General features: G+C 47.6%; 41 protein-coding genes. 24 read left to right on the top strand and 17 right to left on the bottom strand.

Annotation, left to right across the window (positions count from 1 at the left end):
• Positions 1-4 precede the first annotated feature (4 nt).
• Positions 5-352 (top strand): cupin domain-containing protein, encoded by a 348-nt coding sequence (locus tag H8S52_RS08685; protein WP_016661896.1) that lies wholly within the window; start codon positions 5-7, stop codon positions 350-352.
• Positions 353-359: 7 nt separating this feature from the next.
• Here H8S52_RS08685 and H8S52_RS08680 read toward each other — a convergent pair whose 3' ends face one another.
• Positions 360-1,331, bottom strand: a complete 972-nt coding sequence (locus H8S52_RS08680; protein WP_370527569.1) for a pectinesterase family protein — start codon at positions 1,329-1,331, stop codon at positions 360-362.
• Complete coding sequence (locus H8S52_RS08675) at positions 1,328-2,551, bottom strand: glycoside hydrolase family 105 protein (protein WP_117985499.1); 1,224 nt, start codon at positions 2,549-2,551, stop codon at positions 1,328-1,330. The genes H8S52_RS08680 and H8S52_RS08675 overlap by 4 nt, the downstream gene beginning before the upstream one ends.
• Before the next feature lie 292 nt (positions 2,552-2,843).
• On the opposite strand from H8S52_RS08675, the gene H8S52_RS08670 reads away from it, so the two are divergent.
• The 3 genes from H8S52_RS08670 (at position 2,844) to H8S52_RS08660 (ending at position 6,825) form a co-directional block, all read left to right on the top strand.
• Positions 2,844-4,217 (top strand): PTS galactitol transporter subunit IIC, encoded by a 1,374-nt coding sequence (locus H8S52_RS08670; protein ID WP_005657443.1) that lies wholly within the window; start codon positions 2,844-2,846, stop codon positions 4,215-4,217.
• Positions 4,218-4,262: 45 nt separating this feature from the next.
• Positions 4,263-5,219: a 5-dehydro-4-deoxy-D-glucuronate isomerase gene (gene kduI, locus H8S52_RS08665; protein WP_005657444.1), complete on the top strand. Its 957-nt coding sequence runs from the start codon at positions 4,263-4,265 to the stop codon at positions 5,217-5,219.
• Between the two features lie 142 nt (positions 5,220-5,361).
• Positions 5,362-6,825, top strand: a complete 1,464-nt coding sequence (locus H8S52_RS08660; protein WP_117667587.1) for an MFS transporter — start codon at positions 5,362-5,364, stop codon at positions 6,823-6,825.
• Between the two features lie 312 nt (positions 6,826-7,137).
• On the opposite strand, the gene H8S52_RS08655 is transcribed toward H8S52_RS08660, so the two are convergent.
• The 5 genes from H8S52_RS08655 to H8S52_RS08635 form a co-directional block, all read right to left on the bottom strand.
• A complete protein-coding gene (locus H8S52_RS08655) occupies positions 7,138-10,560 on the bottom strand; it encodes a DEAD/DEAH box helicase (RefSeq protein ID WP_186909647.1) in 3,423 nt (1,140 codons plus the stop codon).
• The gene (gene tatC, locus H8S52_RS08650; protein WP_016661900.1) at positions 10,557-11,381 is read right to left on the bottom strand and encodes a twin-arginine translocase subunit TatC; all 825 of its coding nucleotides are present in this window, start codon (positions 11,379-11,381) and stop codon (positions 10,557-10,559) included. The genes H8S52_RS08655 and tatC overlap by 4 nt, the downstream gene beginning before the upstream one ends.
• A 77-nt stretch (positions 11,382-11,458) precedes the next feature.
• The gene (locus H8S52_RS08645) at positions 11,459-11,674 is read right to left on the bottom strand and encodes a twin-arginine translocase TatA/TatE family subunit (RefSeq protein ID WP_016661901.1); all 216 of its coding nucleotides are present in this window, start codon (positions 11,672-11,674) and stop codon (positions 11,459-11,461) included.
• Between the two features lie 121 nt (positions 11,675-11,795).
• Positions 11,796-14,327 carry a bifunctional UDP-N-acetylmuramoyl-tripeptide:D-alanyl-D-alanine ligase/alanine racemase gene (locus tag H8S52_RS08640; RefSeq protein ID WP_186909646.1) on the bottom strand — a complete coding sequence of 844 codons (2,532 nt, stop codon included), beginning with the start codon at positions 14,325-14,327 and terminating at the stop codon, positions 11,796-11,798.
• Positions 14,303-15,292, bottom strand: a complete 990-nt coding sequence (locus H8S52_RS08635; RefSeq protein WP_186909645.1) for a GSCFA domain-containing protein — start codon at positions 15,290-15,292, stop codon at positions 14,303-14,305. The genes H8S52_RS08640 and H8S52_RS08635 overlap by 25 nt, the downstream gene beginning before the upstream one ends.
• Positions 15,293-15,702: 410 nt before the next feature.
• Between H8S52_RS08635 and dxs the strand changes: the two genes are divergently transcribed.
• From dxs to H8S52_RS08565, 14 genes are all read left to right on the top strand, one after another.
• Positions 15,703-17,610 (top strand): 1-deoxy-D-xylulose-5-phosphate synthase, encoded by a 1,908-nt coding sequence (gene dxs / locus H8S52_RS08630; protein ID WP_186909644.1) that lies wholly within the window; start codon positions 15,703-15,705, stop codon positions 17,608-17,610.
• Between the two features lie 87 nt (positions 17,611-17,697).
• A complete protein-coding gene (gene trkA / locus H8S52_RS08625) occupies positions 17,698-19,038 on the top strand; it encodes a Trk system potassium transporter TrkA (RefSeq protein WP_117906566.1) in 1,341 nt (446 codons plus the stop codon).
• A gap of 88 nt (positions 19,039-19,126) precedes the next feature.
• Complete coding sequence (locus H8S52_RS08620) at positions 19,127-20,578, top strand: TrkH family potassium uptake protein (RefSeq protein ID WP_022103917.1); 1,452 nt, start codon at positions 19,127-19,129, stop codon at positions 20,576-20,578.
• A 126-nt stretch (positions 20,579-20,704) separates the two neighbouring features.
• Positions 20,705-21,052, top strand: a complete 348-nt coding sequence (locus H8S52_RS08615; protein WP_186909658.1) for a hypothetical protein — start codon at positions 20,705-20,707, stop codon at positions 21,050-21,052.
• A 98-nt stretch (positions 21,053-21,150) separates the two neighbouring features.
• On the top strand, positions 21,151-21,501 hold the full coding sequence (locus tag H8S52_RS08610) for an NADH-quinone oxidoreductase subunit A (RefSeq protein WP_005657477.1): 351 nt from the start codon (positions 21,151-21,153) through the stop codon (positions 21,499-21,501).
• Positions 21,492-22,079, top strand: coding sequence for an NADH-quinone oxidoreductase subunit B (locus H8S52_RS08605; RefSeq protein WP_005657479.1), 588 nt, complete (start codon positions 21,492-21,494; stop codon positions 22,077-22,079). The genes H8S52_RS08610 and H8S52_RS08605 overlap by 10 nt, the downstream gene beginning before the upstream one ends.
• A gap of 14 nt (positions 22,080-22,093) precedes the next feature.
• Positions 22,094-23,686, top strand: coding sequence for an NADH-quinone oxidoreductase subunit D (locus H8S52_RS08600; RefSeq protein WP_186909643.1), 1,593 nt, complete (start codon positions 22,094-22,096; stop codon positions 23,684-23,686).
• A 79-nt stretch (positions 23,687-23,765) separates the two neighbouring features.
• On the top strand, positions 23,766-24,842 hold the full coding sequence (nuoH, locus tag H8S52_RS08595; RefSeq protein WP_005657484.1) for an NADH-quinone oxidoreductase subunit NuoH: 1,077 nt from the start codon (positions 23,766-23,768) through the stop codon (positions 24,840-24,842).
• A gap of 59 nt (positions 24,843-24,901) precedes the next feature.
• Positions 24,902-25,411, top strand: coding sequence for a 4Fe-4S dicluster domain-containing protein (locus H8S52_RS08590; protein WP_117906568.1), 510 nt, complete (start codon positions 24,902-24,904; stop codon positions 25,409-25,411).
• Positions 25,412-25,440: 29 nt separating this feature from the next.
• Positions 25,441-25,953: an NADH-quinone oxidoreductase subunit J gene (locus H8S52_RS08585; RefSeq protein WP_005657487.1), complete on the top strand. Its 513-nt coding sequence runs from the start codon at positions 25,441-25,443 to the stop codon at positions 25,951-25,953.
• Positions 25,954-25,958: 5 nt separating this feature from the next.
• Positions 25,959-26,267 (top strand): NADH-quinone oxidoreductase subunit NuoK, encoded by a 309-nt coding sequence (gene nuoK / locus H8S52_RS08580; RefSeq protein ID WP_004289123.1) that lies wholly within the window; start codon positions 25,959-25,961, stop codon positions 26,265-26,267.
• A gap of 173 nt (positions 26,268-26,440) precedes the next feature.
• Positions 26,441-28,354 carry an NADH-quinone oxidoreductase subunit L gene (gene nuoL / locus H8S52_RS08575; protein WP_016661905.1) on the top strand — a complete coding sequence of 638 codons (1,914 nt, stop codon included), beginning with the start codon at positions 26,441-26,443 and terminating at the stop codon, positions 28,352-28,354.
• Between the two features lie 70 nt (positions 28,355-28,424).
• Complete coding sequence (locus H8S52_RS08570) at positions 28,425-29,912, top strand: NuoM family protein (protein WP_005657494.1); 1,488 nt, start codon at positions 28,425-28,427, stop codon at positions 29,910-29,912.
• A gap of 26 nt (positions 29,913-29,938) precedes the next feature.
• Positions 29,939-31,378 carry an NADH-quinone oxidoreductase subunit N gene (locus H8S52_RS08565; protein ID WP_117902826.1) on the top strand — a complete coding sequence of 480 codons (1,440 nt, stop codon included), beginning with the start codon at positions 29,939-29,941 and terminating at the stop codon, positions 31,376-31,378.
• A gap of 94 nt (positions 31,379-31,472) precedes the next feature.
• Here the strand turns inward: H8S52_RS08565 and H8S52_RS08560 are convergent, their stop codons facing one another.
• The gene (locus H8S52_RS08560) at positions 31,473-32,342 is read right to left on the bottom strand and encodes an AraC family transcriptional regulator (RefSeq protein ID WP_186909642.1); all 870 of its coding nucleotides are present in this window, start codon (positions 32,340-32,342) and stop codon (positions 31,473-31,475) included.
• A 157-nt stretch (positions 32,343-32,499) separates the two neighbouring features.
• Here H8S52_RS08560 and H8S52_RS19815 point away from each other — a divergent pair, with 157 nt between their 5' ends.
• The 3 genes from H8S52_RS19815 to H8S52_RS08550 all read left to right on the top strand — a co-directional run bounded on the left by H8S52_RS19815 (position 32,500) and on the right by H8S52_RS08550 (position 34,950).
• A complete protein-coding gene (locus H8S52_RS19815; protein ID WP_222620304.1) occupies positions 32,500-32,649 on the top strand; it encodes a hypothetical protein in 150 nt (49 codons plus the stop codon).
• Positions 32,650-32,824: 175 nt separating this feature from the next.
• The gene (uxuA, locus tag H8S52_RS08555) at positions 32,825-34,012 is read left to right on the top strand and encodes a mannonate dehydratase (RefSeq protein ID WP_186909641.1); all 1,188 of its coding nucleotides are present in this window, start codon (positions 32,825-32,827) and stop codon (positions 34,010-34,012) included.
• Positions 34,013-34,134: 122 nt separating this feature from the next.
• Entirely contained in the window at positions 34,135-34,950 is an 816-nt protein-coding gene (locus tag H8S52_RS08550) for an SDR family oxidoreductase (protein WP_004289114.1), read from the top strand.
• A gap of 119 nt (positions 34,951-35,069) precedes the next feature.
• Here the strand turns inward: H8S52_RS08550 and H8S52_RS08545 are convergent, their stop codons facing one another.
• Together H8S52_RS08545 and H8S52_RS08540 are read right to left on the bottom strand one after the other, a co-directional pair.
• A complete protein-coding gene (locus H8S52_RS08545; protein WP_186909640.1) occupies positions 35,070-37,022 on the bottom strand; it encodes a RagB/SusD family nutrient uptake outer membrane protein in 1,953 nt (650 codons plus the stop codon).
• 23 nt (positions 37,023-37,045) lie between these two features.
• Positions 37,046-40,201, bottom strand: a complete 3,156-nt coding sequence (locus tag H8S52_RS08540; RefSeq protein ID WP_186909639.1) for a TonB-dependent receptor — start codon at positions 40,199-40,201, stop codon at positions 37,046-37,048.
• A 237-nt stretch (positions 40,202-40,438) separates the two neighbouring features.
• Here H8S52_RS08540 and H8S52_RS08535 point away from each other — a divergent pair, with 237 nt between their 5' ends.
• Both H8S52_RS08535 and H8S52_RS08530 read left to right on the top strand, forming a co-directional pair.
• Positions 40,439-43,147 (top strand): TonB-dependent receptor, encoded by a 2,709-nt coding sequence (locus H8S52_RS08535; RefSeq protein ID WP_186909638.1) that lies wholly within the window; start codon positions 40,439-40,441, stop codon positions 43,145-43,147.
• Between the two features lie 55 nt (positions 43,148-43,202).
• Positions 43,203-44,369 carry a hypothetical protein gene (locus H8S52_RS08530; RefSeq protein ID WP_186909637.1) on the top strand — a complete coding sequence of 389 codons (1,167 nt, stop codon included), beginning with the start codon at positions 43,203-43,205 and terminating at the stop codon, positions 44,367-44,369.
• 141 nt (positions 44,370-44,510) lie between these two features.
• On the opposite strand, the gene H8S52_RS08525 is transcribed toward H8S52_RS08530, so the two are convergent.
• From H8S52_RS08525 to H8S52_RS08515, 3 genes are read right to left on the bottom strand one after another with little or no spacing between them, the layout of a single operon-like run.
• A complete protein-coding gene (locus H8S52_RS08525; RefSeq protein WP_022103905.1) occupies positions 44,511-45,764 on the bottom strand; it encodes a mechanosensitive ion channel family protein in 1,254 nt (417 codons plus the stop codon).
• 44 nt (positions 45,765-45,808) lie between these two features.
• Entirely contained in the window at positions 45,809-46,813 is a 1,005-nt protein-coding gene (locus H8S52_RS08520; RefSeq protein WP_117906575.1) for a DUF4435 domain-containing protein, read from the bottom strand.
• Positions 46,814-46,861: 48 nt separating this feature from the next.
• A complete protein-coding gene (locus H8S52_RS08515) occupies positions 46,862-47,692 on the bottom strand; it encodes an AAA family ATPase (protein ID WP_016661912.1) in 831 nt (276 codons plus the stop codon).
• Between the two features lie 97 nt (positions 47,693-47,789).
• On the opposite strand from H8S52_RS08515, the gene H8S52_RS08510 reads away from it, so the two are divergent.
• A complete protein-coding gene (locus tag H8S52_RS08510; RefSeq protein WP_117955797.1) occupies positions 47,790-48,701 on the top strand; it encodes a DMT family transporter in 912 nt (303 codons plus the stop codon).
• A 131-nt stretch (positions 48,702-48,832) separates the two neighbouring features.
• On the opposite strand, the gene meaB is transcribed toward H8S52_RS08510, so the two are convergent.
• From meaB to H8S52_RS08490, 4 genes are all read right to left on the bottom strand, one after another.
• Positions 48,833-49,930, bottom strand: coding sequence for a methylmalonyl Co-A mutase-associated GTPase MeaB (gene meaB / locus H8S52_RS08505; protein WP_151871443.1), 1,098 nt, complete (start codon positions 49,928-49,930; stop codon positions 48,833-48,835).
• A gap of 15 nt (positions 49,931-49,945) precedes the next feature.
• Positions 49,946-51,016 (bottom strand): DUF1573 domain-containing protein, encoded by a 1,071-nt coding sequence (locus tag H8S52_RS08500; protein WP_016661915.1) that lies wholly within the window; start codon positions 51,014-51,016, stop codon positions 49,946-49,948.
• A 114-nt stretch (positions 51,017-51,130) separates the two neighbouring features.
• Positions 51,131-56,947 carry an alpha-2-macroglobulin family protein gene (locus tag H8S52_RS08495; protein ID WP_186909636.1) on the bottom strand — a complete coding sequence of 1,939 codons (5,817 nt, stop codon included), beginning with the start codon at positions 56,945-56,947 and terminating at the stop codon, positions 51,131-51,133.
• Positions 56,948-57,224: 277 nt separating this feature from the next.
• A partial coding sequence (locus H8S52_RS08490) for a transposase (protein ID WP_186909635.1) occupies positions 57,225-57,671 on the bottom strand: 447 nt, incomplete at its 5' end.

Genomic DNA, 57,671 nt, shown 5'->3' with positions numbered 1-57,671 from the left:
CACAATGAAAAGAACAAGAAGCAATGCGTTTATTCTCGAAAACGAGAAAGCATGGGAACCCGCCGGAGAGGGCGTTGTTCGTCAGATTTTGGGATACGACGGTCAGGTAATGCTCGTCAAGGTTAAATTTGAACAAGGTGCAGTAGGTACACCGCACACCCATTATCATACTCAAACAACTTATGTGGCAAGCGGTAAATTTGAATTCACGGTTAACGGTGAAAAACAAATCGTATCGGCTGGCGACGGTGTTTATATCGAACCGGATGCCGAACATGGATGCACTTGTCTGGAAGCCGGTATATTAATCGACTGCTTCAGTCCTATGAGAGCGGATTTTCTGAAACCGTAAGATAAACTTACGGTTTCCATTCACTGCATATCTTGAAAAGATAATCCGGTTCCTCATATTTTGCAACATCCTTCCGGGTCAGTTGCTTTACCCATTTTACCCGATTTGTATTATCAGCCCCCTCTCCCGTATTACCATATTCAGCATAACGGGCTGTTTTTTCATTCTCCGGATTACGCCAATTATCCCATCCTGCCGAACAGATATGTTTACCCATCTCACAGTTAATGAACACTGTAGCTGCATAGGGACGCCACGGACGCCCCAAATAAACCTTATCAACGTCCGGTGCGGCAGTCAGCTTACAGTTCTTAAAAACATATCCCACTTCAATGTCTTTCGGAGTGGAAGCTGCCGTGATGTACGAATTGGCTTTACTATGAATCGTGCAATTATGGAACAATGCCGTAGAAGGACCGAAAATAAAATCGGTAGTACCTTCAATATAACAATTCAGGAAGCAGAGACGAGTACCTTTTGCACCGGTGTAAATAGTATCCTGATTGCCCAAAAAGCGACAATTGATAAAGACCAAGCGGTCACCTTCCGTATGAAGCGCAACTGCCTGCCCCAGCCGTGCAGCATTATTCTCTATCGTCAAGTTCTTAAAAGTGATGGAACTTCCTTCCACTTTCAAAGTATAGGTACGGAAAGTTCCCATCTTATTTATATTGGCATGATCATCGTAGGTGATAATCGTATTTTCTACATTTTCACCGATGAAATCGACGTTTTCTAACCAAGAAGGAAGAACAACCTTTTCCTTATATACACCCTTTTTAACCAAAACCGTCACCTTATAATCCATAAAGGCGCGGATACCCTCCATTGCTTCGGTCAGCGTACGGTAATCTCCCGTGCCGTCACGGGCTACAACAATCGTATCTTTCCACTGCTGCGCCGCGGATAACGAACCGACCCCGCAAAGCAGGGCTATTATAAAACTACACAGTGCTTTCATAGTTACTTTCGCTATCATTTCCGGTTAACAATCACTTTCACGTCCTGAAGACGTTCCCACTCCAATGATGCAAGAATAAACGGACCTACAGCTTTTGGGTCATTGTTGCGGATAGTTTCATTGATATAATAATCATAGTCTCCCGAACGATAGACCTTTCCGCCAAGTCCTGCTACGGCACAAGCCTTTGTGATGCTTACCACACCGTTCTTATCCACTTCTATAAAGTTGTCAAGGATGCCCTTATATCCTTTAACTGCCACTTCCAGATAGGATTTGTCAATATACCCTTTACGCACACCCTTGAACAGAGAATATACAAACATAGTAGAACAGGAAGACTCCAGATAATTACCCGGTGCTCCACTCTTGTCCAGTACCTGATACCACAAACCTGTCTTGGAATCTTGCAAACGCTTTATCTGAGAAGCTATTTTATTAAAGATAACCAACATGGAATCACGGCCCGCTTCATGTTTCGGAATGAAATCCAAAGCATCTACAAAGGCCATGGCATACCAGCCCATAGCGCGTCCCCAACTATGCTTTGATTGTCCGGTAACAGGATCGGCCCAACGTTCTTTACGGCTTACGTCACAAGCATGACGATACACATCATTTTTCGGGTCGTAAGTATGACGGGCCGCCATCAGGAATTGATTGATAACATCCGCATAATCGTCTACCTGATTGTTACGGAAAGCATATTCCGCATAGAAAGGCGCTCCCATATAAATACCATCCAGCCATACCTGATTTGGATAAATCTTCTTATGCCAAAAGCCACCGTCGGCATTCCGGGGATGCTCATCGAGCTGACTTCTCATCAATGCAAGCGCTTTCTTATATTTCTCATCTTTCGTCTGTTCATAAATGCGGAATATAAATTTACCGGAGTTTACACGGTCAAGACTATACTCCTCACGTTTGTACATTTTGATAGTACCATCTGCATTTACCATTGTATCGGCATAAGCCAAAGCATAATCATAGATTTTCCGATTGCCGTAGCGGTCATACACATCCAGCATGGATTGCAATTCCAGCCCGTGACAATAATCCCATTTCAATTTAGGCTGAAAGTCCAACTGCCAGGATTCCGGACAACGAATCATTTCGGACTCCACCATACGTACCGACCACGGCAAGTTTGAATCCACACGCTGTGCAAACATGCTTAAAGGAGAAAACAACAATAAACCGGATAGAATAAAATTACAAATAAAGTTCTTTTTCATGTAGTTGTTCTTTTTGGGTATTAGACCTTATAATTTTTCACGAAACAAAAGTAGATGTTTCTTTCCAAACACCTGTGCACTTTTTGGCGCAGAGGGTGCATTTTTTGATTTTCGTGTACGAAAACGAACAAATTTGTGCACGATAACGACAAATTTGTTCAAAATCATCCTTATTTACTATTTATTATGCCTTTACAGTTTGATTAATTGGGAAAAGGTCTTATTTTTGACCCCGATTTTCAATTCGTACTATTGTAAAACATAATCATTTATCAATTAAATCACATAAAGAATGGAACAAGTTTTCGGTTACATCATCGCTTTGGGAGCGTCTGTAATGATGCCTATTATTTTTACAATCATAGGCATGTGCATCGGTATGAAATTTGGCAAGGCCCTGAAATCAGGTCTCTTTGTAGGAGTCGGTTTTGTGGGTTTAGGCGTAGTTACCGCCCTGCTGACAACAAATTTTAATTCTCCTCTGAAAGCCATATCCGATTTGTATCACCTGCAACTGAACGTATTCGATATGGGATGGCCCGCCGCCGCTGCTGTAGCTTATAATACCGCTGTTGGTGCGCTTATCATTCCTATCTGCTTAGGCGTCAATTTCCTGATGCTTATCACCAAGACCACACGTACTGTAAACATAGACTTGTGGAACTATTGGCACTTCGCCTTCATCGGTGCTGTGGCTTATTTTGTTACCGGCCAGAACCTGGCATGGGGCTATTTCGCCGCTATCATCTGCTACATTATTACATTGGTCTGCGCAGACCTTACTGCAGAAAAATTCCAAAAGTTCTATGATTTGGACGGTATCTCCATACCTCAGCCTTTCTGCCAGAGTTTCACACCGTTTGCCATACTTATCAATAAGGCATTAGATAAAATTCCCGGTTTCTCCAAGCTGGAAATCGATGCAGAAGGCATGAAGAAAAAGTTCGGTGTAATAGGTGAACCGCTGGTATTGGGAGTTATCGTAGGTATGCTGATAGGCTGGGCAGCCCAACTCGACATCAAGAAAGTTCTCTTCCTGGGTATCACAATGGGAGCCGTAATGGAACTCATCCCCCGCATCACTTCTCTGTTTATCGAAGGATTGAAGCCTATTTCCGAAAAGACTTCGGAACTGGTAAAAGCTAAATTCAACGGTAAGAAAGTACATATCGGTATGAGCCCGGCATTGGTTATCGGACACCCCGCTACATTGGTGGCATCGGTTATCCTGATTCCCGTTATCCTGGCACTTGCCGTATTCCTGCCGGGTAATCAGTTCCTGCCATTGGCCTCACTTGCAGGTATGTTCTATCTGTTTCCGATGATATTGCCCTTTACTAAAGGAAATGTATTGAAGACACTCATTATCGGTCTTATCACTCTGATTTTAGGTTTGTATTTCGTAACCGATATGGCACCGGACTTCACGCTGGCAGCCAATCAGGTATATGCCGAGACACACGATCCTACGGCACACATTCCTGAAGGATTTGATGGCGGTTCCATCGACTTTGCCGCTTCTTTCTTCGGCTGGACTATATATAGAGGTGTAAAACTCTCGTATGTAGGTGCTGCACTGCTGGTACTGGTAGCGATAACCATGATGTTCATCAACCGTCGTATCATTGTCCGCAGTGAAAAAGAAGCTAAAGAGAGCGCTAAATAAAAAAGTAATCATTAAGCATATTAATATTTAAAGTTTATATCAGACATGAAAAAATTAGCAATTGCCCTGATGTTGGGTGCAGCCGCAGTTACGGCTTCCGCCCAAGTAAATTACACTGTGCAGACAGCCTGCCATCCATTGGACGTAAAGCATTATGACACACAACGTCTCCGTAGCTCTTTTATGATGAGCAAAGTAATGGCTCCGGACGAAATCAATGTTACTTACACCCTCTATGACCGTTTGATTTACGGAGGTGCAATGCCTGTAAACAAAGTATTGAAACTGGAGACTTTCCGTGAGCTGGGTCCTGAAATCACTTACTTCCTCGAACGTCGCGAGTTGGGTGTTATCAACACCGGTGGCGATGGAGTAGTTACCGTAGACGGCAAGGAATACCCCATGAAGTATAAAGAAGCTCTTTATGTAGGTTGTGGCAATAAAGAAGTAACTTTCAAGAGCAACGATGCTGCCAACCCTGCCAAATTCTATATCAACTCGGCTCCGGCTTACAAACCTTACGTTACTCAGTTGATTACAACCGATGCCAAACTTCAAAAGGCCAATCCTAAAAAATATGCTTTGGGCATTTCCGACCATTACGGAAAAATGGAAGACAGCAACGACCGTATCGTAAACCAGCTGATTGTAAAAGATGTTTTGGAAAGAGTGAAAAACGGCGGTACAAACCAATTGCAGATGGGACTTACCGAACTTGCTCCGGGTTCTGTATGGAACACCATGCCTGCCCATACTCACACACGTCGTATGGAAGCCTATTACTACTTCAACCTGGCTCCGGGAAATGCAATCTGCCACTTAATGGGTGAGCCTCAAGAAGAACGCCTGATTTGGTTACACAACGAGCAGGCCATCACTTCTCCCGAATGGAGCATCCACGCAGCTGCAGGCACCAGCAACTATACTTTCATCTGGGGTATGGGAGGTGAGAACCTGAAGTACAGCGACAAAGATGAAATCAAATACACAGATATGAAATAATATCCGTAGGCAAGAAAATAGGCATAGCTGTTCTCAACTATGCCTATTTTTGTCATTTTCTCCATGATTTCTACCAAATATTACACATACACATAACACAAGAACGCGTATTTTTGCGACATTATAAATTAAATCTATTATCATGAGTACAAATCAGAACACATTGGGCAAAATGTCTAACTATCGCTGGACAATTTGCGCCATGTTATTCTTCGCGACAACAGTTAATTATCTCGACCGACAAGTATTATCACTTACCTGGAAAGATTTTATCGCCCCGGAATTTCATTGGACAGATGCCGATTATGGAGATATCACAGCCGTATTTTCCATAGTATATGCCATTGCAAACTTATTTGCCGGACGCTTCATTGATTGGTTAGGAACTAAAAAAGGTTATCTCTGGGCTATCTTCGTATGGTCATTAGGAGCTTGCCTGCATGCTGTTTGCGGATGGGCAACCGAACATGTAGTGGGCATTCATGATGCCGCTGCCATGATTTCCGCAACAGGCGCCGTAGCATCGACCATTGCCATTACCAGTGTTTACTTTTTCATCGCTGCCCGTGTGATATTGAGTGTCGGTGAAGCCGGAAACTTCCCCGCAGCAATTAAAGTCACCGCCGAGTATTTTCCGAAAAAAGACCGTGCATTCTCGACTTCCATTTTCAATGCCGGCGCCACAGTAGGTGCTTTAATAGCTCCTGTCACCATCCCCTCTTTAGCACGGTACTTCCAAAGCATCGGTGTAGGCAACGGTTGGGAAATGGCGTTCATCGTCATCGGTGGATTAGGCTTCGTCTGGATGGGCATGTGGATGTTCATGTATAAGAAACCTCATGAAAACCCGCGCGTCAATGCAGCAGAAATTGCTTATATCGAACAAGATAAACTCAGAGAAGAAGACAAGGCTGTCTCTGAAAAACCTGAAAGAAAGATGTCGTTTATGGAATGTCTCCAATACCCTCAGGCATGGGCTTTTGCCATCGGCAAATTCATGACCGACGGTGTATGGTGGTTCTTCCTGTTTTGGACTCCGGCCTACATCTCCGATGTCTACGGATTCTCTTCGGACAGCGGAACGGCACAGTTGCTGATATTCGTACTTTATGCCATTACCATGCTGTCTATCTATGGTGGAAAACTGCCTACCATCATCATAAACAAAACCGGTATGAATCCGTATGCAGCCCGCATGCGAGCCATGTTCATCTTTGCTTTGTTCCCGTTACTCGCACTATTTGCACAACCGTTAGGAGAATACTCCTATTGGTATCCGATTATCATTATAGGTATTGCCGGAGCAGCTCACCAATCCTGGTCTGCCAACATCTACTCCGTAGTGGGCGATATGTTCCCAAAAAGTGCGGTAGCCACCATTACCGGATTGGGAGGTATGGCGGGCGGTATCGGTTCGTTCCTCATCAACAAAGGCTCGGGCACACTGTTTACTTACGCTGATGAAACCCAGATGATATTCATGGGATTCGAAGGCAAGGCAGCCGGATACTTCATCATATTCTGCATCTGTGCCGTTGCTTACCTTATCGGCTGGTGCATCATGAAGCTTCTGGTACCGAAATACAAACCTATCGTACTGAACTGATACAGACAGAATATATAGATATAAAAAAGCTCTTTCGCATGAAAGAGCTTTTTTTATATCCTCTTGGCAATATAAGATTTGTCGGCAAATTCTAAGAGAACAAGAATTAAGGGATAAAAAAAAGGGAAGTCTCACGACTTCCACAATTCTTCTAACCTTAAATCTAAATCTCTATGAAAAAAACGTGCTGCAAAGATAAGGCTTTATAACACACGATGTTATTAATAAAGCATATAAAGAGAAAGAAAATATTTAAGATTTATTAAATGAAGAAATAGCTGCAATCTACGGCAATAGGAAACGTTTCGTACCTTATGAATCACAACTTTTCAACAGTTGCGCATAGATTGGATTCTGCTCCAACAATTGGCGGACTCCGATTATAAACATCTGCTTGCGTGCTCTGGTCAAAGCCACATTCAGCTTACGGTCTATCCGTATTCCGTTCTCCTCTGTCAGATTGGCAAGAAATCTCAGCTGAGACAACCTGTTCACACAGAAAGAGTAAATGATGACATCACGTTCGCTTCCCTGAAAACGCTCCACCGTATCTACCAGGATTTCATTCAAGGCTGGAATTCCCAAAGCTTCTATTTCTTTCTTTATCAAAGCTATCTGACTACGATAAGGGGTTATTACTCCCAAAGTAGAAGCTGCGCTGAAGCATCCCTCGGCAAATGTATACTGTCGATAGACAGCAGCAGCCAATCCGGCTACGATTTTTGCTTCCGAACGGTTCATCTTTGCCGACTGCATAGGCGGTTCGGGAACGGACGGAAGAAAAGCTACCCGCCGGGTCAGCAAAGCGGCAAATTCATCAGCAGAAAGCTGAGGAGACAGTTTAAGAACCCCTGTCTGATGTTCCAATCCTACCGGCTGTAACAACCCGCCATAGAAAGCACGGTTCGGAAAAGCTGCAACTTCTACATTCATACGTCCCTGACGACAAAGCATATCAAGAGAATTGAAAGCTGAAAACCGGGAGTTGAAAGCAGAGGTTTGCCGACCGTCAACCACCTGTTGCCCAATGGCATTCCGATAAAGACGTTCAAAAAGAGAATCTTTCAAGTTATGCAAACCGATGCCCCGCAAACCTTCATCCTGAATTTCCGATTGCTCCGATGACTGGAGTACAACAGCCGGCAATTGTTTATGGTCACCTATCAGGACAAATTTCCCTATAGCATTCCCGCCGGTAACGCCGCGCATGCAAAGCAATCCCAACAGTTGCGGCTCCAATATCTGAGTAGCCTCATCTATCAAGGCCACATCAAAAGTCTTCAAACGGAACAATTCGGTCTTGGCAGACAGCGTAGCAACCGTTCCCACAAAAATTCGGCAACGCGCCATACGCTCCTGCACCTCCCGGCGTGTAGAGCAAGACTCCAACACGTTTTCTATCAAATGCGGACGATACACGCCGTCACAGGAAAGTTCACTGCCGATACGTATGAAGTCGACCTCCGGTGTAATGGCTGTCAACATCTTACATATCTCGTCCACTGCCCGGTTAGTATATGAAAGCAAAAGTATTTCTTTCCCTTCCCTATAAAAAGCCTCTACCATGCTGCGCAGAGCGCGAGAGGTCTTACCGGTTCCCGGCGGACCTACCAGCAAGAAATAGTCTTTAGCAGCTTGCGCCTTCAAAGTAATACGTACAAAATCATCGGCAGCAGCCGATATAGCTCCGTTAAGGGCAGTATCAAATTCCGGTTTACGTTGATTCAGCAACAAATCCCGACGGTCTTTCGTTGCAGACAAAAAGGCCGACAATCCCCAATACATGCAGCGAAAAGAGGTATCCATATAATCATGTTCTATTGCATAGCGGCTTTCCATTGGCAAGACCCTGGCGTTCTGTTGTGCCGCACGAAGTCTGATACGGATATTGCAATCGGAAATTTCCTCGATGTTCCCCTTAAACACCATTTTATTGGTAACGTTATCTTCACTGACATTCCGCTCATACAGAACAATGGCATCTCCTTGCCGGAAATTGGGCAAAGTATCAATATCCGTATGTGTACGCTCCAGCAATAAATAAGGTCTATGAATATCCGCCGCACAATTTTGCCGTATCGCCAAATCATATAAAATCTCTCCGTTCTCGCTTTTCTCCTCTAAAGTAGCAAGCCATAAAGCAGATGCGCCGGTGCGTCCTTCATACTCCACATCACCGGATTTTGAAGTATAGAGTTCTTTTGTTATAAAATTGTACAACGCATAGAAATACGACTGTTCCAATGGAGACAACGCATGAATCTTCTGTGTCACCGCATCGATGGAAGGATACAGATAACGTTTCCACAATGTATTATCCAGTTGCCGCTCATTCAGAGTTCCCGGAGCAATATCGCGCAGACGCTCCGCCGTATATTGCAGACTATTGCGCAACTGGATGCCGTATTCATTTGCTACAATACGGTTCCGGACATCCATTACCCGGCGCAACATTGCCCACGAAGGACGTGCCGGATAGAGCAACGGATAGCGTGTATAGAGCAAATACGGCTTCACCCGATGATGTTCTTTCCCCATGGCATACTCCAATACCGCCTGATACAGCAGCATCTGTACCCTATTGTTCTCTTTAGGTTCTACCTTACCCCGGATAGCATATTCATCCGCCTTGCCCGATTTCATTTCGATGAAAGACGACATATCACGCTGCATATAATCCAAACGTCCCTGCAAACCTAACGCCTCACATATATAAGACGGTTCCAGCACGGCATCCGTTTTGTCCAGTTCATACCCCGAAGCCCGGAAAGTATCTGTAACAGTTTGCCGGATATTATCAAAATGCCGTTTACAGTCGACAAAGAATTCACGTTCTTTCTCCCGGTCGCGCAAATCTGCGCAGGCAGCCAGTTCAATGGGATATGAGCGGAACGCTTTCTTCATACATTCCAGATAGTCAGGTTCACTTTCCGCATGAATCCATTCGTCCAAAAAGAGATTGGCTATATTACCCAATAAAAGAGGACGGGTATTATCAGGCATCTGCAACCTTGCCAGCATATAGTTTGCCGGGTGATGACCATATTCCCTGAAACATTCTGCCAATGAACTGATATCAAGCAGATAATCCGGTTCTAAAATAATGAAAGAGGGTATAAGCACACCTGCCTCATCTACTGCCACATCCAGCAGATTAATCTGGGCATGCCGCCACAATAAACCACAAGTCTCAGCAAATTCATCATTGATTTGAGACACATTATAACGTACCCGCAACGGTTCGTCCGCCACGCTATCCACAGGCAGTACATACAGATAATCCGTATCGGCATACTGAAAATTGACGCGCATACGCCGTACACGCTCCTTTGCCGGGGGAGCTGCAATGTACGTGGCATCAGCCTGCGGAAAGAGACGATACAGGTCTGCCGGAATATCTTCACCGGTTATGCGCTTTACAAAGAAAGATACTGTCTTGGCATCACGCAGCAATTTTTCGCGTGAAGGTTCTGCCTGGCGATTAAGGACGGCATTAGAGGCAAGCCGGAAAGTATGCAGGCGATTTTGCTCTGCAACGGTCAGCCCCAGCTTGGAAGATACAAAATTGATACGGGCGGCAAGGTCGGTCATTTGCAGACTGCTATCCGTCATTTGCGTACGGCATAAATGCTCGAGCAGTTCCTGCAATTGACGGTAAGCGGTTCCCAAAGAAGAGTCATCCGCACGACAGACTTCCCGCAGTAAATAAAAATATTCCTCTATTTCAGCATTCATCTCTCTCCGGTCTCTATAATCTCCTCGGTTTCATCCGCTTTCTTGTCCTTAATCATCAGGATACTCATTTCATAAAGAAGATAGAGCGGAACGGCAACGACAGTCAGTGTAAACGGGTCGCCAGTGGGAGTTATGACAGCGGCAACAATAACAATGATAACCACTGCATGACGACGATACTTCCGCAGGAATGTCTTATGCACCAACCCCAGCAACGAAAGCAGCCACGTTACCAACGGAAGTTCAAAAGCAAGTCCCATGCAGAGTACCAGCATCATAAAATTGTCGATGTACGAATTGAGAGAAATCTGGTTCTCTATCGTTGCGCTAAGCTGGTAAGTGGATAGAAAACGTAAGGTCAGCGGATATACCATAAAGTAACCCAGCAACACTCCTACAAAAAACATCACCGTACCCAGACCGAGCGCTTTCCGTACCCCTTTGCGCTCGTTGGGATAGAGTGCGGGACTGACAAACCGCCATATCTCGAAGAATACATATGGCGCAGCCGTCACCACCGACATCCAAAATGCTGTAGATATATGGATGAAAAACGGTGCGGCCAGATTAATATTTATCAATTTTATCTGAAATTCCTGCGTAAAGAATTCGTCATGCAAATCAAATACTTCACCGATATAACGCAGCAAATCATAAAAGATGAAATCATTATGGCAAGGAGCCAGCACTACATTATCAAACAGATAAGGCATCGCAATGAAATAACCCACAGCCAACACAAACCATACACCAAGAATGCGGAACAGCACCCGGCGCAGTTCGTCCAAATGATCCCAGAAGGTTAACTCTTTATCTGCCATAAACATAAACAGCGATAGAGTGACAAGGCGGTAAAACAACAAGGTAACGGGACGACAACAACCGCTTCATCACCTTATTACTTATTATCTACAGGTTTGTCCACCTCTTCCTTTGCTTTATTGATTTCGTCTTTAGCCTCGTTTACCCCTTCTTTGAAACTCTTTACGCCTTTTCCCAAACCGCGCATCAGTTCAGGAATTTTCTTACCGCCAAACAGCAGCAAGATAACCAATGCAATGATAATCCATTCGGAACCGCTGGGCAAGAAACCTAATAAAAGTAAGTTTGTCATAATCATATCGGATTAAATTTGATTGCAAAGATAAGAAGATTTATGAAGTACGAAGCACGAAATACAAAGTATAAAGTATAAAATATGAAGTATAATCCATACTTTATGCCTTGTCATCTTCTCAATCCTGATAATACACCCTCTTCACACGTGTCGAAACACTTGTAAGCACTTCGTAGGGAATTGTCCCGAGCACATCGGAGAGGACGGTTATAGGAAGATGATCTCCGAAAATCTCAACGCTGTCGCCTTCTTTGCAATCAATGTCAGTAACATCAATCATACAAACATCCATACAGATATTGCCCACATAAGGAGCACGCTGTCCGTTCACCAGGCAATAGGCGTGTCCATTGCCCAAGTGACGGTTCAACCCGTCGGCATAGCCGATAGGAATGGCAGCAATACGTGAAGGACGCGTCAAATGTCCCTTGCGGCTATATCCCACCGTATCTTCTTCGGGCACATCACGAATCTGCAGGATGGTAGTCTTTAACGTACTGACGTTATGCATTATAGAATTATCTATCGGACTGATGCCATACAATCCGATTCCCAACCGCACCATATCAAACTGTGCTCCCGGAAAGCGCTCTATACCGGCCGAATTACAAATATGACGAAGTATTTTATACGGAAACGCCTCCTGCAGCAGCATGGAAGCCTTTTCAAAAGTTTCTATCTGTTTACGCGTAAAAGCATCGAACTGCTGAGCGTCGCTTCCTACAAAATGGGAGAATACCGAACGGGGAATAACCGCATTCTGTCCTTTCAGACGTTCTATGAGCCGGGGCATATCTTCCGGAGCAAATCCCAACCGGTGCATGCCGGTATCCAGTTTCACATGAATGGGAAAATTGGTGATACCTTCTTTCTCAGCTTCTTTAATCAGCGCATCCAACAAATGGAAACTGTAAACTTCCGGTTCCAGTTTATAGTCGAACATCGTCTTGAATGCCGTCATCTCCGGATTCATAATGATAATGCTTGCCGTAATGCCCGCTTTACGTAAATCCGACCCTTCATCGGCAACAGCAACAGCCAGATAATCCACATGATGCTCCTGCAAAGTCCTGGCTATTTCATACGAACCTGCGCCATAGGCGGAAGCCTTCACCATACACACCATTTTGGTTTCAGGTTTTAGCTTGCCGCGATAATGATTCAGATTAGCGATCATTGCACCGAGATTTACCTCCAATATCGTTTCGTGCACTTTCTTCTCCAAGGCTTCCGTCAACGCATCGAAACCGAACTTACGCGCCCCTTTAATCAGAATTATTTCATTCTCCAGCCGGAGCTCTCCCCGGCCAATGGCTTCAATCAGCGTAGCCGTATCCGGATAAAAAGTCTTCTCGATACTAAACCGTGCGGCACATGAAGATATTTCATTTCCCACACCGATTATGCGCTCTATCCCCCGGCTGTTTACCAACTGTGCCACCTGACGGTAGAGAGTCGGCGTATTCTGTCCCGTCTCCAATATATCCGAAAGGATAAGCGTCCGCTTCAGACCCTTACTCTGCGAGCGACGGTACAGAAAATCAAGCGCTATATCCAACGAACCGAGATCAGAGTTATAACTGTCATTTATCAGCAGGCATCCGTTTTTGCCTTCCTTTACTTCCAAACGCATTGCTACCGGTTCCAGCTTTGCCATGCGTTCCGTTATCTGTTCGGCAGGAAGCATCAGATACAGGCAGGCCGCCAGGCAGTTCAGCGAATTTTCAATAGAAGCATCATCTATAAAAGGCAATGTAAACGTATTGTCCATATCCAAATAACGATAGGAAATAACAGTGGAATCTTCCTGTTTCTCCACTTTACTTATATATAACGGACGCTCCATATCTTTCCTGCTCCATGCTATTTCACGGGCGGCAAGCATGGATTTACCCACACAATTGTTGATAAACTCGTCGTCACCATTATAAATCACCACATCGCAATTCTTAAAGAGAGCCAGCTTCTCCATACATTTCTCCTGCAAAGAGAAGAAATTCTCCTGATGTGCGCCTCCTATATTTGTCAGGATACCGATTGTAGGTTTGATAATATTCTGTAAGGCACGCATTTCTCCCGGTTCCGAGATACCGGCCTCTAATATGGCAAGCTCCGTTTGTTCACTCATCTGCCACACGGACAAAGGTACGCCTATCTGGGAATTGTAGCTGCGGGGAGAGCGTGTTATCATCCGTTCGGGACTCAGCAACTGATGCAGCCACTCCTTCACAATGGTTTTTCCGTTGCTGCCTGTAATGCCGATAACAGGAATCTGAAACCGGTCCCGATGTTGCTCTGCCAGTTTCTGCAAGGCTTTCAACGGGTTGGGAACGACCAGTAAGTTGAAAGCCGGCTGCATCGCAGCAGTATCCACAGTTTCCTGCCGTGCGGCGTCTTCAACTTTCGGTTCTCCGATTCCAACCTCATTCAGCCTCTCTTCGCTGACCACAAAATTACGTATGCCGCGCGCATACAAATCACGGATATAACGGGTACCGTCATTCCGCTTTGTAGGCAAGGCAAAAAACAGTGTTTCTTCGGGAAAACTCAGGGAACGGCTGTCTGTAAGCAACCAGTCGATAGCGGCAGGCCTATCCCCTATCCGCCGCGCACCGATGATGCGAGCTATATCTTCAATCGTGTATGACATAATTCTCTTTCCTTTTGGAAGTCTAAGTACGGGTATTTTCCGTTAAGTCGGTCTATTTTTAACACAATTTGTCCTAAAAAACGCTTATACTCTTCAGAATCCGGGTGAAAAGGCTTATGAGCCAATGCTCTACGTATATTTTCACTTTCTTCTATGATCTGTAACGTCTCCGGCGAAAAACAGGCGGACGAGAAGCGTTCCCACACATACTGCACAGCCACTTCGGAGGGATGCACCATATCTTCAGCGTAGAAGCGGTAATCCCGCAATTCATCCAAAACCAATTCATAGGCGGGAAAATAGAATACATTCTCCGGAAAAGCAGCTTGCAGTCTGTCTACAGCCAGCAGCAAGACGGACTTACTGAGCTGATTGGCATGCATGCCTTCGCGTATATGGCGGATAGGGCTGACGGTAAATATCACCTTCAATCCGGAGTTGCGCACCAGCAGCCCCGATAGCAGCGAAACATAGTCCGACACAATTTCATCGACTGTCAGCCGCCTGCGGGTAAACTCCTTCTCGGGCAGCTTATGGCAGTTGCCCACGATACGCCCCGTATTTTTTTGTTCATACACCCAGGACGTGCCGAAAGTCAGTAGCAAACACGCCGAACGGAAAATCTGTTCGTGCGCACCGGCAATCCGTCCGTTGATTCTCTTCAACGTTTCGTCTGCCAACGGTGACGAGAAATCCCCGTGATGCATGGGACTATGCCAGCAATCGCGAAAGAAAAACAGGTCTTCCTTACCATACACTTTCCCAAATACGATTTCACGCAAAGCGGAGGATATGGACAGAGGGTTATAAAGTACGCCGTAAGGATTGACATCGCAGGAAAATTTCGCTTCGGTAAACCTTGCGCCCATATTGGCTGCAAAGCAGGAGCCCAGCAGCAGCAAGTGGTCCGTATGCCGCAAGCAAGGCAGATGGGCGGGAAGTTCGACAGGAGTAATGAAGTTCATACGTAACTTAATTCAATGGGGCTGCAAAGATACAAAGAAATACTGCAAAAACCGGAAAAGCACCTTCTAAAAACCGCAAAGGACATGCTCCGTTGCTTCTTCAGGCAACTATACATATCCGCGTATGCAAGAACACCGTGTCTGACACCCGGGTGTCAGACATACCAAGACCCGGATGTCAGACATGCCAAGACCCGGGTGTCGGACATACCAAGACCCGGGTGTCGGACATATCCCGTACGCCAATCCGGTAAACTCGCTTCGCAAAGGGAAAGCATTTCTGTTAAAAGAGGCGAAAACGTCCGGACAAATTCCCGCAAAAGACAAGCGGCAAAACAAAAAACAGACAAAATGATACAGCCATCCGTTTTCTTTTGCTATTTTTGCATTTTGTAATTTTCAGTACAGTAATGAAAACAGAACCTACAATATATAGCTTGCTGAATTCCATTTCCTATCCGGAGGATTTGCGCAAATTGAGCGTGGAACAACTTCCGGAGATATGTAAGGAATTAAGACAAGACATCATTCAGGAACTTTCTTGCAATCCGGGACACTTTGCCGCAAGCCTGGGCACTGTTGAACTGACCGTTGCGCTGCATTACGTCTACAACACTCCATACGACCGCATTGTATGGGATGTGGGGCATCAGGCTTACGGGCATAAGATGCTCACCGGACGTCGCGAGGCTTTCTGCACCAACCGCAAATTCAAAGGCATACGTCCTTTTCCCACTCCCGTAGAAAGCGATTATGACACCTTTGCCTGCGGACATGCCTCCAATTCCATTTCGGCGGCTTTGGGTATGGCTGTCGCAGCAGCCAAGAAAGGAGAAAAAGACCGCCACGTAGTAGCCGTCATTGGCGACGGCAGCATGAGCGGAGGACTGGCTTTCGAAGGCTTGAACAATGCTTCGTCCACCACCAACAACCTGTTGATTATCCTCAACGACAACGACATGGCGATAGACCGCAGTGTGGGTGGCATGAAGCAATATCTCTTTAACCTGACAACTTCCAACCGCTACAACCAGCTACGCTTCAAAGCATCCAAAATGCTGTTCAAAATGGGTGTACTGAACGAGGACCGGCGCAAAGCGCTCATCCGCTTCTCCAACAGTCTGAAATCAATGGCAGCCCAACAACAGAACATCTTCGAGGGGATGAACATCCGTTATTTCGGTCCCATAAACGGACACGATGTGAAGAATCTTGCCCGCATCCTACGGGACATCAAGGACTTGAAAGGCCCTAAAATACTTCATCTGCACACCGTAAAAGGCAAAGGCTTCGAACCTGCCGAAAAAGACCCAGGCATCTGGCATGCACCGGGCAGATTCGATCCCGAAACCGGAGAGCGCATCACCACCGACACCAGCAACCTGCCCCCTCTGTACCAGACCGTGTTCGGAGAGACGTTGGTAGAACTGGCAGAGAAAAATCCGAAGATAGTGGGAGTTACTCCTGCCATGCCCACAGGATGCTCCATGAACCTATTGATGAAGTCCATGCCCGACCGTGCATTCGATGTAGGCATTGCCGAAGGGCATGCAGCCACATTCTCCGGCGGCATGGCAAAGGAAGGCATGCAGCCCTTCTGCAACATCTACTCGTCTTTCATGCAGCGGGCATACGACAATGTGATACACGACATTGCCCTCCTGAGGCTGCCCGTTGTCCTTTGTCTGGACCGCGCCGGACTGGTAGGAGAGGATGGTCCGACGCATCATGGCGTATACGACCTTGCCTACTTCCGCCCTATCCCGAACCTGACCATATCCTCGCCCATGGACGAACATGAATTGCGCCGCCTCATGTACACGGCACAACTGCCGGACAAAGGTCCGTTCGTAATCCGTTATCCCCGCGGACGAGGCGTACTGGTGGACTGGAAGTGTCCGCTCGAAGAAGTCCCCGTGGGCAAAGGGCGCAAACTGAAGGACGGAAAGGATATTGCCGTCATCACCATCGGACCGATAGGAAACACTGCCGCACACGCCATCGAACGGGCAGAAGCGGAAAAAGGGCTCTCCATAGCCCATTACGACCTGCGTTTCCTCAAGCCGCTGGACGAGGCATTGCTGCATGAAGCAGGACGTAACTTCAAGCGCATCGTCACCATAGAGGACGGCACACGAAAAGGAGGCATGGGAAGCGCCGTGCTGGAATTCATGGCAGACAACGACTATACCCCGCACGTCGAGCGCATCGGTGTACCCGACGCATTCATAGAACATGGTACGGTACAGGAGCTGCACCGGCTGTGCGGAATGGACGAAGAAGGAATCTATAATATATTAATTAAGAATGAGGAATGATGAATGAAGAGCCGGGCTGCGTTATGCAAGCCGTCCGTAAGGCAGTTCTTCATTCCTGATTCTTTATTCTTCATTTCTTAAAGCATTGTGAAGATAATCATTGCAGGTGCCGGTGCAGTAGGCACACATTTGGCCAAACTATTGTCGCGCGAGAAGCAAGACATCATATTAATAGACGACAACGAGGAAAGGATGAGCACGCTCAGTTCCAACTTCGACCTGATGACCGTTAACGCCTCCCCCACTTCCATAAAAGGATTGAAAGAGGTGGGAGCGGGAGAGGCCGACCTGTTCATTGCCGTTACTCCCGACGAAAGCCGTAACATTACCGCCTGTATGCTTGCAACCAACCTGGGTGCGGTAAAAACCGTAGGTCGTATTGACAATTACGAATATCTGCTGCCCAAAAATAAGGAATTTTTCCAGAAGTTAGGAGTAGATTCGCTTATCTACCCGGAAATGCTTGCGGCAAAAGAGATTGTATCTTCCATCCGTATGAGCTGGGTACGCCAATGGTGGGAATTTTGCGGGGGCGCATTGATTCTGATAGGCGCCAAGATGCGCGAAAAAGCAGAAATCCTGAACATTCCCCTGCATCAGTTGGGCGGACCGGAATTGCCTTATCACGTGGTAGCCATCAAGCGCGGTAACGAAACACTGATTCCCCGCGGCGATGATGTTATAAAACTGCATGATATTGTTTATTTCACGACTACCCGCAAATTCGTACCGTATATCCGCAAGATAGCAGGCAAAGAAGATTATGCCGACGTACGCAATGTCATGATTATGGGTGGAAGCCGCATCGCCGTACGTACCGCACAATATGTTCCCGACTATATGCAGGTGAAAATCGTGGACAACGACCTGAACCGCTGTAACCGCCTGACCGAACTGCTGGATGACAAGACAATGATTATCAACGGCGACGGACGGGATATGGACCTGCTCATAGAAGAAGGATTGAAGAATACCGAAGCCTTTGTGGCACTGACCGGAAACTCGGAAACAAACATTCTTGCCTGCCTGGCGGCAAAACGCATGGGTGTAAGAAAAACCGTAGCCGAAGTAGAAAATATCGACTATATAGGCATGGCTGAAAGCCTCGACATCGGCACGGTCATCAACAAGAAGATGATTGCCGCCAGCCATATCTACCAGATGATGCTGGATGCCGATGTGAGCAACGTAAAATGCCTCACCTTTGCCAATGCCGATGTAGCGGAGTTTACCGTCAAGGCAGGCTCAAAGATAACCAAACATCCGGTAAAGGACCTCGGCCTGCCCAAAGGGACAACCATCGGCGGACTGATACGCAACGGCGAGGGTGTGGTAGTTATGGGTAACACGCAAATACAGCCCGGCGACCACGTGGTGGTATTCTGCCTGAACATGATGATTAAGAAAATCGAAAAATACTTTAATTAATCGGGAGTTCTAAATTCTGAATTATGAATTGGCTGCACCTGCGCCCCGTCCCATAATTCAAAATTAACGACTTAAAATCCAAACAAGCGTGATTAACTTTAAGACAATTATACGGATTATCGGTATTCTGCTACTGCTGGAGACAGTCATGTTGCTGGCATGTTCGGCAATATCGTACTACTATAATGACGAAGCCCTCCTCGATTTCTGGAAATCGGCAGGTATCACAGCAGGAGTGGGCCTGCTCATGGCTATCGCCGGAAAAGGCGGTGAGAAACAACTTACCCGCCGCGACGGTTACGTCCTGGTCAGCTTTGCCTGGGTGGCTTTTTCTCTTTTCGGTATGTTGCCTTTCTACATCAGCGGATATGTCCCTGACATCACGAATGCTTTCTTTGAAACCATGTCCGGTTTTACAAGTACGGGAGCCACCGTGCTGGATAATATAGAATCGCTTCCTCACGGATTGCTGTTCTGGCGCGGTATGACACAATGGATAGGCGGTTTGGGAATTATCATGTTTACGATTGCCGTATTACCCATCTTCGGGGTCAGCGGCCTGCAGGTGTTTGCCGCCGAAGCCAGCGGCCCCACGCACGACAAGGTGCATCCGCGCATCGGCATCACAGCCAAATGGATATGGAGCATCTATGCTGGACTCACTCTCATACTTGTAGTCTTGTTAATGCTGGGCGGCATGAACTGGTTCGACAGCGTATGCCATGCCTTTGCTACTACGGGCACGGGTGGTTTCTCCACCAAGCAGGCAAGTGTGGCCTATTACAATTCTCCTTATATAGAATATGTAATCTCCATTTTCATGTTTATTTCCGGCATCAACTTTACGCTATTGCTGTTCTTTGTCAATCGGAAATTCAAAAAGGTAATTGACAATGCCGAGCTGAAATGGTATTTCTGGTCGGTAGCAGGCTTTACCGGTGTGATAGCCGCAGTGCTCTATTACACAGGTTCAATGGATGCGGAAGAGGCTTTCCGCAAATCATTGTTCCAGGTCATATCGCTGCACACCTCCACCGGCTTTGCCACAGACGACTATATGTTATGGACACCTGTGCTTTGGGGGCTTCTTACCATTGTCATGGTGATGGGAGCTTGTGCCGGCAGCACTTCCGGCGGTCTGAAATGTATCCGTATGGTCATTCTGGCCAAAGTATCCCGCAATGAGTGCAAGCACCTCCTCCATCCCAACGCAGTGTTGCCGGTGCGTATAAACAAACAAGTAATCCCCCCTTCCATCGTATCCACCGTGTTGGCATTTTTCTTTCTATATTTTATCATTATCATCATCAGCATACTGATAATGATGGGGATGGGGATAGGTGCTGAAGAGTCCATCGGTTGTGTTGTATCCAGCATCGGCAATATGGGCCCCGGATTGGGTGACACCGGTCCGGCATATTCATGGAATGCCCTGCCCGATGCGGCCAAATGGTTACTGTCATTCCTCATGTTATTGGGGCGTCTGGAATTGTTCACCGTCTTACTTTTGTTCACCCCGGAATTCTGGAAACGGAATTGATTTAGGATAAAAAGTGTAAAAATAGCCTTATTTTGTTATGCGGAGATAGCAAAATGAGAGATACTTGTTATATCTTTGCGCCCTGAAAAGAGATAGGGAGGTATGAAACAGTGCATAAAATATTGTATGATAGCCATACTCGCGGTTTTATTACACAACGGTGCAATAGAGGCTGCGGATTTTTTGTGCGCTCCGGCCGGCTGCAAAGCAGAGAGTTGCATTTTGACGCAGGCGCCTACCCCCCAACAGATCATTCATAATTATTACAGACATACATCATCCGCCGCTTCTTGCCTGGAACATGTGGAAAGCCAGCAGGTTCCAAACAACAAAAGCTTCCTGTTGCGCACTGATATTATCCGTATGCAGCAACTGCTGCGTGCGCAAAGCTATGACTGTATGCCGAATGTACACTGTCTTACCGTGCCCGGTCCGCATTATTACATAATCGGGTTAAGGAAGATTATCATTTAAGGAAAGGGCAAAGCATTATCACCTTGTCACCTTATCGCTTTATCGCTGTTTTAGTGCTGTATATCTATATTTTATATATCTAAAATCTTATCGGATTTATGAACTTTACTTTGTTGGTAGCCGTCTTGCTGACGGCAATTGCTTTCGTGGGTATCGTCATCGCATTGTCCAATGCGATAGCCCCCCGTTCGTACAATGTGCAGAAAATGGAGCCGTACGAATGTGGTATTCCCACCCGCGGTAAATCATGGATGCAGTTTCGGGTAGGTTACTACTTGTTTGCCATCCTGTTTCTGATGTTTGAAGTGGAGACGGTGTTCCTGTTTCCGTGGGCAGTCATAGCACGCGAACTGGGAGCTGCCGGACTTTTCAGTATTTTATTTTTCCTTATTATATTGGTTCTGGGCCTTGCATATGCCTGGAGGAAAGGAGCGTTGGAATGGAAGTAACGAAGAAACCCAAAATAAAATCCATCCCTTATGAGGAGTTTACAGACAACGAAACGTTGGAGAAATTGGTTCGGGAACTTAATGCCGGCGGCGCTAATGTGGCTATCGGCGTTCTGGACGATTTCATCGATTGGGGACGCAGCAATTCGCTGTGGCCGCTTACGTTTGCAACCAGCTGTTGCGGTATCGAATTCATGGCCCTCGGTGCAGCCCGCTACGATATGGCGCGCTTCGGGTTTGAGGTAGCCCGTGCCAGTCCGCGCCAGGCAGATATGATTATGGTGTGCGGAACAATCACGAACAAGATGGCTCCGGTGCTGAAACGCTTGTACGACCAGATGGCAGACCCTAAATATGTGATAGCCGTAGGCGGTTGCGCTGTCAGCGGCGGCCCGTTCAAGAAGTCCTACCACGTTGTGAACGGAGTAGACAAGATTTTGCCGGTGGACGTATATATCCCCGGATGCCCTCCCCGCCCCGAAGCATTCTACTACGGAATGATGCAGTTGCAGCGTAAAGTAAAAATAGAGAAATACTTTGGCGGTGTAAACCAAAAAGAAGAAAGACCGGAAGAATGAATATGAATATGAGTATGGAAATAAGATATATAGAACCCGCAGCCTTGCATGACGAAATGCTGCGCCTGCGGCAGGAAGAACAAATGGACTTTCTGGAATGCCTCACCGGTATGGACTGGGGCCAACCGGATGCCGCCAAAGACACTCCCGACACTCCGCGCGGACTTGGCGTGGTGTATCAGTTGGAATCCACCGTTACCGGCAAGCGGACTGCCATTCGCACCGCCACTCCCGACCGCGAGCATCCCGAACTTCCCTCTGTATGCGACATCTGGAAAGCGGCAGACTTTCTGGAGCGTGAAGTGTTCGACTTCTACGGCGTGGTATTCGTAGGACACCCCGACATGCGCCGCCTCTACCTGCGCAACGACTGGGTAGGGTACCCGATGCGTAAAGACGATGACCCGGAAGCACAGAACCCGCTGCGCATGGACAATGAGGAAACGGTTGATACCACCACCGAACTGGAACTGAACCCGGACGGAACGGTAAAGAACAAGGAAACGCAACTCTTCGGCGACGACGAATATGTGGTGAACATCGGTCCCCAACACCCCGCAACCCACGGTGTAATGCGTTTCCGCGTATCGCTGGAAGGAGAAATCATCAAAAAAATCGATGCCAACTGCGGATATATCCACCGGGGTATCGAAAAGATGTGCGAAAGCCTTACATACCCGCAGACACTGGCGCTGACCGACCGTCTGGACTACCTGGGCGCTCACCAGAACCGCCATGCCTTGTGTATGTGTATCGAAAAAGCCATGGGCATAGAGGTAAGCGAACGTGTGCAGTACATCCGTACCATCATGGACGAGTTGCAGCGCATCGACTCGCACCTGCTTTTCTACTCCTGCCTGGCAATGGACCTCGGCGCGCTGACCGCCTTCTTCTACGGCTTCCGCGACCGTGAAAAGATTCTCGACATCTTCGAAGGAACCTGCGGCGGACGCCTCATCATGAACTACAATACGATTGGCGGCGTGCAAGCCGACATCGCCCCCGACTTCCAGAAGAAAGTCAAAGAGTTCATCCCATACCTGCGCGGCATCCTGCACGAATACCACGACGTGTTTACAGGAAACATCATTGCGCAGCAGCGTCTGAAAGGCGTAGGCGTACTCTCCCGTGAAGATGCCATAGCGTTCGGAGCCACCGGCGGTACGGGCCGTGCCAGCGGTTGGGCGTGCGACGTACGCAAGCGCATGCCTTACGGGGTGTATGGCAAGGTTGACTTCAAAGAGATTGTCCGCACCGAGGGCGACTCCTGGGCACGCTACCTCATCCGTATGGACGAAATCATGGAGAGCCTGAAAATCATCGAACAGCTGATAGACAATATCCCCGAAGGTGCATACCAGGAGAAGATGAAACCGATTATCCGCGTACCGGAAGGTACTTACTACGCTGCCGTAGAAGGCAGCCGCGGCGAGTTCGGCGTATTCCTTGAGAGCCACGGCGACAAGACACCCTACCGCCTGCACTTCCGCAGCACAGGGCTTCCGCTGGTATCTACCGTAGATACGATTTGCCGCGGTGCAAAGATTGCCGACCTTATCGCTATCGGCGGTACATTGGACTATGTAGTACCCGATATCGACCGATAACGGTAAAAAGCAAAAAGAACGTCAATAACAGACAGCAGACATACATCAAATCGTAAATCGTAAAACCGTAAATAAACAGATGTTTGACTTTAGTATAGTAACCAATTGGATTCACCAGATGCTGACCTCCCTCATGCCGGAAGGTCTGGCGGTGTTTCTTGAATGTGTAGTGATAGGCGTATGCATCATCCTGATGTATGCAGTGCTTGCCATTATCCTGATTTACATGGAGCGCAAGATATGCGCCTTTTTCCAATGCCGCCTCGGTCCGATGCGTGTAGGAAAATGGGGGTTGCTCCAAGTGCCGTGCGACGTTATCAAGATGTTGACCAAGGAAATCATCGACCTGAAGTTCTCCGACCGATTCCTCTACAACCTGGCGCCGTTCATGGTCATCATAGCCTCGTTCCTCACCTTCGCCTGCCTGCCTGTCAGCAAAGGCCTGGAAGTGCTGGACTTCAACGTGGGCGTGTTCTTCCTGCTTGCCGCTTCGAGCATCGGCGTGGTAGGTATCCTGCTTGCCGGCTGGAGTTCCAACAATAAGTTCTCGCTTATCGGAGCCATGCGAAGCGGTGCGCAAATCATCAGTTACGAACTCTCGTGCGGACTGAGCATCCTGACGATGGTAGTCCTGATGGGTACGATGCAGTTCTCCGAAATCGTAGCCGGACAAGCCGACGGCTGGTTCATCTTCAAAGGACACATCCCGGCTCTGATAGCTTTCATCATCTATCTGATTGCCGGCAATGCGGAAACCAACCGCGGTCCGTTCGACTTGCCCGAGGCCGAAAGCGAGCTGACGGCAGGCTATCATACGGAATACTCCGGTATGGGCTTCGGCTTTTTCTACCTGGCAGAGTACCTGAACCTGTTCATCGTAGCGAGTGTGGCGGCCACGATATTCTTAGGCGGCTGGATGCCGTTGCACATCGTGGGCCTGGACGGCTTCAACGCTGTAATGGACTACATTCCGGGCTTTGTATGGTTCTTCGGCAAGGCATTCTTCGTGGTGTTCCTGCTGATGTGGATTAAATGGACATTCCCGCGTCTGCGTATCGACCAGATTCTGAACCTCGAATGGAAATATCTGGTTCCCATCAGCATGGTGAACCTGATTCTAATGGTATTAATCGTAGTATTTGAATTGCATTTCTAAGCCGGCACAGCACCGGAGCAATATTTCCTTTCGGGCAACACTAAATAATAATTACAACAATGAAAGAAAAAGAACATAATTCTTACATAGGCAGCCTCATACACGGTATCACTTCCCTGCTGACGGGCATGAAAACCACCATGACCGTTTTCTGGCGGAAGAAGACCACCGAACAGTATCCGGAAAACCGGAAGACGCTGAAACTCTCCGAACGTTTCCGCGGCACGCTGACAATGCCCCACAACGAGAAGAACGAACACCATTGCGTGGCCTGCGGCTTGTGCCAGACGGCTTGCCCCAACGACACCATCAAGGTGACGAGCCAGACGATAGAAACGGAAGACGGCAAGAAAAAGAAGATATTGGCGAAGTACGAATACGACCTCGGTTCGTGCATATTCTGCCAGCTTTGCGTCAATGCCTGCCCGCACAACGCCATTACGTTCGACCAGAACTTCGAGCATGCCGTATTCGACCGCAGCAAACTGGTACTGACGCTGAACCATCCGGGCAGTCACGTAGAAGAGAAGAAGAAACCCGCCGCTCCCCAGCCTGAAGCAGCGAAGTAATCAGTCATTCATAATTAGTAATCAATAACATGGAATTTAATCTTGAAACAATAGTATTTTACTTCCTTGCGGCCTTCATCAGCGTATTCTCCATACTGACGGTAACCACCAGACGCATGGTACGTTCGGCCACATACCTGCTGTTCGTGCTTTTCGGCACGGCAGGCATCTACTTCCTGCTGGGATATACGTTCCTCGGTTCGGTACAGATTATGGTCTATGCGGGCGGTATCGTCGTGCTCTATGTCTTCTCCATTCTGCTCACCAGCGGCGAAGGCGACATGGCGGCCAAGCTGAAACGCAGCAAGTTCCTTGCCGGACTGGGCGCTACCGTGGCAGGAGCCGTCATCGTACTGTTCATAACCCTGAAACATAAGTTCATCGCCACCACAGACATCGAACCGCTCGAAGTCAATATCAAGACCATCGGCCACCACATGCTGAGCGGCGACAAATACGGTTACCTATTGCCCTTCGAGGCCGTCAGCATCCTGCTGCTGGCATGTATCGTAGGCGGATTGTTAATAGCACGTAAAAGATAAGATTTATGATACACATGGAATATTACCTGATAGTCTCGGCTATCATGTTCTTCGCCGGCATCTACGGGTTCTTTACCCGCCGCAATACGTTGGCGATACTGATTTCAATTGAGTTGATACTGAATGCTACGGACATCAACTTCGCGGTATTCAACCGTTTCCTGTTTCCCGGCGGACTGGAAGGTTACTTCTTCTCCCTGTTCTCCATTGCCATCTCGGCAGCCGAAACGGCCGTGGCCATTGCCATCATGATTAACATCTATCGCAATATCCGCAGCATACAGGTGAACAAGCTGGACGAACTCAAATGGTAGATGCCTGTGCAGGCATCCTGCATAAGCCTGTGCAGATGTCCTGCATAGCACTGTGCAGACACCCTGCATAGAGTTGTGCAGACCGCCTGCATAATGAGCCATTCAACAAAGACAAAAAGAGAGACTGAGCAGCATTTCTCAATTCTCCATTTTCAATTTTCAATTCAACAATTATGGAATATACGATTCTAATCCTTCTCCTTCCTTTGCTCTCGTTCCTTGTGTTGGGACTGGGCGGCAAATGGATGTCGCACCGCACTGCCGGACTCATCGGCACGGCTGTGCTGGGTGCAGTGGCGGTACTCTCCTACCTCACCGCAATACACTATTTCACCGCCCCGCGGCTGGCAGACGGCACATTTGCCACACTGATGCCTTACAACTGCACATGGCTGCCGTTTACGCCGACACTCAGCATTGACCTGGGCATCCTGCTCGACCCCATATCGGTAATGATGCTGATTGTCATAAGTACCGTATCGTTCATGGTACACCTCTACTCTTTCGGCTATATGAAAGGCGAACGCGGCTTCCAACGCTACTACGCTTTCCTCTCGCTGTTTACGATGTCCATGCTCGGACTGGTGGTGGCAACCAATATCTTCCAGATGTATCTGTTCTGGGAGCTGGTGGGTGTGTCTTCCTACCTGCTGATAGGCTTCTACTACACGAAACCCGCAGCAATCGCCGCCAGCAAGAAAGCGTTTATCGTGACCCGCTTTGCCGACCTGGGCTTCCTTATCGGTATCCTGGTTTACGGTTACTATGCCGGAACCTACACTTTCCAACCCAATGAAATGGCCTTGCTGAAAGGCGGCGCTGCCATGATTCCGCTGGCGCTGGGACTGATGTTCATCGGCGGAGCCGGCAAGAGCGCCATGTTCCCGCTGCACATCTGGCTGCCCGATGCCATGGAAGGTCCTACTCCGGTGAGCGCACTGATTCATGCCGCTACGATGGTGGTGGCAGGCGTATACCTGGTGGCACGCATGTTCCCGCTGTTCATCGACTATGCGCCCCACGTGCTGCACCTCGTGGCCTATGTAGGCGCATTCACCGCATTCTATGCCGCCAGCGTGGCTTGTGTGCAGAGTGACATCAAGCGTGTACTCGCCTTCTCCACCATCTCGCAGATAGGCTTTATGATGGTAGCGCTCGGCGTATGTACATCCACAGACCCGCACGAAGGCGGACTGGGTTATATGGCAGGCATGTTCCACTTGTTTACGCACGCCATGTTCAAGGCGTTGCTGTTCCTCGGTGCAGGAAGCATCATCCATGCGGTGCACAGCAACGAGATGTCCGCCATGGGCGGCCTGCGCAAATACATGCCGGTTACGCACATCACCTTCCTGATAGCCTGCCTTGCCATTGCCGGCATTCCCCCGTTCTCCGGATTCTTCTCCAAGGACGAGATACTGACGGCCTGCTTCCGGTTCAGCCCCGTCATGGGTTGGATTATGACGGTGATTGCCGCCATGACCGCATTCTATATGTTCAGACTGTATTACGGCATTTTCTGGGGCAGTTCGGAGCCGGGGCAGAAATCGGCAAGCGATGAAAGCCACAGCCATCAGCACACGCCTCACGAGTCGCCCCTTGCCATGACCGTTCCCCTGATGTTCCTTGCCGCAGTTACGATAGTTGCCGGATTTATTCCTTTCGGCCACTTCGTCAGCTCCAACGGCGAAGCCTATACCATCCACCTCGACTGGGGCGTGGCAGGAACAAGCATTGCCATTGCGGTTATCTCCATAGCCGTGGCCACTTTTATGTATAAAGGCGAAAAGCAGCCGGTTGCCGATGCGCTTGCCCGCCGCTTCAACGGCTTGTGGACGGCAGCCTATCACCGCTTCTACATCGATGAGGTCTACCAGTTCATCACCCACCGCATCATCTTCGGCTGCATCAGCCGCCCCATTGCCTGGTGGGACCGTCATGTGGTGGACGGCTTCTTCGATTTCCTTGCCTGGGGCGCCAATGCCACCAGCGACGAGATACGCGGCCTGCAAAGCGGACGCATCCAGCAATACACTTTCGTATTCCTGCTGGGTACGCTTGCACTGATACTGTTGCTGTTGCTGTAAACGAGAAACGGAAATTGATAGTGATGTATCAACCATATAGAACAATAACAATTAATACCATATTATAAAGATGAATTTCTTATCCATATTCGTACTCATCCCCTTGCTGATGCTGTTGGGCCTCTGGCTCAGCCGTAATATCGCACAGATACGTGCGGTGATGGTAGCCGGCGCTTCGGCATTGCTCGTTGCAGCCGTCGGACTGACCGTCGTCTACCTGCAAGCCCGTCACGGCGGCGCTACGGATGAAATGTTGTTCCGTGCCGATGTAGCCTGGTATCCCGCCCTCAACATCCACTATTCCGTAGGGGTGGACGGCATCTCGGTAGCCATGCTGCTGCTCTCGGCCATTATCGTGTTTACGGGTACATTCGCTTCCTGGCGTCTGCAACCACTGACCAAAGAATATTTCCTGTGGTTCACCCTGCTGTCGATGGGTGTGTTCGGTTTCTTTATCTCGACCGACCTGTTCACCATGTTCATGTTCTACGAGGTAGCGCTCATCCCGATGTACCTGCTGATTGGCGTATGGGGCTCGGGACGCAAGGAATACGCTGCCATGAAACTGACGCTGATGCTGATGGGCGGTTCCGCTTTCCTGCTTATCGGTATCCTCGGTATCTACTTCGGTAGCGGCGCCACCACCATGAACCTGCTGGAGATAGCCCAACTGCACAATATCCCCGTGGAGCAACAACGCATCTGGTTCCCGCTTACCTTCCTCGGTTTCGGCGTGCTGGGCGCTCTGTTCCCGTTCCATACCTGGAGCCCCGACGGTCATGCATCCGCACCTACCGCCGTCAGCATGCTGCATGCAGGCGTACTGATGAAGCTGGGCGGCTACGGCTGTTTCCGCATCGCCATGTACCTGATGCCCGAAGCCGCACAGGAGCTGGGCTGGATATTCCTCGTACTGACGGGTATCTCCGTAGTGTACGGCGCATTCTCCGCTTGCGTGCAGACCGACCTGAAGTACATCAACGCCTACTCTTCCGTATCGCACTGCGGACTGGTGCTTTTCGCCATCCTGATGATGAACCGGACGGCCTGTACGGGTGCCGTGCTGCAAATGCTTTCCCACGGATTGATGACCGCCCTGTTCTTCGCCCTTATCGGTATGATATACGGACGGACGCACACACGCGACGTACGCGAGCTTAGCGGACTGATGAAGATTATGCCTTTCCTGGCCGTATCCTACGTCATCGCCGGTCTGGCCAACCTCGGTCTGCCGGGACTCAGCGGTTTCATTGCCGAAATGACAATCTTCAACGGCGCTTTCCAGCACCCCGATACCTTCCACCGCGCATGGACCGTCATCGCTTGTACGAGTATCGTGATTACCGCAGTCTACATCCTGCGCCTTGTCGGTAAAATCCTCTACGGAACCTGTACCAACAAGCACCACCTGACATTGACCGATGCCACCTGGGACGAACGTACCGCCGTAATCATCCTCATTGCCTGCGTAGCCGGACTGGGTCTTGCTCCGCTGTGGATAAGCAACATGATTGGAGACAGCGTGCTGCCGGTAGTCAACCTATTAGCCACTCACTAAACACTAATCACTAATCACCAAATAACATGGATTACTCCCAATTTCTATTAATGAAAGAAGAGCTGTCGCTGATAGCGGTTATCGTTATCCTCTTCATAGCCGACCTCTTCATGAGTCCGGATGCGCACAAGCATGACGGCAAGCCGATGTTGAACACCATGCTGCCCGTTGCCCTGCTCATCGTCCATACGCTTATAACCATCGTTCCCGGTCCGGCAGCCGACGCTTTCGGCGGGATGTACCATAACCAGCCGATACAGAGTATCGTCAAATCCATTCTCAGCGTAGGTACGCTCATCGTGTTCCTTATGGCGCACGAGTGGATGCGCCGCCCCGATGCGGCAATCAAGCAGGGCGAGTTCTATGTACTGACACTCTCCACGCTGCTGGGTATGTACTTCATGATTTCCGCCGGGCACTTCCTGATGTTCTTCATCGGATTGGAAACGGCCAGCATCCCTATGGCTGCGCTGGTGGCTTTCGACAAGTACCGCCACCACTCTGCCGAAGCAGGCGCCAAGTACATCCTTACCGCACTCTTCTCCAGCGGACTGCTGCTTTACGGCATTTCGCTGATATACGGTACGGTAGGCACACTCTACTTTGCCGATATTCCGGCACATCTGGACGGAAGCCCGTTGCAGATTATGGCATTCGTATTCTTCTTCTCCGGCATGGGATTCAAGATTTCGCTAGTGCCTTTCCATCTGTGGACGGCCGACGTATACGAAGGTGCTCCGAGTACGGTAACCGCTTACCTGAGCGTTATCTCCAAAGGTGCGGCGGCATTCGTGCTGATGACCATCCTCTATAAGGTATTCGCACCGATGGCGGCGCAATGGCAGGAAGTGCTCTACTGGGTTATCATCGCCTCTATCACGCTCGCCAACCTCTTTGCACTGCGTCAGGAGAACCTGAAACGGTTGATGGCGTTCTCCAGTATCTCGCAAGCCGGTTACATCATGCTGGGTGTTATCAGCGGAACGTCGCTGGGTATGACGTCGCTGGTGTACTACGTACTGATTTACCTGTTTGCCAACCTCGCCGTCTTTACCGTTATCACGATTGTAGCATTGCGCGCCGATAAGTTTACACTGGAAGATTACAACGGATTGTACACCACCAACCCCAAGCTGGCTTTCCTTATGACGCTGGCACTGTTCTCGCTGGCAGGTATTCCGCCGTTCGCAGGCTTCTTCTCGAAGTTCTTCATCTTTGCGGCGGCATTCGAAAGCGGTTTTCATCTGCTGGTGTTCATTGCGTTAATCAATACGATTCTGTCGCTTTACTACTATCTGAAGATTGTAAAGGCAATGTACATCAACAAGAGCGATGAGCCTATCGCCGCTTTCCGTAGCGATAACTACACGCGTGCCGGCCTTGCCATCTGTACGCTGGGCATCGTGGCGCTGAGTATTGCCAGCGTGGTATACCAGTCCATCGACAAGTTCTCGTTCGGTATGTAACGGTCGAAATTCCGTAAAATAACTTTTACCACATCCCCCCTTCACCCTTTCGCACACTCCTGTTTATGGGAGACGGAGGGTGAAGGGGGGGAAATCATTTCATTATCTGGTTCCGGTACTGCGTCGGTGTCAGTCCCGTCAGTTGCTTGAAGGTGCGGTTGAAATGCGGAATAGAGTCGAACCCGCACTCCACAGCTATCTGTGAAACCTCCATATCGCCGATGGTCAGCAGTTTGCAGGCATAACCTATGCGCATGTCCGCCACATATTGCAGGAAAGTCTTTTCCGTGGCGTCCTTGAAGAAACGGCAAAAGGCGCTGCTGTTCATATTCGCCATTTCGGCTATCTCGTCGAGCTTGAGGGAACGGGTGTAGTTGCTGTTGATAAAGGAGATGATTTTATCGATACGCTTGTTTCCCGCTGTGGGGAACTTCTCATAGTAGCAAGGGCTTGCCAGCATCCTTCTTGGGACGGATACCGCCAATGCCTGCAATAAATCCAGCAAACCGATTATCTGTCCGAATCCTTTCAGTTCGGGAAAAGCGGATACCATGTCGCGTACCGGACCGGCATCGGCCGTGTGAAAGACAACACCCCGTCTGGCCTCTTTCAGCAACACCCGTATCTGGTGAAACTGCGGATAATGGTCGAACGAGTATTGCATGAAGTTCTCCTCAAACTGAATGATAGTTCCTTGCACCCGCAACCGGGGATTATCGCCGTGATAAGCATCGTCACTCCGCATATAATGAGGCAGGCTGGGACCGAACAATACCACATCGCCTTCCGAAAAACGCTCTATGCAATCGCCCACAAAGCAACGGCCGCAGCTTTTCTTCACATAGATTATTTCGTACTGGCTGTGGAAATGCCAGGGGTAAGTGAAGCGGTCGTAGTCGTAATAGCGCGCCTTTATCGGGTTGGACTCTGATATCTGGAGCTGTTCGTTTATTATCTGTCTCATAACACTGCCTGATGTTGATACGGCATCTCCCGGTTTGCCGAGCCGCATCCTATCCTTACACAAAGATAGCGAATAATAACAATAAGTCTGCGGGAAAAAAAGAAAATACAAAGGGAAACGGAAAGAATACCCCGGTTGGTACGGAGCATACCAACCGGTGGCAGGAGACGTACCGAAGCGTGGTATGAACTGTACCAAAGCGTGGTACGAGCTGTACCAAACTGTGGTAGGAACCGTACCAAAGTGCGGTACAAGGCGTACCAACCGTTGGTATTTCCCGTACCAAACGCAGGTATTATATTGGTAGTTATATACTATTGATTTAAAGCCGTTTACTTCGCTGCAAAGGTTGCTATCCCATTATTCTTTCAATACACGCAAATATCTGCAAACATCCTGCAAATATCCGTTTATATACAAACTGTTTTAGTGCCTACATTTGCAGTAAATAATCATTTTAAATCATTAATACAAAAAGAAGTATGGAAAAGACTTGGAGATGGTTCGGTAAGAAAGACAAAATAACGCTCGGTATGCTTCGGCAAATCGGTGTGGAAGGGATAGTTACCGCCTTGCACGATGTGCCCAACGGCGAAATCTGGACAGAAGAGGCCATCAACGATTTGAAGACATATATCGAGTCCTATGGCTTGCGCTGGTCGGTTGTGGAGAGCCTGCCCGTATGCGAGGCCATTAAATATGCCGGACCGGAACGCGAACAACTGATAGAGAACTACAAAATCAGTCTTGCCAATCTGGGCAAATGCGGCGTAAAGACCGTATGCTATAACTTCATGCCCGTTATCGACTGGATACGCACGGATTTGCAACACCCCTGGGCAGACGGAACCTCATCGCTCTACTTCGACCGGGTGCGCTTTGCCTATTTCGATCTGCGCATTCTGCAACGTGAGGAAGCCGAAAAGGATTACTCCGCCGAAGAGCTGGCTAAAGTGGCCGAACTGGACAAGACCATCACCGAAGCCGAAAAAGACAGCCTTGTCGATGCGATTATCGTAAAGACGCAGGGATTCGTAAACGGCAACATCAAGGAAGGCGACAAGAATCCGGTGAATATATTCAGAAATCTGCTTGCCTTGTACAAAGGTATCGACCGCGATGCGCTCCGCGAGAACATGCGGTATTTCCTTGCCGCCATTATGCCGGTGTGCGAGGAGTACGGCGTAAATATGTGCGTACACCCCGACGACCCGCCTTTCCAGGTACTGGGCTTGCCGCGTATCGTAACCAACGAAGAGGACATCGCCTGGTTCCTGAATGCAGTGGATAATCCACACAACGGACTGACGTTCTGTGCCGGCTCGCTCAGTGCGGGAGAGCATAACGACACCCGCGAACTCGCCAGGAAGTTTGCATCACGCACCCACTTTGTGCATCTGCGCAGCACCGCAGCCATGCCGGGCGGCAACTTCATAGAAAGCTCCCACCTGACGGGACGCGGTCACCTCATCGACCTTATCCGCATCTTCGAGAAAGAGAACCCGAACCTGCCCATGCGTGTAGACCACGGACGGATGATGCTGGGCGATGAGGACAAGGGATATAATCCCGGCTATTCATTCCACGGCCGTATGCTGGCGCTGGCACAGGTGGAAGGTATGATGGCAGTGGTACAAGACGAAATGAAACAGAAGGAAACACAAGCATAAAATATACAATATAGATACGTGAAGCAGAAGACAATAAAGCATGAGGGGGTATACGCTTCATGCTTTATGCACGTGCTTCCCCATATAAAAAAAGAAAAAAAAGAAAAAAGGAGACAAAGATTATGAACGAACAATTCAGTATTGCAGGTAAAGTAGCAGTTATCACCGGTGCAGGTGGTGTATTGGGTGGCAGCATTGCCAAGTGTTTTATGCAACAAGGCGCTAAAGTCGTTGCGGTAGACATCCGTCAGGAACAACTGGACAAGCGTGTAGAGGAACTGAAAACCTATGGTGAAGATGTAATCGGTATCGTCGGTAACGTACTGGACATCGCCAGCCTTGAGAAACTTGCCGATGACATCGTTGCCAAGTGGGGACGTATTGACATTCTGCTCAACATTGCCGGCGGAAATATGCCGGGCGCAACTCTGGCTCCCGACCAGCACTTCTACGACATGGACATCTCCTGCTGGGAGAAAGTGACCAATCTGAACATGAACGGAACCGTTTATCCGTCTTTAGTGTTCAGCAAAGTGATGGCTAAGCAAGGTAAGGGCTGCATCGTCAACGTATCTTCCATGGCAGCTTACAGCGCCATCACCCGCGTTCCGGGCTATTCGGCAGCCAAGACAGCCGTTGCCAACTTCACCCAATGGCTGGCAAGCGAACTGGCACTGAAATACGGAGACGGTATTCGCGTCAATGCCATCGCCCCGGGCTTCTTCATCGGCGACCAGAACCGCGCCGTACTCATCAACCCCGACGGCTCACTGACCGACCGCAGCAAGAAAGTATTGGCCAAAACCCCGATGAAACGCTTCGGCGACATCAACGAATTGAACGGCGCCGTACAGTTCCTGTGCAGCGATGCCGCCAGCTTCGTTACGGGTGCATTGCTTCCTATTGACGGCGGTTTCAGCGCATTCAGCGGAGTATAACCCCGTCAATCTTCGATTGTTTATTTTACCGGAAAGAAACACAAAGAGAAGGCTCTCTACCCCAATTGGCAGAGAGCCTTCTTCTCTTCACTGTATTATAAACTTATAATGGATGCCGATTAATATCCGGGATTCTGTTCCGCTTTCTTTTCTTCAGGAGTCAACGCATGACCGTCCTTTTGGATAGCATCCAGGTAGGTTTGCGGAATAGGACGCAAATTATGACGTTCCTGAATATTGGGTGCAGCATCCGGATTAAATGCTTTGGCGCGTTCGACCAAAGTCAACGTTCTTGATAAATCCTGCCAACGATGAAATTCACCGCAAAGTTCACGAGAACGTTCGTTCAGTAACAGACACAGCATACGGTCATAATCCGTACTATACCCCAATTTACTGATAATAGCCTCATCTTCGGTCGGCAAGTTGTGAATATCCGTAATCTTTAAGTCTGTAGCAGACTTAATGTTTCTGTCGATATTGTTGGACTCATAATAAGAATTCTCTGCAAAATAAGAATTCACACCGTCATCCTTATATCCCAACGCTTTATCATTATAGGCAGCACCACCATCGCAATATGCAGAACGGTCTTCTCCTGCTTGATAAGCGGCACGTGCGCGAAGATCATTAATATAGCCTAAAGCATCAGGATACTTGCCTTGACGAATCAACACTTCGGCTGCAATCAAATAGGTTTCACCCAAACGAGCAAGAATACCGTCGCGGAAACCGACACGACTATCTCTCGATTCACGGGAACCGTCAATATACTTATTCAACGTACAATAACGATTAGTATAATCATATAAAGCCTCATCATCTTCTCCGTTGCGATCTTTCGGATAAGCTACAAACACTGTCGGAATTGTTTTCCCCGTCTTGTCATAAGTCACCTGATTGTTAAGCTGTACAGCATCAAAACGAGTGTCACCGGGACGGTTAATTACATACATGATACCCAAATCACCGTGTGCGTATCCGGAACCTTTTTGCGGGTTGTTCACCGCATATTTCGTTTTAAAACTTTTCCAGAAACGAGAGTCATCGACCATATCATACACATTGTACATATAATAAGTAGTTCTGAGACGTTGATACTCGCGTTCACCGGCAATATCACGTTGCATTTGCGGCAAATCTTTGTATACGGAAACATAATAGAGATGACACTGATTACCATTAGCTCCTTCCGTTGCTTTGTCAGAAGAGAACTGAGCTGCCAAAATTATTTCATCCAATTGCTCGTTTGCACCGTTCGGCTCAGTATAATTCCACAAATCTGCATAATTCGGAGCTAAACTACGATGAGATATAACCTCTTGCGCCAAACGTAATGCTTCTTTCAAATCATCCTCTTTCGTTGCGCTGTTCCAATCATCATTTATCTCACTGGCACGCAACAAATATGCTTTGGCAAGAAAATGCGCTGCTGCATCTTTCGTCATCTTTCCTGTCATGGGAGCTGTTTCGGGCAGATACTTATAAGCGTCTTTTAAGTCACTGATTACCTGTTGCAATGTTTCTTCGGCAGTAGCGCGAGAAAATTCACGTTCCGGAGTTTCGCTCGGAGTAAGTTTCAAAGGAACTCCCCCATACTGAGATACCAGTTTCAGATAATTGAACCCGCGCAGGAAATAAGCTTCTCCCATATAAGTATTCTTATTGTCTGCTTTGTAACTATCCGGAGTAACCTTACTCAATAGCAGATTGGCATTGTTGATACCGATATACATGCCATCCCAAACTTCATACATATTGGTAGAGTTGCTGACAATCGATGACTGGAAGTTTCCATCATAATTATTCCAGGAAGCATTAGAACCGTCGCCACCTACACGAAACTCATCCGTACCATAGTTAGTAGTGGCACATGCCCACTCTTTTGCAAAATGGAAACGTAAATTGTAGTAAAGACTGACTTCCAAACGGTCGATACCTTCTTGAGTATCGAAGAAGTCTGTATTCTGCTGAGTAGTCAACTCCTCATCCAAAAAATCACTGCAAGAAGTCATCGGACCTACCAAAGTCAAGGCTAACAAGCCAAATGTTATTTTTTTATGTAGTTTCATAATCGTAATACTTTTAATGACATTTAAAATCCAACATTCAAACCAATTGTGAATCCACGATTCCAAGTAGAAGTAAATGCTTGCGAAGCATCCAATTCCAAGAAATCAATATTAGAGAAAATTCGTCCCGGATTCTTGGCTTGTACATAAACCTTTAAATTAGATAAATTCCACTTCTTGATGAGCGTCTGCGGGAAAGTGTAACCCAAAGATATGTTACGTACTTTCAGGAATGAACCGTTCTTATAACCTACAATACGATAGTAAGGGTCTCCACCGCCAATATTGTAAATAGGTTTCTGATATTCTGCATTCTTGTTGTTTTCGTTATAATAATTTATCTTACGCTGCATATAACGTCCACCCTGCCATTCACCGCCGGTATCTACCATATAATCGAAGCGTCCGTACATCATAACAGAGAGGTCGAAATTCTTGTAAGTAAACGTATTCGTCATGCCAAAAGTCCAACGGGGACGAGTATGTCCTATGATTACACGATCGTCATTCGGGTCGATTTTATAATCACCATTTTGGTCTATAGGACGTACCATACCAGCTTGGAATGAATGCCCTTTGGCATTGAACTTAGCCATTTCGGCAGCGTCTTCTTCTTTCCAAAGTCCGCCACACTCGTAGCCGTAAATTACCCCCAACGCCTGTCCTATAAACCAATTATTATTTATATCGTCCTCTTTACCATTTGCCAATTCATCAATTTTGTCTTTCTGCCATGCAGCATTAATACTGGTAGACCATTCAAAATCACGTGTTTTGACGTTAACGGTATTCAACGTTATATCCACACCTATATTGGATGTTTTACCTACATTGGCATACGTATTAGTATAACCATTCAATGAAGGAATTGTCATTGCCATCAACAAATCAGTAGTACGTGAAGTATAGAAATCAAGAACTCCCGAAATTCGTCCGTTTAATACCGAGTAGTCAAGACCGATGTTATACTGCGTGGTCTTTTCCCAAGACAAATTCTTATTGGCCATTGCCACAGCTCCATCTTTAATCAATGGTTCCGAAGCGGCATAACCGGGAGCAAGCGCAGAACCGAACGGATAATAGAGCGAAACTATAGCACCCTTCGTCTGATAAGGGTCGATAGCCGAATTACCGGTAACACCAACACCCAAACGGAATTTCAACTGGTTTAACCAAGTAACATCTTTCAGAAACTCTTCCTGATCAAGACGCCAACCCAAAGCCGCACTGGGGAAGAAAGCCCACTTATTGCCTTCTGCAAGCTGTGAAGCACCATCCCAACGACCGGAAACTGTCAATAAGTACTTATTATTATAATCATAGTTCACACGGAACATATAAGAAAGGAGCTGTTTCTCAATCAGCCCGCTATTCCACTCATCCAGCAAAGAGACATTTTCTTTTGATAACGCATTCCACTTCGCACTTTCCAAAGGAATGCCTTCTGCTGCCATAGAGGATTCTTCGTAGTGATACCCTGTAGCACTTTGCAATAAAGTAAGTCCCACTGAATGCTTTCCAAATTCTTTGTCATAGTAAATCAAGTTATCCAACGTCCAGGAAAAGTCAGACTGATTGGATAAAGAAGCACGATTCTTACCTTCACTGCTGATTGACTCTTCATTACGGAATGTACCGTTTCTATAATAACGGAAATCCGGTCCGAAATTAAAACGATATCTAAGGCCTTTTAAAGGAGCGTAAATTTCACCTAAGTCCAATTGAGCATACAAACTACCGATAGCACGGAACATACGGCGTTCATTCTGACTGTTGTTCCATTCATTCATTACATTCTTTACTTTATCATCACCACCGGGATATTCAATACGGTTGCCATCCTCATCATAAGGTGAAGCATAAGGGAACAAACTGGTAGATGCTGCATATAAGTTAGAAGGCATACCCTTAATTAACTGACCGACAGAACTTGCAGAGGAGCCATATTGCTGTTCACTAAACGTACCATTAACATTCAATCCTAAATTAAACCATTTAGTAGGCTTCAAATCCAAACTCAGTTTTGTAGTATAACGAGTATAAGATTGCCCTTTCACTGTACCTTCATTATTCAAATAACCAATAGACGCATAACCTTTCATCTTGTCCGTACCGCCACTGGCACTCAATGTGTGTTCATGGGTAACTCCGGTCTGCGTAACCATATCACACCAATCCGTATTAGGCACGCGAGAACCGTCCCAAGTTCCACCTGCCCAACCTTTTTCAATGTTCTTCCAAGCCGTAGGGTCTGTAGCACCTAAAAAGATTTCATAATCGTTCTCTTTAGTGGGCTGGTCTCCTCGAGGATATTTGGAAGGATTCAGATAGTAATAAGACCAACGACGCCAATCGATATACTCTGCAGAGTTCATCATTTCGGAATAGTCCTGCAGGTTTTCGATAGTAACCGTACCGGAGTAGTTCAAAGACATCTTGCCCTCCTTACCGGATTTAGTAGTAACCAGAATAACGCCATTGGCACCACGAGAACCGTAAATAGCCGTAGCAGAGGCGTCTTTCAATACATCAATAGACTCAATGTCCTGCGGATTCAAAGTTTCAATACCACTATTGGACATCAAAGGAATACCATCCACTACATATAGCGGGGTATTGCTGGCGCTCAAGGAGCGCACACCGCGCACGTTAATCGTTCCCACTTCGCCCGGACGCTCATTGCTGACAATGTCTACACCGGCTGCCTTGCCCTGCATAGCTTCAAAGGCGTTGGCTACCGGACGTGAATTCAGTTCCTCGGAACCTACACGAATCATGGCGCCGGTAACGTCCGATTTCTTCTGAACGCCATAGCCTACTACCACTACCTCATCCAGCATTTCGTTGTCTTCTACAAGCACCACTTTAAGATTGGTCTTGTTCTTAACGGAGATTTCCTGAGTCTTGTAGCCGATATAACTGATCTGGATAACTCCCGCTTCGGGCACATCATTCAGTGTGAACTTACCGTCAATGTCAGTAATAATTCCGTTCGTTGTCCCTTTGACAAGAACACTGGCACCAATGATGGATTCACCGTTTCCGTCTACTACAAGTCCTGTGATTGTTTTGTTTTGCGCGAATGCGCACAAGGTTGCTGCGAAGGCAAAGAGCATAAACAGCACCTGACGCTTGAGTATACTCATAAAATATACTCCTTCTTTCTTCCTGCTTCTCATAGAATAATCTTGGTTTACAATTAGTTTAAATTAGCGTTTTCGAACACAGTGTTTTACTGCAACAAAAATATCAATCTTAAAAACATTATAGAATAACTATTTTGATATAAAATATCCTTTTTTTGCTATAAAGTAACAACTCCTTAATACAAACGAAAATAGAATGTATAACGTATGTAGCACTCTTGAAACACGTTCGGCGCATCTTTGCAGCGGATTAAGAAACGCATAAAAGAGATGAGTACAAAATTAGATTTAGGAAAGATTTTCTTCCTTATTTTATTCCTTACGCTTTCTGTCATGACAGTCATGGCAGGTACTATCAAAGGCTCCATTACCGACAAACAGACCCGGGAACCGCTGACCGGAGCTACCGTACAGATAGTAGGAACCACACAAGGCGCCATTGCCGATATGGACGGAAACTACTCCCTGAATGTAACAAACGGCATTTACACATTATCCATTAAATATGTAGGCTACAAAGACATCGTTGTAAACAATGTAAAGACAGGCAAAGCCGATGTCATACTGAACTTCGAAGTGGAAAGCGACGCACAGGCTTTGGGTGAAGTATCCGTAGTGGCCCGGAAAAACCTTGAGAGCGAACGTGCCCTGCAAATGGAACGCCGGAAAGCTACACTCGCCATCGAAAACATAGGTTCAAAAGAGATGAGCATCAAAGGTATAAGCAATGTGGAAGAAGGGGTAAAAAAGATTACCGGTATCTCCATTGCCGATGCCGGCCAACTCATTGTACGGGGATTGGGCGACCGATACAGCACGACTACCCTGAACGGTCTTCCCATCGCCTCTCCCAATCCCGACAACAAGCTGATTCCGCTGGATCTATTTCCATCGAGCACCATACAGAACATCACCGTGAGCAAGGTATATAACGCGGAAGCCTTTGCCGACTATTCAGGTGCACATATAGACATCAGTACCAAAGAGAACATCGCCGAAGATTTCTTCAGCATCAGTTTCAACACCGGCGGGAAGTTCAATACCCTGGGCAAAGACCGCTATCAGATGAACCGCAACGGCTCATTGTTCAAGACTTCCGGTGTGGACCAGGCGGCACTCGATATGTCTCTGTCGGATTTTGACAACTATGTAAAGACCAGAAATATATTCGACACCTCGTTTGCCGTAAAGAAGAAATCAACCCTGCCAGACTTCAACGGCAACTTCGGCTTCGGCAAGAACATCAGCATCGACGGCCAAACGCTCAGCATACTGGCATCCGTAAGCGCCGGCAACGGCTATCAGAATATGGACAACGCTTTCTATAAAACCCTGGAAGCAACAGGCAATGTACAGGACAACTTCTCATACGACAGCTATGCCCAAGAACTGAAACTCGCTGCATTAGGATACATAGGCTACACGCTGCGCCGGCACGACCGCATAGGCTATACCTTTTTCTATACGCGTAATGCCACAGACACTTACCAACGCCGCGAGGGAACAGACTCCGAAGACCACGAGCTGACCGGAAGCAATAACATCACACATATCTACACTTTGCAGAACCACCAACTGAACGGCCTTCACAACCTCGGCGAACAAGACCGTTGGGAACTGACCTGGGGCGGGTCGTACAGCAAGACAGGAAGCGAAGAACCGGACAGACGCCAAGTGATGTACATAAAGAATGATGACGGCACACTCGGCCTGTTCAAACTGAACCGCCAGGAAACCATGCGCTATTTCGGCAGCCTGGATGAAAAGGAGTGGAACGGCAACCTCGCCCTGCGCTGGAAATGGAACGAAAACAATTTTCTGAAACTGGGCTTCAACTATAAGAATAAAAGCCGCGACTACAAAGCAACCCGTTTCTACTACAACCTGAACAAAATTAATCCCACCGTTACCGACATCTACGATACCGACGGCTTCCTGAACCAAGAGAACATAGCAGACGGAAACGTAACGGTACAACGCGTGATGCAACCCAAAGACAGCTACCGCGCAGGAAATGAAATTTACTCCGGATACCTGCTGACCGACTTCTACCCCGTACCGTCATTACTTGTAAACCTCGGCGTACGCTACGAAATAAGCAAACAGTGGGTGGACTATGCCACTGACGGCGGCGACTGGTATGCCGAACGGCGTAATCTGGATAAAAACGATTTCTTCCCCACCCTAAATCTGAAGTACACAATAAACGACGCCAACAGCATCCGTTTCTCCGCATCCCGTACCATTACCCGCCCATCATTCATCGAAATGGCTCCCTTCCTCTATCAGGAATCCTACGGTTCGGCACAAATCCGCGGTAACGACGAGTTGCAGAACGGCTACAACTACAACTTCGACTTGCGTTACGAACGCTTCGGCAAAAACGGAGACATGATTTCGCTGACCGGTTACTTCAAATACCTCGACAGCCCGATAGAACGTATCCAGGCATTGCAAGGCGGAGCTACCCTGCATAGCTTCCGGAATGCGGACAACGGAATGGCTGCCGGCGTAGAAGTGGAATTCCGCAAACAATTGATAAAAGACTTGCGTTTGGGCGCTAACCTCAGCTATATGTATACCAACGTAAAACTGCCCGAAGGCGGCGCTTACACCAACAAAGAACGTCCTTTGCAAGGCGCCTCTCCCATTCTGGCCAATGCAGACCTCACCTACTCTCCCCGTTTCGGTGAAGAACGGCAACTGAACCTCGCCTTACTCTACAATCTGCAAGGCAGCCGCATCCATGCGGTGGGCGTATCCAATCTGGGAGACATCAAGCAACAGACTCTGCACACACTGAACTTCAGTGCCGGATACGACCTCAACAGGCATTTCAGCCTGAAACTGCAAGTAAACGACCTGCTGAACCGTAACGTCATCTTTAAGCAGGAAGTACCTTCCACCGGCACGGAAGTGGAAGTGGAGCGCTATAAAAAAGGCACCGACTTTGAAATTGGCTTCAGCTACAAATTATAAATCCTTTTAAATAGATTATCAAACAGACGAACAGTCAACTTAAAACAATTGAATTATGAAAACAATGAAATCGAAATTCTATTCGCTGGCTCTCGCAGCCGGAATGCTGACCCTCACCGCTTGCAGCGATGACAACACCAACGACAGCAACAATGACAAAGGCAACGGGATAGAAAACGGCAGTACCCTGAAAGGTACAATAACCGAAGACGTAACCCTGAAAGCCGGCAACACCTATAAGCTGAGCGGTGAATACATTGTAGAGGCAGGCGCCACATTGAACATCGAAGAAGGAGTAAAGATTATATCTGTCTATGACAATATCGTAGACTATATCCTGGTGAAGCAAGGTGCCAAAATCAATGCTGTAGGCACGCCCGACAAACCTATCGTCATGACCAGCGAAAAAGAAGAACCCGGAGCATGGGGCGGCATTCATATCTGCGGAAAAGCGCATACCAATGCCGAAGGCGGTAAAGGAAGTTCAGAGATAGGCGGCGCCGTATATGGCGGTAATGACGATGCCGACAATTCCGGAACATTGCAGTACATCCGTCTGGAATACACCGGATTTGCCTTCGACGAAGAACATGAAGCCAACGGTATCTCCTTTTACGGTGTAGGAAGCGGTACGATTGTAGACCACTGCGAGGCTTACAAAGGTTCGGACGACGGCTTCGAGTTCTTCGGCGGTTCGGTAAACGTAAGCAATATGGTAGTAGTAAGTTGCAGCGACGACTCTTTCGACTGGACCGAAGGCTGGAACGGAAAAGGCACTGACCTCGTTGCCTATCAGGAAGCCAAAGCCACATTAGGATACGACTGCGACTGCCTCATCGAAGCGGACAATAATGAAAACGACAATGCAGCCACTCCCGTATCGCATCCTGTACTCAAAAACCTCATCCTCGCAGGTAACGGCGAAAGCAAACAAGGCATCCGTCTGCGCCGCGGCACTCAAGCCGATATAGACAATGCCAAAGTATGCGGCAAGGGGCAACCGCTGGTAGTGGAGAGCGCATTAACGAATGCCGCGCTGAAAAACGGTACTTCCAAACTCACCAATATGACCGTCACTGCCGCATTGAAATCCGACGGAGATTACACCAACGACGACTTCACCGCCGTAACAAGCAACAAAGTGGATGCTACGCTGTCCTACGCTTCCTTCGATGCCATTAAAGCCGCATGCGACTGGATGAAAGGAAACTGGATAAAATAACCCGCACGCATTCCAAATTCTCTTTATAAAGTTTATCAGGGCAACAGCCTGCAATGGTTCAAACTTTTGCAGGCTGTATGTTTTTTCTGTCCGCACAACCGTGTCCCCATGAAGCATCCGCACCTAATTATCCTTCAGGAGTTAAGACAGCACCCTTTGGAAATCCCTCCCCGACGGTGATTGGAATACCTGCAAATCGAATTCGGGAATGATGGCCAACACATGGTCAAATACATCCGCCTGCACTCCCTCGTATGGAACCCAGTCCTTGATGGCACAGAAAAAATAAAGTTCCATAGGAATACCGCGGTCGGTCGGCTGCAACTGCCGCACCATGCAGGTCAGTTCCTTGTTTACATCGGGAAGACTTTTCAGATAAGCGGTCAGATAGGCCCGGAACACACCCAGATTGGTTTGACGACGCCCATTGACAAGGACGGAATTGTCGATATGATGTTTCTTATTATACTCCTCTATCACCGCTTCCGTCTGCTCTACGTAATCTTTCAGCAAACGAATCTTACGGTATTTGTCCAGCATCTCCGGAGTACAGAACCGGACGCTGTTCATATCAATGTTTATGGAGCGCTTGACACGCCGTCCCCCACTCTCGCGCATGCCGCGCCAGTTCTGGAATGAGTCGCTGACAAGCAGATAAGGCGGAATCGTAGTAATGGTATTATCCCAGTTACGTACCTTCACGGTGTTCAGCGTGACTTCTATCACCGTACCGTCTGCACCGTATTTGGGCATCGCAATCCAATCGCCCACCTTCAGCATATCATTGGCGGAGAGCTGCACCCCCGAAACAAATCCCATAATCGAATCCTTGAACACCAGCATCAGGATAGCGGCAGAAGCACCCAACCCCGCCAATAGCGACAACGGAGATTTGTCAATCAGAATACTTACCACCACGATAGCCCCTACAAACCAAAGTATCACCTGGACAGTCTGCAACATACCCTTCAAAGGGCGGTCGCGAAGCTGCTCCTTCTCGCTGTATACGGCATAAACGGCTTTCAGGAACGAGTTGATAAAACTTAGGAATGTGATTAGAATATAAATCAGGCAGACACGCTGGATAAAGCCCAACGTGGAGGAACTCGTCTCAGCAAAGGCTACCGGAATAAAGACATAGATGATAACGGGAGCCACCATACGGCTGAGGTGAATCAGTACCTTACGGTCAAAAACAATATCATCCCATGTAGCTTTTGTTTTCCTTATCAAATGCGCCACTACTTTCAACAGGATATTCCGACAAATGACATCAGCCAGAAACGCAACGATAAGCACAAGCGCAAAAGCTATAAACTGATCGAGCATATCGGCCAAAGAAGGGGCTGTTCCCCAAGAAATCAATAATTCGTCGATATTCTTTAGTATATCCATGATAGTTAGGTATAAAATATGAGGTATAAAGTATAAATAGGGCGTCAGAGTTTTTCCCGTTCGAGGAACTCGCGGATGTCTTCTTTTAACCACTGATAGAGATAAAGGTTCTTGTAACCGCTGTTTTTCTTCAACATGACGGATACATTGACCTGACTGTTTTCGTAACCCGTCAGTTCATTGCGGAACTGTTCGCTATGCTCTGCCAGGCGTTTAATTTCCTGCTCACGTTCACGGCGCAGTACGGTGCAAACGGGTATCAGCAACTTCAGGACCACACAATCCATGATATGATGCCCCTGCATATAGAGATAGGTATTGTCGGGAACCAATCCTAATTTCCGCAGTTCCTCACCCAACCGGTCAACATCCTCTATATACTGCGGGAAACGGGTTTCCATTTCGGAGAGTTTAACAGACACCGTACGCTGCATGGCATCCAAGACACTGTAAGGATGCCGCAGGTTTATTTCCTGCAAACGGACATAGGAATTGAAATCGTACATAGGAAATGTATGCGTATCGTGCCGGCGGTAAAACCATACGTTCCATAAGAACAGCGGATAGGCTATCTGCGAATAGCGTTTCAGAAAAGCAGGGAAATCAAGGATGTGACGGTCGTTCAGTGTTGCCTGTACACAAACCTCATGAAGGCTTTCGGCAAAACAATGGAAATTCTCAATGGCATACCCGTAGGTTTGGAAAATATAAGGATTACGGTTTATCTTCCGCGACACATTGGTGGCTCCCTGCAACAGAAAGTCATAGTCACTGTCCACACAAGCTATCAAGCTACGTCCGAGTTCCGTGGTATTGAGCGTATTCATCAACACCATTTTCTTGCCCTTTGCCAGCGAAGTGGCGGAAGGAAGCATCACCTGGAAATAACGCTCCTCATTCTCGAACTCTGCCAGAAGGGTACGCCAGAAAGCGATGTCGTCATAGCTTTCCACATACGCCACAATACGCCTGCGCCCTTTCTTTGACGAGAATTTGTGTGCGGCGTCCAAATAGGCTGAAGTAAGATTATGTCGGAGAGATGTTGCCAAAATAAATGTTGATTTAATAATGAATATTCAGTGATGTGCGATTGATACTTACCTGCCGCCAATCACCGTTGAAATATCTTCCACTTCGGTCACCGCGTCCAGCCAGCCTTCCATTATCACGGCAGGCGAGTGGGTGGTGAGAATGAGCTGCACATTCGGATTGAGTCCGCGTATCATGCCAATAAGTTTTTGCTGCCACTCGATGTGCAACGATGCTTCCGGCTCGTCCATGAAAAGCACGCAATGCTCTTCATTACGCACCAGCACGGTCAGCAGGATTACCAGCATCTGTTTCTCGCCGGACGAGAGTTTATAGGGCAGAAGCCGCTCGCCGTCCTGATAAAAGACAATGTCATTGCTCTTACGGTCGATTTTCTTACGGGTATAGCTGAACAGTTCGTCAATCATATCCTGAAATTTCCGTTTAGGCACAGACAAGGCGGGAGCCAGACTCCGTTGCTGTTCGTCACCGCTCAACAGCTCAATCATTTTGTTACCGATATTCACCTGATAATCAAGATAACGGCGCTGGAGCAGATAGAGTTGCCAATCCAATTCGGACTTTACATTCGGGTCTGCCATGCGGGCGGTGAAATCTCCCATAATAAGAGGACGGTCATAGCTGCGGATTACATCATAAGGAATAAAAGTCGCTTCCGGATTGTCGAAGAAAACATGTACACCGTTTTTCTCATCACTCTTTACCTCTCCCGTAGTTTGCTCAAGGTAGCCCACTGAACGGTTTAAAATCGTAGTCTTTCCTACTCCGTTGATGCCGGAAAGTATATTGACATCGGGACGCAACTCCCAAGCTATATCGTATCGGTGCCACAATCCGTGTATTTCGATACGTCTGATGTAATTGGCCTGTACTTCCATGGTTTCTATATATTCGTGTAGCAAATATAAAGAAAGAGATTGAGAAAATAGTTACCTTTGCGGCGTTTTTCACCACAAATAATACACATTTTACAATATGAACAAGAACATACAAGGCCATCTGTTCGCTCTGACCGCCAATATCCTATGGGGATTAATGGCACCTGTCGGCAAATCCGCATTAGTCGAGTTCTCAGCTCTATCCGTCACCACTTTCCGCATGGTAGGTGCAGCAGCCTGTTTCTGGTTGCTCTCACTGTTCTGCAAACGCGAGCAGGTAGACCACCGGGATATGTTGAAGATATTCTTTGCCGCACTCTTCGCACTGGTATTCAATCAGGGAGTCTATATTTTCGGACTGTCCATGACTTCCCCTATCGATGCCTCTATCGTAACCACCACTCTTCCTATCGTAACCATGATTGTAGCTGCCATTTATCTGAAAGAGCCTGTTACGAATAAAAAAGTATTGGGCATTTTTGTAGGCGCCATGGGCGCATTGATACTGATTATGAGCAGCAGCAATGCAGGAAGCGGCAATGGCAGCATCATGGGTGACTTGCTGTGCCTCATCGCCCAAATCAGTTTCTCTATTTACCTGACCGTATTCAAAGGATTATCCCAGAAATACTCTCCTATAACCCTTAACAAATGGATGTTTGTATATGCCTCCATGTGTTATATCCCTTTCTCTTACCATGATGTAGCCGCCATACAATGGGCTGAAATCTCTACTGCGGCACTGTTACAAGTAGGCTATGTGGTGGTAGGCGGCAGCTTCCTGGCTTATATATGTATCATGACGGCACAAAGGCTGTTGCGCCCCACAGTAGTAAGCATGTACAACTATATGCAACCTATCGTGGCTTCAATCGTTACAGTCATAGTCGGCATGGCTACATTCAATATGGAAAAAGGTATTGCCATTGCACTGGTATTTCTCGGTGTATATATCGTTACGCAAAGCAAATCACGCAAAGACTTTGAGAAGGAAGGAAAAGAGGTGTAGGAAACGAAAGACTGTCAAAATGTAGTTGGTGATTTCTTTTAGGCACGGATTGCACGGAAAAGAATAAAGTAAATCTGTGTAATCCGTGCCTAAAAACAAATAGTAAGGGGGAAGATGCCTAGTGCATCCCACTAATTTTTCAATTCCGCAAAATAAGTATCTAACAGATTCTTGGCAGCAACAAAGGATGTCAGATTACCTTTTAATACCTGACTCTCTTTATCGGCCAGCATCGCCTCAATTGTAGGATTATGATAGAAACTGTCACGAAGTTGTTCGTTAATGGTTTCGTACATCCAATATTTACTCTGCTCGTTACGGCGGTATTCAAAATAGCCGTTATCTTTCACGAAGTCTATATACTTATATACCATATCCCATACTTCCTGTACTCCTATATTGTAGAAGCCGGAATAGGTCAGGACCTGCGGTGTCCAGCCGCTCTCCGGAGCCGGGAAAAGGTGCAGTGCATTACGGAACTGGGCAGCAGCCAGCTTGGCACGTTCCAGATTATCCCCATCCGCCTTGTTGATGACGATACCGTCCGCCATCTCCATGATGCCGCGCTTGATGCCTTGCAGCTCGTCGCCCGTACCGGCAAGTTGGATAAGCAGGAAGAAATCCACCATTGAATGTACAGCCGTCTCGCTCTGTCCCACACCCACTGTCTCTACAAATATCTTATCAAATCCGGCAGCTTCGCAAAGTACAATCGTTTCACGCGTCTTACGCGCCACACCGCCCAACGAACCTGCCGAGGGACTGGGACGGATAAAGGATTTGGGATGAACGGAGAGTTTCTCCATGCGCGTTTTGTCGCCCAAGATACTGCCCTTACTGCGTTCGCTGCTGGGGTCGATGGCCAGCACAGCCAGCTTGCCGCCGTATTTCTCCAATACATGCAATCCGAATACATCGATAGACGTACTTTTGCCGGCTCCCGGCACACCGCTGATGCCTACGCGAACGGAATTGCCGGAATACGGCAGGCACTTTTCTATCACCTCCTGCGCTATGGCCTGATGTTCGGGCTTTACGCTCTCCACCAGTGTCACGGCACGGCTTAATATCGTAACATCACCTTTTACAATGCCCTCTACATACTCTGCAACGGAAAGTTGACGTTTTTTCGGTTTCCGCTTCAAATAAGGATTTACGGACGAAGGTTGCTCAATGCCTGCATTGACAACCAGACCTTTATATTCTCCGCTATTTTCTGGATGTTCCATGGTAAGATTTATGGTTTATTTCGCTTTAATATTAATCTCGACTTTCGGCTGCATCGGGTCATTCGTAATCATCAGCAAACGCAGATGACGGCGTTTCTTTCCGATATTCCGCTTTACAACCGTTACACGCAGACGAGTGCTTTCGCCCGGTTTCAGCACGCTCTTCTTCAAACCAGCTCCCACTGCCGGATGGAATACCTGAAGCTTGCTGATTTGCAAAGGAGAACGTCCGGTATTCGTTATAACAATATCCTGACGTGCCTTCGACTTCTTTGCCAATGCTGTACTCATGTCAATATCCTTGATAGAAAGGTTGACGACAGGAGCATTCGCCTTTTCCGTATCGCTCATGCCCGAAAAGTCCGGCAGAAGAATAGCGGAAACAGGTATCTCATTTTCATCGCCCACCTTGTCGCCTGCAAAACGTGCCAGATAGACAGAGGACTGCGTCAATCCGAAGTCCGTCAGCCGTTCGGAATCCAATGTGACGGTAATGACCCCTTTCTCCCCTTTTTGCAGGACATTGGGTTTTACTTCCGTTTGCAGATAGGGCGGCAGATGCATCAACACGGGTTCGTATGGACGATCGGACAGGTTCACTACCCCGATATGCATCACCGGCTTCTCACCGGCTTGTACATCGGGAAAATCAAGACTGTTCTTGTCAATACGTATCTGTCCGATGAGGTATGGATGGGTTTTGGTAAAGTCCTTGATTTCACGCACTACCTCACCGTTGAACTTCAAATAGACCAGATGGGGTTGCGCATTGCAGTAAATGGCTACGGATTTGTTGAAATGCCCCAAAGCCTCTGCATCAAAAGTGACGTTGACTGTTCCCTTGGCTCCCGGGGCAATAGGTGTCTTTGTCCATTGGGCCACGGAACAGGCACAATCGGGTTCCACCTCGGTAAGCACCAAAGGCCGGTCACCCGTGTTTGTTATGGAATATTGTACCGTCACCGGATGTTTCCATTCAATCTGCCCGAAATCATACGTTTCCGTATTAGAGGTAAAACGCGGTTGAGCTACGGCAGTCAATGCCGTAGCTGCAATCGCATATAGAGTGATAAAACTGCGTCTCATTTATATTGCTTCTAAATTAGTTGCACAAATGTAAAGCTTTTAAGCGAGATACACAGATTTTCGTTCTGCTTTTTATAACCTATAAACATTCGATAGCAAGTAAATCTATCCAGCCTATTTAATAATAACAGTTCCTCCCGCAGAGTGAGAAGCATATTCCGGCGCATAGGCACACTGCACGGTAGCCAGTCCGGTTTCATACGTACCGCCACGAGCCACCCGATAGCTATGTTCCAATACATAAACGCCTTTACCCAGATGATCGAAGAAGAAATTGGTTCCTGCATCTTCCACTTCCGCATAATATCCGACCCCGTTGTTCCAGCGATAACCCGAAAGCGAATTTTCCGGTTCGAAACAAGCTCCGCGCTGGTCCTTCAACTGAACGAAATCCATGGCACGGTCCAGACGGACAGTAAGTCGGGAAACAATCTTATCACCCACGAAGAGCTGTTCTACCTCTGTCAACGGTTGCAAAGATTTCTGCCCGTTGGCCGAAATGCGCTCTACAAAGAGTTTCTTCTCAATGTTCAGCGCTCCGCCCTGCTGCTTCACATCGGATATGGGCGACAAGTATTGTGCGTAGACAGCTCCCCATGCAATGCCCGCATCCCTTTTCTCTACGGTAACGGACTTTGCTTTCACCTCAGGACTGCCTTGCGCAAAGACTTCCTTAACATATCCCAATCCGGGTACGGTGGTCTTTGCTGGAGAGAAAGTCTCCAACACCTTATCACCCAAAGTAATGCGGACATCTCCTTTACTTTCCAGCAAATCGCTACCTTGACACAACAACGCATAAACCGCATCAGCAGTAGCTACCGGAGAATCCCAGTTTGTCGTCTGTTTCTGTTTCAGCAACCAAAGCTTCATTTCTTCTACCAAAACATCATTGCCGCCTGCCTCGCGCAGAGCTTTCATTACAGCTACATGAGCGGGTACAGGCATCATACCCCAAGTATAAGGATTGGCATGGAAAGCAAAATGAACTCCCATTTCATCCGTCTGTACAAGGTGTTCTTTTATGGAAGCTATAAACTCATCCGCTTCCGTTTTGCGTCCTGCCTTCTGCAGGATAACGGCTGTCTGCGCTTTACGGATCATGGTACCGCTCTCAAGATTACGTCCCAGCTTGGTAAGGAAGTAACCGAATGCTTTTGCATATTCTCCGGAGAGCTTTACCGAACCAAGAGATACCAGATACATATATTCCATAGTGGCATCCGACAAAACGGTAATCTTCGTTCCATTCTTCTCTGCCTTGCGGATAGCACGGTATTCTTTCAGAGCCTCTTTGTTCAGATAGTCAAAGGCCTTGGCTTTCATCATCGCCACTTCTTCCGGCAATGCCTTATCCGTAAGCAAAGAAAGACGGACAAGCAGTCCGGTGATATATCCCGTTACATAACGGTTGCCGGACATACCGCCGAACCAGCTCCATGCACCATCCTCGCCCTGCAATTCTTTCAGTTTGAGCAAGGATGCCATATTACGGTAATTTAATTGGTTAACATCAAATAAGGTAGCGATACGCTGCTGCTGTTCAGCCTCTGTAGTAGCTTCGAGCAACCAAGGAGATTCGCCCAACAGAATATTCTTCACATCCTGGTTCTGCTCCAACCGGCTGAGGAAAGTTTCTTTTGTTCCACCTGACAGACGCCAATTATCAAATACCGCTTTAATGCGCGGCTGACTATTTGCAATATATCCCGCCAAAGTGTTGGCATAGAAAGCGATTGCCCAGGAAATGGCGTTATCCGTTGAAGGCTCACTCAGTACAGGCAGGGCTTGTACGGCATACCATGCCGGATTACCTGTAAATTCCACGGTCAGGCGACGGTCGGTTGCCGTACGGCTGTTACCGTTGAACAGACTGTCCAGCGAGAAAGTACGCGTTTCTTCACCACGAACGGGCATGGCAAGCGTCTCTGTAATATATTCCTTATCACTCAGTACAGGCAACAGATGCTGTTCACCATCGCTGAAAGTACCGCCGTCGGCAACTATACGGACACCAAGCAGTTCGTAACGGTCTGTTACATCAAACCGGAAACTAACCGATTCTGTCTTTCCGGCTTCCACCGAGAACTTCTGGCGACCGGTGGAAATAATCTTCTCCGTCATCGGATCGAAAAGGGTGAATACGGCTGTGCCTTTTATTGCCTTACCCGTCAGGTTGGCAATGCCGGCAGCTATCTGTGTCTTATCGCCTACCCGTACAAAGCGGGGCATATTCGGAGTAAGCATAAACTCTTTAGCGGTGACAGCGGTAGCGTCAAGCATACCTGTCATCATATCCTTAGTATGGGAATAACCGCGGAAATTCCAGCGTGTCAGACTCTGTGGCATGGTAAAGGAAAAAGCGACCTCTCCTTGTTCATTCGTGCGTAACTGAGGATAGAAGAAAGCCGTTTCCGCAAAATTAGTACGCAAATCGGCCATAGGCTGTAACGCCTGTTCATTGAGAGGAATAGTCTCCGACTCAAAAACAACATCTGCCACTCCTTCTTCTACCTGTACCGGAACATACTTCACTTCAACTGCACGTCCTGTTTCCATTTTGGTCCGTGTGGCTCCATACCCCACAATTGTCGGCTCGCAAAGAACCGCATCGTTCTCTACTATTTGCAGTACTTCCGCAACCCCGTTATAAGGAGAACAGAAATAATCGAAATGCCAAACGGGAACTCTCCACGACCTCACCGGGAAGTAAGGAGCATAACTTTTTCCGTTATTATTACTGATATCCCAATAGTAATAAGGAATATACCGGTTGTAATAAACGCTTAATGACTGGCTACGGCTATAAATCCGGTCTAATGAAGCATCGTACATCATTGCCAGCATCTCGGCTGCGGCGGGAAAACCTTGCGGAGTTTTGATGACCAGCTTCCACTCTTCTTCCTGCCCCGGACGCAAACGGTCGCGAAAGACTTCCCACTTCATATCCAGCGTCCGTTCCGGCAGACGTTTCTGCAATTCCACCCTACGGGTATATAGCAGTCCGTTCTTTACAAAAGTAAACTGCACGGCAACCCCATCTCCATACTCTTCCCGATAAGGATATTCCATACGGAGAATCGAGTCGTTCAGCGACAAAGTACGACTCTCCAATCTGCCTTTCTGCCCGAAAACATCTACCAGGACGTATGCGTCCTTCATGGAAGTGCCGAAATAGAAGATTGCCGGATGAGCCGTATCGAACTCCGTATTTTTTTCATAAAGGAAAGTTTCCATAAACACAGCCGGACGTTCATCTTTCAGCGAGAACAGTACAATGTTCACCGCATTGTCCGCATTGCTGACTTCCTTGCCGTCGCGACCACGCACCGACAGAATTAAGCGGTACTCTCCCGATGGCAGTTGTTTCCAAGCTGTAAAGTCTTTCTTTTCGCCCGGCATAAACGCACTCTCATAAACCGGCTTGTCGGAGATTTTTCCCGTCTTGGAATCAAGAACGGGATAAAGACGGCACATCCCTTCCATGGACAACGTTTCATTAACGGCATTCATTACCGACAGCATTCCCGATATGGAATCTTCTTTGCATAACTCCCTGCTGATGTCGGACACAAAGAAATAAGCCCGACGGGTAGCGTTCAGAAAGTAATGCGAAGTCTGCGTTTCACCCGTATCACTTGTCACCGCTACCTCTATCTGATAGGAGAAACGTTCCCTACCCGTATTATCCGCATCCGTATCCGGCTTCAGAACAACAGGAATGGAAAAGTTGCCTTTCGCATCCAGTTGCACCGTATCCGAAACAAGCGATACGGCCCCATCTCCCCAATATCTCCGGTTACTGCGACGGGTAACGGTATATGTCAGCGGAACATCCTGAATTGCCGTCCCGTTATATGCCTTGACATTGCCTGTTACATCCACCGTATCTCCCAAGCAGAAAGCCTCCTCCACCGGATTAAAGGTAATCTCAAAGGTAGGCCGTTTGTAATCCTCCACCCGTACGGAAACGGAAGCGTTGTTTTTTACATCAATTGTAAAGTTACCATTCAAGCAGACTGCAGGCAACACAAATTCTGTGGTGAAGGAACCGAATTCATTGGTACTTACATTCTTCTGTACCAGTTCTTTCCTGTTGACGTCCAACAAACGTACCTGATAACTCTTCCCTGCCAAAACGTGAGCCTTCTCCGCCTCCTGTTCATAAGCGATACCCTTGACATAAACGGTCTGACCGGGACGATACAAGGCGCGGTCTGTCAGCAGGGTAATATGCTCTTCCGGACGCGACTCTCCGCGTTCGTAATATCTGTTCAAATAAACATTCTGAGGCATCATGGCTGTATCCGTTCCCTTACGTGCCACATAACTGCGGATAGCCTTATCCCATTCCACAACCGCTTTTCCACCGGTATCGGTGACAACTGTTTTCACCAGCTTGCGGTTTTCTTCATTGTAAGCAGAATAGAAGCTGACCTTTGCACCGGAAATGGGTTGCCCGCTACGGCTGTCCACCGTAACCGCTTCCATCTTATTATCCGGCAAAGAAAGCGTCAACACCTTGAAGCGGGTCGAGACGAGAAAGTGCTCTGCAGTACGGGCCGTTGCGGCATCAGGTACAATTTGCAGTATATATACGCCTAATTCGTCCGGCACATGGCATTTCAAAACCATACGTTGCAAACCGCTCAACAGTTCTCCCTCTTTCCCGCTTTTGCTGTCCGAAGATTTCAGTTCAAAATGGGTAGCTGATAATTTACGGGCATGCTTCTGATAGAAAGCCTTGTTGATTCCGGCATCCATCCAGGGCACTTCGGAGAGATTCGTACGGTACAGATTCAGTGTGAAACCTTTCAGATTCCGATAACCCACATTCAACTCCAACGAATCACCGGGATAAACGCTCTCTTGAGTGCTGACATTCAAATAAGGCTGCAAAACACTCTCCCTGATGTTCCGTAGTTCATTGATACGCTTATAAGCCGGATAGCGCTTCACTCCTTCATCGCATACCTGCAAAACCTCATCCATATAAGACGCTCCCAAACCGCGAAGCCAACCGGCTTTATCAATGTAAACTTCCGCGCAAATCTCACGAGCGCCATATTCCTGAATCAGATTATCCAACACTTCAAGATACTCTTTATCAAGCCGTTCTTTCCGTTCCCGATAAGTGGTATAAGGCTCCCGGCTTATACCGCCGCCAGTGCTTTTCCACTTCCAATAATCAAGCGTTGCCAGCACTACCGCATCTTCTGCCCCAACGCGATGCCGATAAGCATTTATCATATTTGTATAAACACTGTTGATGCGGACACGTTGTAATGTATCCACCTGAAAGCCGTCCAACAACTGATAAGTATCGACAGCCCGGGCCGCCAGCAGATGATACATATCGTGCCCATAGAAGCGGCTTCCGTCTTCAAGCTCGACAAAAGGCACATATTCCTTGGAAGAGACCTCAAGCAAACGAACAGAGTCCTTCAATGAAGCCAGGTTATGTTCATCTACCTTAGCAACAAAAAGGTTAGTACTCCATTCCCTGATATCGGCAGGAGCTTCGTCCACATCTAGCGCCGTACGGTCTGATAACTGCCGCCGGTTATGCCGCATATAGTCCGAATACTCGCGGGCAAGCAATGAATGCAGAATAGCTTTATTTACCAGGTTTTTCTCCGATTCCACCCAACTTTCCAACTTCTTCAAATTCGTATACAGGCTATCCGGAGTCAGTCTTTCCTGATAGGCCTCCCGACAGATATATGCCTTGAGCATTTGCGGAGCATTTTTCTCCAACTCGGCTTTCCGGTAGATTTTCTCCGTCAGTTTCACTACCGTTTGCGGCAAACTCTTCTTTTGAGCCTGCTCCACCTGCCTCCACAAACCTGCATAGGACTGAGCGTGCAAAGCAAAGGAGCACAACCCGATCATCAGCAGAAACAATGTACAAAATCTTTGGAATTTCTTCATAGCTATTCTATTGTTATTAGTTTTTGTTTTTTTTATGCGAATCAGGAATCAAACAATAAAGATTTATCTGTATGATTAGCTACACTCATATCTCCGCTACATGAATGTTCACTGTAAAAATAACAAAATAATAACCACATTGTACCAGCTTTTTAGAAAAAATAAAGAAACAAAGCATATACTGACATAAAAACCTACGGTTATAAAAAGAAGAGGTTGTGTCAAAACGTTGGCACAACCTCATTTATATTTTAAGTTCTGCTATATTTTCTTTTGGCTATGCTGCTTTTTCCTCATGCATTTGGCAACAAGTTGCTATATTCCAATTATATCGGGTTATAAATAGTCCCATAAACATATATTTGGCAACTGTAATGAGCCCCTTTCCTTCTTTTATCAGTTTAGCACACATTTTTTTGATATTAAAGGCTATAGCAAAGAAAGCAAAGTCCATTGTAACCTTGTCTTCTCCCACATGCCGGAATCTTCTGTATGCCATGTTGTATTTCATTTGTCCAAACACAGCTTCTGGTTCTATACACCTCCTGCCTCTATGCTTGATACCTTCTTCTGAGAGCAACCTTTCCCGTGCCTGCCGTTTGTATTGATTTAACCGGTGGTTGACTTCTATAATACGGTTCCCCCGAGCTTTAAAACAACTGCCACGCAAAGGGCAACCTTCACATCTTTTTGCTTTATACCGGGCACTTTCGGTGATGTATCC

It is taken from the genome of Bacteroides sp. NSJ-48 (genome assembly GCF_014287405.1).
Lineage (GTDB): Bacteria > Bacteroidota > Bacteroidia > Bacteroidales > Bacteroidaceae > Bacteroides > Bacteroides stercoris.
The sequence above is the reverse complement of the archived record's forward strand: the minus strand, read 5'-3'. Positions and strand labels throughout refer to the sequence as shown.

Bases quoted from the DNA above. Each gene is read 5' to 3' on its own strand.
- H8S52_RS08685 (WP_016661896.1), top strand. From the start codon at position 5: ATGAAAAGAACAAGAAGCAATGCGTTTATTCTCGAAAACGAGAAAGCA.
- H8S52_RS08680 (WP_370527569.1), bottom strand. From the start codon at position 1,331: ATGATAGCGAAAGTAACTATGAAAGCACTGTGTAGTTTTATAATAGCC.
- H8S52_RS08675 (WP_117985499.1), bottom strand. From the start codon at position 2,551: ATGAAAAAGAACTTTATTTGTAATTTTATTCTATCCGGTTTATTGTTG.
- H8S52_RS08670 (WP_005657443.1), top strand. From the start codon at position 2,844: ATGGAACAAGTTTTCGGTTACATCATCGCTTTGGGAGCGTCTGTAATG.
- kduI (WP_005657444.1), top strand. From the start codon at position 4,263: ATGAAAAAATTAGCAATTGCCCTGATGTTGGGTGCAGCCGCAGTTACG.
- H8S52_RS08660 (WP_117667587.1), top strand. From the start codon at position 5,362: ATGAGTACAAATCAGAACACATTGGGCAAAATGTCTAACTATCGCTGG.
- H8S52_RS08655 (WP_186909647.1), bottom strand. From the start codon at position 10,560: ATGAATGCTGAAATAGAGGAATATTTTTATTTACTGCGGGAAGTCTGT.
- tatC (WP_016661900.1), bottom strand. From the start codon at position 11,381: ATGGCAGATAAAGAGTTAACCTTCTGGGATCATTTGGACGAACTGCGC.
- H8S52_RS08645 (WP_016661901.1), bottom strand. From the start codon at position 11,674: ATGACAAACTTACTTTTATTAGGTTTCTTGCCCAGCGGTTCCGAATGG.
- H8S52_RS08640 (WP_186909646.1), bottom strand. From the start codon at position 14,327: ATGTCATACACGATTGAAGATATAGCTCGCATCATCGGTGCGCGGCGG.
- H8S52_RS08635 (WP_186909645.1), bottom strand. From the start codon at position 15,292: ATGAACTTCATTACTCCTGTCGAACTTCCCGCCCATCTGCCTTGCTTG.
- dxs (WP_186909644.1), top strand. From the start codon at position 15,703: ATGAAAACAGAACCTACAATATATAGCTTGCTGAATTCCATTTCCTAT.
- H8S52_RS08615 (WP_186909658.1), top strand. From the start codon at position 20,705: ATGATAGCCATACTCGCGGTTTTATTACACAACGGTGCAATAGAGGCT.
- H8S52_RS08610 (WP_005657477.1), top strand. From the start codon at position 21,151: ATGAACTTTACTTTGTTGGTAGCCGTCTTGCTGACGGCAATTGCTTTC.
- H8S52_RS08605 (WP_005657479.1), top strand. From the start codon at position 21,492: ATGGAAGTAACGAAGAAACCCAAAATAAAATCCATCCCTTATGAGGAG.
- H8S52_RS08600 (WP_186909643.1), top strand. From the start codon at position 22,094: ATGGAAATAAGATATATAGAACCCGCAGCCTTGCATGACGAAATGCTG.
- nuoH (WP_005657484.1), top strand. From the start codon at position 23,766: ATGTTTGACTTTAGTATAGTAACCAATTGGATTCACCAGATGCTGACC.
- H8S52_RS08590 (WP_117906568.1), top strand. From the start codon at position 24,902: ATGAAAGAAAAAGAACATAATTCTTACATAGGCAGCCTCATACACGGT.
- H8S52_RS08585 (WP_005657487.1), top strand. From the start codon at position 25,441: ATGGAATTTAATCTTGAAACAATAGTATTTTACTTCCTTGCGGCCTTC.
- nuoK (WP_004289123.1), top strand. From the start codon at position 25,959: ATGATACACATGGAATATTACCTGATAGTCTCGGCTATCATGTTCTTC.
- nuoL (WP_016661905.1), top strand. From the start codon at position 26,441: ATGGAATATACGATTCTAATCCTTCTCCTTCCTTTGCTCTCGTTCCTT.
- H8S52_RS08570 (WP_005657494.1), top strand. From the start codon at position 28,425: ATGAATTTCTTATCCATATTCGTACTCATCCCCTTGCTGATGCTGTTG.
- H8S52_RS08565 (WP_117902826.1), top strand. From the start codon at position 29,939: ATGGATTACTCCCAATTTCTATTAATGAAAGAAGAGCTGTCGCTGATA.
- H8S52_RS08560 (WP_186909642.1), bottom strand. From the start codon at position 32,342: ATGAGACAGATAATAAACGAACAGCTCCAGATATCAGAGTCCAACCCG.
- uxuA (WP_186909641.1), top strand. From the start codon at position 32,825: ATGGAAAAGACTTGGAGATGGTTCGGTAAGAAAGACAAAATAACGCTC.
- H8S52_RS08550 (WP_004289114.1), top strand. From the start codon at position 34,135: ATGAACGAACAATTCAGTATTGCAGGTAAAGTAGCAGTTATCACCGGT.
- H8S52_RS08545 (WP_186909640.1), bottom strand. From the start codon at position 37,022: ATGAAACTACATAAAAAAATAACATTTGGCTTGTTAGCCTTGACTTTG.
- H8S52_RS08540 (WP_186909639.1), bottom strand. From the start codon at position 40,201: ATGAGAAGCAGGAAGAAAGAAGGAGTATATTTTATGAGTATACTCAAG.
- H8S52_RS08535 (WP_186909638.1), top strand. From the start codon at position 40,439: ATGAGTACAAAATTAGATTTAGGAAAGATTTTCTTCCTTATTTTATTC.
- H8S52_RS08530 (WP_186909637.1), top strand. From the start codon at position 43,203: ATGAAAACAATGAAATCGAAATTCTATTCGCTGGCTCTCGCAGCCGGA.
- H8S52_RS08525 (WP_022103905.1), bottom strand. From the start codon at position 45,764: ATGGATATACTAAAGAATATCGACGAATTATTGATTTCTTGGGGAACA.
- H8S52_RS08515 (WP_016661912.1), bottom strand. From the start codon at position 47,692: ATGGAAGTACAGGCCAATTACATCAGACGTATCGAAATACACGGATTG.
- H8S52_RS08510 (WP_117955797.1), top strand. From the start codon at position 47,790: ATGAACAAGAACATACAAGGCCATCTGTTCGCTCTGACCGCCAATATC.
- meaB (WP_151871443.1), bottom strand. From the start codon at position 49,930: ATGGAACATCCAGAAAATAGCGGAGAATATAAAGGTCTGGTTGTCAAT.
- H8S52_RS08500 (WP_016661915.1), bottom strand. From the start codon at position 51,016: ATGAGACGCAGTTTTATCACTCTATATGCGATTGCAGCTACGGCATTG.
- H8S52_RS08495 (WP_186909636.1), bottom strand. From the start codon at position 56,947: ATGAAGAAATTCCAAAGATTTTGTACATTGTTTCTGCTGATGATCGGG.